The following is a 56,727-nucleotide window of genomic DNA, read 5'->3' as shown; positions in this document are numbered from 1 at the left end:
ACATCCGCCGGATGCTCGCCAGCCCGCCCGTCGCCATCCCGCCCGTCGCCATCCCGCCCGCTGCGGCCCAGCGCCTCGGCCAGGGCGTCGAGCCGGTGGCTGGGCACGAAATGGTCGGCGAGCCCGCAGTGGATCACGTCGGCGCCGGTGAGCTGGGTGGTCGTGAGCGCGGCGTGGGTGCCCAGTTCACCCGGCGCCCGGGACAGCAGGTAGGTGCCGCCGACGTCCGGGACGAACCCGATACCGACCTCGGGCATGGCGATGCGGGAACGTTCCGTCACGACGCGCAGCGCGCCATGCGCGGAAATTCCGACCCCGCCGCCCATCACCAGCCCGTCCATGAACGCCACATACGGTTTCGGATACCGGTGGATACGCGCGTTGAGCCGGTATTCCTCGGCCCAGAAGTCCAGCGAACCGGTGCCCCCGGAACGGGCATCATCGTAGATCGCNCGAATGTCGCCTCCGGCGCACAGTCCCCGGTCCCCGGCGCCCTCGATCAACACAGCGCGGATCCGCTCGTCATGCTCCCAGCGGTCGAGCACGTCCGCGATGGTCCGCACCATGCCATGAGTCAGCGCGTTGATGGCGCGCGGCCGGTTCAGCGTTATCCGGCCCAGGCCACCCTGAACCGCGACCAGCACATCGGTCATGGCGCCGCCGCCAGCATCGAACGGGACACGATGACCCGCATGATCTCGTTCGTTCCTTCCAGGATCTGGTGGACCCGCAGATCGCGGACGATCTTCTCCAGGCCGTACTCGCTCAGATAGCCGTAGCCGCCGTGCAGTTGCAGGGCCTGGTTCGCGACCTCGAATCCGGTGTCGGTCGCGAAGCGTTTCGCCATCGCGCACAGCGGGGTGGCGTCACGCTCACCGGCGTCCAGCGCGGCCGCGGCGCGCCACAGCAGGGTGCGCGCGGCCTCCAAGCCGGTGCGCATGTCCGCCAGCCGGAAGCGCAACGCCTGGGCGTCGGCGAGCTTCGCGCCGAACGCCTCCCGCTCCAGCAGGTGCCGCACCGCCTTGCCCAACGCGGCCTGCGCCCCGCCGAGCGAACACGCCGAGATGTTCAGCCGCCCCCCGTCCAGCGCGGACATCGCGACGGCGAACCCGCCGCCCTCGGGACCGAGCCGGTCGCCGGCCGGGACCCGCGCGCCGTCGAGGATGACCTGGNGGGTCGGCTGGGCATTCCAGCCCATCTTCGTCTCGTTGGGGCCGAAGGACATTCCTGGGTTCGCCCGGTCGACGACGAACGCCGATATCCCTTTCGGACCGGGACCGCCCGTGCGGGCGAGCACCACGTAGATGTCGGCAGCTCCGGCGCCGGAGATGAACTGCTTGACCCCGTCGAGGATGTAGGAGTCGCCCTCGCGCCGGGCCCGCGTCGACAGGGCGGCGGCGTCGGAGCCCGCTCCCGGTTCGGTCAGGCAGTAGCTGGCCAGGTGCTCCATGGAACACAGTGCCGGGACGAAACGGGCTCGCTGCCCCGCGTCGCCGTACCGGTCGATCATCGCGGTGACCATGTTGTGGATGGAGAGATAGGCGGCGATCGACGGGCACCCCGTCGCCAGCGCCTCGAAGATCACCGCGGAGTCGAGCCGACCGAGTCCGCTGCCGCCCACGTCCTCGGCGACACAGATCCCGCCCATGCCAAGCTGCGCGGCCTTGCGGAGCACGTCGACGGGAAAGTGCTTGGTCTGGTCCCAGCGCAGCGCGTTCNGTTCGAGATGTTCGGCGGCGAACGCGGCCGCGGTGTCGCGCAGCGCGTGCTGTTCGGCGGTGAGAATCATCGGGTGAGCCGTCAGTTCATCGTCGGGATGACGAAGCTGGCGCCCTCTTTGGTCCCACCGGGCCAGCGCGAGGTGACGGTCTTGGTTCGCGTGTAGAAACGAATCGAATCGGGACCGTGCTGGTTGAGATCCCCGAAACCGGACCGCTTCCAGCCGCCAAAGGTGTGATAGGCGATCGGGACCGGGATCGGCANGTTCACCCCGACCATCCCGGTGTTGACGCGGCTGGTGAAATCGCGGGCGGTGTCACCGTCCCGGGTGAAGATGGCGACCCCGTTGCCGTACTCGTGTTCGCTCGGCAGCCGCAACGCCTCGGCGTAGTCCCGGGCACGGACCACCGTGAGCACCGGGCCGAAGATCTCCTCCCGATAGATCCGCATGTCCGGGGTGACATGGTCGAACAGCGTGNCGCCGAGGAAGAAGCCGCCCTCATGGCCGGCAACGACGTGTTCGCGACCGTCGACGACCAGGTCCGCGCCCTCCTCGACGCCGCTGCGGACATAGTCGCGCACCCGCTGGACGGCGGCCGCGGTGATCAGGGGGCCGAAGTCGACTCCTGCGTCGTCCGAGGCGCCGACCTTCAGGGCGCGCACCCGCGCGGCGAGCCGTTCGACGAGCGCGTCCGCCGTGGCCGCCCCGACCGGGACCGCCACCGAGATGGCCATGCACCGCTCCCCCGCAGACCCGTAACCGGCTCCGACGAGGGCGTCGACGACCTGGTCGAGGTCGGCGTCCGGCATCACGATCATGTGGTTCTTCGCGCCACCGAAGCACTGCGCGCGCTTGCCGTGCGCCGCCGCCGTGGCGTAGATGTACTCGGCGATCGCCGACGAACCGACGAACCCGATCGCCTGGATCCGCGGGTCGGTCAGCAGCGCGTCCACGGCCACCTTGTCGCCGTTCACCACGTTGAGCACCCCCGGGGGCAGGCCGGCGTCGACAAAGAGCTCCGCCAGCCGCAGCGGCACCGACGGGTCACGCTCGGACGGCTTGAGCACGAACGCATTGCCGCAGGCGATGGCCGGGGCGGCCTTCCACAACGGGATCATCGCCGGGAAGTTGAACGGGGTGATCCCGGCGACCACGCCGAGCGGTTGGCGCATCGAGTAGACGTCGATCCCGGTGCCCGCGCTCGCGGAGAAATCGCCCTTCAGCAGGTGCGGAATGCCGATCGCGAACTCGACCACCTCCAGCCCCCGCTCGATGTCGCCGACCGCGTCGGCGATCGTCTTACCGTGTTCGGACGACAGCAGCCGGGCCAGGCTCTCGCGCTCGGCGCGGACCAGTTCCACAAAACGCATCAGCACCCGCGCCCGGCGCTGCGGATTCCACCGCGCCCACTCGAGCTGTGCCGCGGCTGCATCGGTGATGACGGCGTCGACCTCGGCCTGCGACGCCAGTGGGACGCGGGCCTGGACCCGGCCGGTGTTCGGATCGAACACGTCGCCGAACCGGCCGGATGTTCCGGGCAGCAGCTTGCCGGCCACAAAATGATGCAACTCGTTCACGATGTCAGCCACCTGATTCCCTACGGGAGGACCGCTTGACGAACAGAGCCCCGTCACGTGCGCGAGACGGGACATGGATGGGATCCACGAGCTCGACGGGTACCTCGACATGGCGCGAACGCACGTACTNGGCAAGCCCCTTCGCCTGCGGGTCGGGACGGGTCGCCGAGGCGACCCCCTCGCCGAGCAGGCCGACGACGACGAAGTTCACCGCCCGCAGGTTCGCGAGCTCGTAGCGGCGGACGTCCAGCCCCCGGGCTTCCGGCACCAGCTCGGCGAAGCGCCGCACGGTCAGCTCGGCGGCGAGCCAGGCGTAGGTCGCGGCGTCGCGGGCCCAGACGCCGACGTTGGCGTTGCCGCCCTTGTCCCCGGAGCGGGCGCCCACCAGCAGACCCAGCGGGATCCGTACCGTGCCACCCGGAGCACTCAGGACCGGCGGAGCGTTCGGGACCGGCGGAGCGTTCGGGGACGGCGGAGCACTCGGGGACGGCGGAGCACTCGGGGACGGCGTCGCCGGCGATGTCCGCGCAGAAGGCGCCGCGGTGGCCGGGGCCAGCGGGCTGTGCGGGATGGCGATCCCGCGGCCATCGTCGAGGACGACGCGATGCTCCACCGCGTCCCGCCCGACGAGCGTCGGCCAGTACACGCCGTACGCGCTCTCGGCGGTCGGTGGGGTCGTCGTGTGGAAGCCGGCGTACCCGCCCAGGGCCAGTGCCATCGTCGCGTCCGAAAACGCTCGGCCCACCCGCTTCGGATCACGATCCTTCACCGTGATCCGCAGGTGCGCCGTCGCCAGGGCGTTGTCGTCGGCGTCGGGATGGTCGAACCGCAGCAGGCGCACGTCGACGGCGTCGAACGCGTTCTCGCCGCCGAGCAGGTCGAACAGCTCCCGGCGGGCCCAGGCGGCCTTCGCCTCGATGTCGAGACCGGTCAGGACCAGCGTCATCGTGTTGCGGTAGCCGCCCAGGTAGTTCATCGCGACCTTCAACGTGCCCGGCGGCGGGCTTCCCCGGGTGCCGGAGATCCGCACCCGGTGCGGCCCCTCCTGGGTCAGGCCCACCGTGTCGAAGTGCGCGACCACGTCAGGGTTCGGGTAGGCAGGCTCGGCGATCTCGTAGAGCAGTTGCGCGGTGACCGTTCCGACGGACACCAGTCCGCCGGTGTCGGCGTGCTTGGTGATGACGCTCGAGCCGTCGGCGGCGACCTCGGCGATCGGGAACCCCGGATACCGCCGATCGGTGACCTCCGAGCCGAACGCGTAGTTCCCGCCGCAGGCCTGCGGCCCGCACTCGATGACGTGGCCGGCCGCCACCGCGCCGGCGAGCCGGTCCCAGTCGGTGCGCGCCCAGCCGTGCCACCAGGCCGCCGGGCCGACGACGAGGGACGCGTCGGTCACCCGCGGAGTGACGACGACGTCCGCTCCCGCCGCCAGCGCGGCGGCGATGCCCCAGCCGCCGAGGTAGGCGTTCGCGGTCACCGGTTCGACCCCGCTCGCGGCCAGCTCGGCGAACGGGCGCCCGGTGTCCAGGTGCGTGAAGGACTCGCCGGCCGCCCGTAACGGCCCGATCCGGTCCGTCAGGTCGTCTCCGGTGACATGGGCGACCCGAGGCGACAGGCCGAGCCCGGCGGCGACCTTGGTGACCTGTTCGGCCAGGCCCGCGGGGTTGAGGCCGCCCGCGTTGACGACGATGCGGATCCCCCGGTCCAGGCACGTGCCGAGCACCTGTTCGAGCTGGACGAGGAACGTCCGCGCGTAGCCCGCACCGGGATCCCGTCGGCGGGCCTTCCACAGGATCAGCATCGTCAGCTCGGCGAGATAGTCGCCGGTGAGCACGTCGATCGGGCCGCCGTCGACCATGAGCCGCGCGGCGTCGATCCGGTCGCCGTAGAAACCCGAGCAGTTCGCGATGCGGACCGGACGCCGGACCGGACGGGCGTCCGGTCCGTCCACGCCAGGGTGCTGGTCGGCGCCAGGGTGCTGGTCGGCGCCAGGGTGCTGGTCGGCGGCCATCAGCGCCCGCTCCAGACCGGTCGGCGCTTCTCGCTGAACGCCCGCGGCCCCTCCTGGGCGTCGGCGCTGAGGTACACCGGCTCCCAGATCCGCTCCGCCTCGCGGTACGCCTCGGACAGGGGAAGCTGGGCGAGCAGACCGACGGTGCGCTTCGCGGCCCGCACCGACAGCGGCGCGTTGGCCGCGATCGTCGCGGCGAGTTCCCGCGCCCGACCGGCGAGGTCGGTTCCCGGGACGACCTCGTTGACGAGGCCGAGCTCGTAGGCGCGCCGGGCGGCCATCGGCTCGCCGGTGAGCAGCATCTGCATCGCGATCCGGGGCGGCAGCAGGTAGGGCAGCGGCGCGGCCCAGGGCGCCCCGCGGCCGACCTTGACCTCGGTGATCGCGAATCTGGCGTGCTCGGCGGCGACGACCAGGTCGCAGCACTGCGTCAGGAGGAATCCGCCGGCATAGGCGACGCCGTTGACGGCGGCGACGACGGGCTTGTCGACCTCGATGTTCCGGCCGGGTTGGGGCACGTAGTCCAGTGGCGGCACCCCAAGCGCCTGGGTCGCCATCTCCTTCAGATCGCCCCCGGCGCAGAAGGCCCGATCGCCCACGGCGGTGAGCACGAGAACGGACGCGTCCCCGTCCGCGTTGAACCTGGCGAAACCGTCCCACAGGCCCCGGCGGACCTCGGCGGACAGCGTGTTGCGGGCCTCCGGCCGGTCGATGGTCAGCCACGCGACCCGGTCGTCCCGCCGGTAGGTGACCGCGGGCGAGGTCATCGCGCCGGCCCCGGTGTGATGACGGCGAGGACGTGCCCGCCGTCGACGGTCTGGCCGGGACGCACGTCCAGCTCGTGCAGGACGCCGTCGTGCGGCGCGGTCACCGCGTGTTCCATCTTCATCGCCTCCAGAACGAGCACGACCTCTCCGGCGGTCACGGCCGCACCCCGCTCGACGGCGACCCGGACCACCGTTCCCGGCATCGGAGCGGTCAGCGATCCCGCCGCGGCGCTCGCGCCCGGCTCGACGAACCGGGGCGTCTCCCGGGCCACCGTCGACCCGCCGCGACCGTCCAGGTAGACCTCCGGCCCGACGCGGTGGACCCGGACCGTCGAACGAACGTCGTCCACGGTCAGATCGGCCTGTTCGCCGTCGAGGCGGTGCACCACCACGTCCCGGTCCCGGCCGTCGACGGTGACGTCGACGCGGTCCGCGCGCCAGCGGTACGTCACCTCCACCTCGCGCCCGGAGGCACCGAGCCCGGACGATCCCGGGCCGGACAGCGCGAAGACGGCACGCTGCGGGGAGGTCGGGACGTTGCGCCAGCCGGGCGGCGCGGTCGGGAGGATCCCGGTCGCCCGGCGCTCGGCCGCGGCGGTGAGCGCGGCCGCCACCAGGTGCGTCGCGAGGACGTCGGCGGACGTCGCGGGCGAGCCCATCGCGACCGCGTCGTGCCGGTCGAGATAACCGGTGTCGATGTCGCCGGAGCGGAACTCCTCGTCGCGCAGAACGGCGACCAGCAGCTCCCGGTTGGTGGTCACCCCGTGCACGCGGGTGCCGGCCAGCGCGCGGGCGAGTCGACGGATCGCCTCGTCACGCGTCGCGCCGTGCGCGATGACCTTGGCGAGCATCGGGTCGTAGTGGACGCCGACGACCGACCCGTCCGCGACTCCGCTGTCGACGCGAACGCCGTCGAACGTGGGCACGTCGAAACGGTGGATCGTCCCGGTCGCGGGGAGGAACCCGGCGGGCACGTCCTCGGCGTACAGGCGGGCCTCGACGGCATGGCCGGTGATGCGGGCGTGGCGCAGCTCGGCCGGCAGCGGCGCGCCCTGCGCCACCAGCAGCTGCGCCCGGACGAGGTCGAGCCCGGTCACCTGCTCGGTCACCGGGTGCTCGACCTGCAGCCGGGTGTTCACCTCGAGGAAGAAGAACCGGCCGGTGCGGTCGAGCACGAACTCGACGGTCCCGGCGCCGACGTAGCCGATCGCCGCGGCGGCCGCGACGGCGGCGGAGCCGAGGCGTTCCCGCAGGTGCTCGTCGACCGCGACGGACGGCGCCTCCTCGATGATCTTCTGGTAGCGCCGCTGGATCGAGCACTCCCGTTCGAACAGGTGCACGACGTCGCCGTGAGTGTCGGCGAAGACCTGCACCTCGACGTGGCGGGGACGCCAGACGTAGTGCTCCAGGAACACCGTGCCGTCGCCGAACGCCGAGGCCGCCTCGCGCCGTGCACCCGCCACGGCGTCCGCGAGCGCCCCGAGGTCGTGCACGATGCGCATCCCGCGCCCACCCCCGCCGTAGACGGCCTTGACCAGCACGGGGAAGTCCAGCTCAGCCGCGGCCTTCAGCAGCCGGTCTGGCTCGGCGAGNAGCTCGTCGTCGACGATCAGACCGGGTAGGACCGGCACGCCGGCCGCGCCCATCAGTTCCTTCGCCCGGGTCTTCGACCCCATGGCCTCGATGGCCTCCNGGGGCGGTCCGACGAACACGATCCCCGCCTGGGCGCACGCCCGCGCGAAGTCGGCGTTCTCGGACAGGAAGCCGTAGCCGGGATGGACGGCGTCGGCCCCCACCCGCAGCGCGGCGTCGATCACCAGATCGGCACGCAGATACGTCTCGGCCGGCGTCGCCCCGGGCAGCCGGACGGCCTCGTCGGCCGCGGCGACGAACGGGGCGCCCGCGTCGGGGTCGGAGAAGACCGCGACCGTGGCGATGTCCATCTCGTGCGCGGTCCGGATGATCCGGACCGCGATCTCGCCCCGGTTCGCGACCAGCAGTTTTGTGATCACTCGCCCCCCTGGGGTCGCTCGGCTCTGGGCTGTCACCGGGCTCTGGGCTGTCACCGGGCGCACGGGGCTCACATCCGGAAGACGCCGTAGCCACGGCGTCCCTCGATCGGGCCCGAGTGCGCGGCGGACAGGGCGATGCCGAGCACGGTGCGGGTGTCGCGCGGGTCGAGGACGCCGTCGTCGTAGAGCTTTCCGCTCAGGAAGAAGGCATGCGACTCCTCGCCGATCTGGCGTTCGATCTCCCCGCGGCGCTGGTCGTCGGCCGCGGTGTCGAACGGTCGGCCGGCGGCCTCGGCGGCGGCCCGGCCCACGATCGACAGCACCCCGGCGAGCTGGGCGGCGCCCATGACGGCGAGCTTGGCGCCCACCCAGGCGAACATCAGCCGTGGGTCGTAGGCGCGCCCCGACATGCCGTAGTTGCCCGCGCCGAACGACGCCGCCATGTTGACGGTCAGGTGCGGCACGGCGCTGTTCGTCACCGCGTTGATCATCTTGGCGCCGTCCTTGATGATGCCGCCCTGCTCGTAGGCCGCACCCACCATGAAGCCCGTGGTGTTCTGCAGGAAGATCAGCGGCGTGTCCACCTGGTTGGCGAGCTGGATGAACTCGGCGCCCTTCTTCGCCTCCGCGCTGAACAGCACGCCGTTGGCGTTGGCGAGGACCCCGACCGGAAAGCCGTGGATCGATGCCCAGCCGGTGACCAGGCTGGTGCCGTAGTCGGGCTTGTACTCACCGAACCGCGAGCCGTCGACGACCCGGGCGAGCACCTCGCGCGGGTCGAACGGCACCCGGATGTCCGCCGGCGCGATCCCCAGCAGCTCGTCGGCGTCGTACACGGGCGGGTCGGCGGGCAGGCTCGGCCCGGGTCCGCGCTTACGCCAGTTGATCTCGNACAGGATCCGCCGGCCGATTCGGATCGCGTCGGGCTCGTCGACCGCGAAGTAGTCCGCGACTCCGGAGACCCGCGCGTNCATCGCCGCGCCGCCGAGATCCTCGTCGTCGGACTCCTCGCCGGTCGCCATCTTGACCAGCGGTGGCCCGCCGAGGAACACCTTNGCCTGCCGGTCCACCAGCACCGCGTGGTCGCACATGCCCGGCACGTACGCCCCGCCCGCGGTGGAGTTGCCGAAGACCAGGGCGATGGTGGGGATGCCGTCGGCCGACAGGGCGGACAGGTCGTGGAAGATCTTCCCGGCCTGGACGAACAGGTCGGACTGGTTGGGCAGGTCGGCACCGCCGGACTCGACGAGGTTCACGACCGGCAGCCGGTTGCGCCTGGCGATGTCGAGGGCACGCAGCGTCTTGCGCAGCGAGTACGGGTTCATCGTGCCGCCGCGGACCGTCGGGTCGTGCCCGATGACGACGACCTCGACCCCGGACACCACCCCGATGCCGGTGACGACGCTCGCGCCGACAGCGAACTCCGTTCCCCAGGCCGCGAGCGGGGACAGTTCGAGGAACGCCGAGTCCCGGTCGAGCAGCAGCTCGACGCGTTCGCGCACCAGCAACCGGCCGCGTCGGCGGTGACGGTCGCGGTAGTGCTCGCCGCCGCCGGCCCGCGCGATCTCGAGCTGCTCTTCGAGCTGCGCGAGGTTCGCGAGCTGGGCGGCACGGTTCGTGCAATACAACTCGGAGGCGGTGTCCAGGCGGGACCGCAGGACGGTGCCCTCGGCCGCCCGCGCCCGCGCCGCCGGCCCGCCCGGCGCGGGCGCCCATCTCGTGGCGGAATACGTCATCGCTGTCTCCTCAGTGGGGCCGGAACTCCTCGTTGGGGCCGGAGCTCCTCGTTGGGGCCGGAACTCCTCGTTGGGGCCGGAACTCCTCGTTGGGGCCGGAGCTCCTCAATAGGACCGGGGAAGGCCGAGGGTGTGCTGCGCGACGTAGTTGAGGATCATCTCCCGGTTGACCGGGGCGATCCGCAGCGTGCGCACCATCCCCCACAGCGGCACCAGGCCGTACTCGACGGCCATCCCGTTGCCGCCGTGGGTCTGGATCGCCTGGTCCACCGCCGCGAGGGCGGCCTCCGCGGCGGCGTACTTCGCCATGTTCGACGGCTCCCCGGCGGGCAGTCCGTGGTCATGCGACCACGCGGCCTTCTGCGTCATCAGCGCGGCGAGCGACGTCTCGATCCTCGCCTTCGCCAGCGGGTGGGAGACGCCCTGATGGGCGCCGATCGGGACGTCCCACACCTGCCGGTGACGCGCGTAGTCGGCGGCCTTTCCCAGCGCGTACCGGGCGATGCCGACGCAGATCGCGGCGCCGGTGATCCGTTCGGGGTTCAGGCCGTGGAACACCTGCCGGAAGCCGTCGCCCTCGACGCCGATCAGCGCGTCCGCCGGCACCCGGACGTCGTCGAAGAACAGCGTGAACTGCTGTTCGGGCATCTGTGCGGCGACCGGCAGCGGGTGGGCGACCAGGCCCGGCGTGTCGGTCGGCACGACGAACAGCGACAGCCGCGCCCGCCCGGTGGCCTCGTCCACGCCGGTCCGGGCGACGACGAGGACGGCCGCGGCCTCGTCGAAGCCGGAGATGTAGTACTTCTGCCCGGTCAGCACCCAGTCGTCGCCGTCGCGGACCGCCTTCGTCGCCAGCCGGTGGGTGTTCGACCCGGCGCCCGGCTCGGTGATCGCGAACACCACCTTGTGGCTGCCGTCGGNGAGGCCGGGCAGCCACCGCAGCTTCTGCTCCGCGCTGCCGAAACGGGAGATGACCTCGCCGGAGATCGCGGCGGAGACCACCAGGAGCAGCAGCGGGCAGCCCGCCGCGGCGGTCTCCTCGCAGACCGCCGCGAGCTCCACGATGCCGCCGCCACCGCCGCCGTAGGCCTCGGGGAGGTTCACCCCGAGGAAACCGGCCTGCGCGAGCGCCGCCCACACCTCGCTGGTCGGCCTGCGCGCGTGCGACCGCTCGGTGTAGTAGGCACCGCCGAACGGCTTCGCGATCGCGGCGACCGTCTCCCGCAGAGCCGCGAGCTCCGCGTCCTCACCGAAGTCCACAACGCTCACCGAAGTCCACAACGCCTCCCAGCGATTGATCGTCTGTCGAACCGGATCCGGGCCGCGCCGCTACGCATACAGCGAGCCGGTGACCGCCCGGCTCACCAGCGAGCCGGGCGGAGCGAAGCGGGCGCCGTAGCGGTCGGCCAGCTCGCGGGCCCGGGCCACGAAGCCCGCCGGGCCCCTGCCGTGCTCGTCGGCGTACTGGTTGATGTACTGGAACACCCCGCCCGTCCAGGGTGGGAAGCCGATGCCGAGCAACGAGCCCACGTTCGCGTCGGGCACCGACCCGACGACGCCCTCGTCCATCGCGTGAACGGCCTCGATCGACTCGGCGAACAGCAGCCGGTCGGCAAGGTCGGCGGGGTCGGCGGGGTCGGCGGGGTCGGCGGGCGAGCTGCCGCGGCCCGGCGTGCCGAACGCCGCCCGCAGGCCCGGCCACAGGCCGCCGCGCCGGCCGGTGTCGTCGTACTCGTAGAAGCCGGCGCCGCCGGACCGCCCCGGCCGGCCGAACTCGTCGATCATCCGGTCGACGACCGCGTCCGCGGGATGGCCCCGCCAGACATCACCGACGGCCTCCGCCGCCGCCTGCGCCTCCTGCCGGATCTTTCGCGGCAGGGTCAGCGTCAGCTCGTCGAGAAGCGCGAGCGGTCCGGCCGGGTAGCCGGCCCGCAACGCCGCCGCCTCGACAGCGGCCGGGTCGATGCCGTCCCCGACCGCCGCGATCGCCTCGTTGAGGAAGGCGATGATGACGCGGCTCGTGAAGAACCCGCGGCCGTCGTTCACGACGATCGGCGTCTTGCCGAGCTGCCGGACGACGTCGAACGCCTTCGCGAGCGTGGCGTCCGACGTGCTCCGGCCCCGGATGATCTCGACGAGTGGCATCCGGTCGACCGGAGAGAAGAAGTGGAGGCCGAGGAAGTCCTCGGACCGCCGGACCCCCTCGGCCAGCANGGCGATGGGCAGCGTCGAGGTGTTCGAACCGAGCACCGCGGCCGGGTCGACGATCTCCTCGATCTCCCCGAAGACCTTGTGCTTCAGCTCGACGCTTTCGAAGACGGCCTCGACGACGACGTCCACCCCGGCGAAGTCGGCGGGGTCGGCGGTCGGGTGGATCCGGTCGAGCAACGCCGCCGACGCCCCCGGCGAGGTGCGGCCCCGGGCCAGCGCCTTCGCCTCCAGCCGCTCGGCGTGGGCCTTGCCCCGCCGCGCCGCGGCGAGGCTGATGTCCTTGAGCACCACCTCGATGCCGGCCTGCGCGGCCACGTAGGCGATGCCCGCGCCCATCATCCCGGCCCCGAGAACACCGAGCCTGGTGGCCTGGAACCGGTCGAACCCGGGCGGGCGGCTGCCGCCGGCCCGGACGTGTCGCAGGTCGAGGAACGACCGGATCTGGTTGCGCACGACCGGAACGGTCGTCGGATCGACGACGCCGGCGGTGCTGACGTGCTCCATCGTTGATCCGTCCCTGTCTGTCGAGGGTCAGCAGGTCTGCCGAGGGTCAGCAGGTCTACCGAGGGTCAGCAGGTCTGCCGAGGGCCAGCAGGTCTGCCGAGGGTCAGCGGGTCGGCGGCGTTCCCAGCACCAGGGCGAAGGCCGCCCGGTCCGCCAGCCCGCCGGAGCGGGCGAGCGAGATGAACTTCTGCTCGGTGTAGGCGTCGAGCGCGTCGGGGCCGCCCTCGCGTCCCAGTCCGCTCTGCTTGAATCCGCCGAACGGGTAGGCCGGGTGGATGACGTGCCAGTCGTTGACGTACACCATGCCGGCGTCGAGCCGGCGGGCCANGGCCAGAGCGCGTTGCTCATCCCGGCCCCACACGCCGGCCGAAAGTCCGTAGTCGGTGTCGTTGGCGATGGCGACCGCCTCGTCGACGGAGTCGTACGTCAGCACGGTGAGAACCGGGCCGAAGACCTCTTCGCGGGCGANCCGGGCATCGTTCGTGACATCGGTGACGACGGTGGGTTCGACCCAGTTCCCCGTCTCGAACCCCGGCCCCTGTGGGGCGCCACCGCCCAGGGCGATGGTGGCGCCGTCGGCGCGGGCCGACTCCAGGTAGCCCAGGATCCGGTCCCGCTGTCCGGCGCTGATCACCGGGCCGACGTCGGTCGCCGGATCCAGCGGATCACCGAGCTTGAGGGTCTTCGCCCGCTCCACCAGCCGGGAGACGACCTCGTCCTTCAGCACGCCCGGAACGAGCAGCCTGGTGCCCGCCTCGCAGGCCTGCCCGTTGTTGGCCAGGGCCGCGAACAGCGCCCCGTCGACGGCCAGCGGCAGGTCCGCGTCCTCGAGGATGATGTTCGGCCCCTTGCCACCCAGCTCCAGCGTCACCCGCTTCACCGTGTCGGCGGACGCGCCCAGGATCGCCTTGCCGACCTCGGTCGAGCCGGTGAAGGCCACCTTGCGGACGTCGGGATGGCCGCTGAGGTGGGCGCCGACCGGATCGCCGTCACCCGTGACGACGTTGAGCACCCCCGGAGGCAGACCGGCCGCCTCGAACTCCCTGGCGAGTTCGAGGGCCAGCAGCGGCGCGTGCTCGTCGGGCTTGAGCACGACGGTGTTCCCGGCGGCGAGCGCCGGGGCGACCTTCCAGATGATCACGAGAAGGGGGATGTTCCAGGGCACGATCGCGGCCACCACGCCCAGCGGCTCCCGGCGCAGTACTCCCGCGGCCGGAATCGGACCGATCTCGGGTCCGNCCTTCTCGAACTCGTAGGACTTCGCGAGATCGGCGAGGTAATGGAGCTGACCGATCGACAGGCCGAGATGCAGGGCACCGGTGACGCGGATCGTCGCGCCGTTCTCCCGGCTCTGCAGGGCCGCAAGCTCGGGCAGGCGCTGCTCGAGACGACCGGCGACCGCGTGCAGCAACGCCGAGCGCTCCTGCGGCGCGGTGTGCCGCCACACGCCCGCCTCGTGCGCGGCCCTGGCCGCGTCGACCGCACGGTCGACGTGCTCGGCCCCGCCCTTCGCGACGGTCGCCACGAGTTCGTCCGTCGCGGGGCTTCTGATCTCGTACCGCTCGGTGGAATCGAGCCATTCCCCGCCGATGAATAACGGGTAATGCGGTGCGGACACGTTCTCCTCCTTCTCGAAAGGCGGTGGGATGTCAGTCCTGATGCCGGAGGTGGCGGTACTCGCTGCGGTAGTACAGCAGCGGAGCGCCGCCCTCGCCGGCTCGCAGGGATTCCACGTGGCAGGTAACGATGTGATGGTCGCCGCCGTCGTAGACCTCGGCGATGCGCACGCCGATGTGCGCGGCGGCGCGCTCCAGCGCGGGTGCGCCGTTCGACAGCGGCGTCCACGCGACGCCGGCGAACTTGTCCGCGCCGCTGCGCGCGAAGCCATTGCTGATCTCGTGCTGGTCGGCGCTGAGGATGTTGACGCACAACCGCCCGCAGCCCGCCAGCACCGGCCAGGACGTGGACGTCCGAGCGGGACAGAACAGGATCATCGGCGGATCGAGGGACAGGGCGGTGAACGACTGGCAGGTCAGGCCCACCGGTCGGTCCCCGGCCAGCGCCGTCACGATGACGACACCGGTGGCGAAATGCGACAGGACCTCGCGGAAGGTGGCCGCGTCGACGAGCGTCGCCGGCGGCTCGGGCCGCGGCCCCGGTCCGGCCCGGTCGGTCCGGTCGGCCCGGTCGGCCCGGTCGGCGGCGCGCTGCGCAGTCATCCGATCTCCCGGCTGCGTCCGGCCCAGTACGGCGCGCGAATCGCCTTCTTGTCGACCTTGCCCGCGGGGTTCACCGGGAGGCTGTCGCAGAACACGATCGACTTCGGCGCCGGCACGCTTCCCAGCTCGCGTTTGACGTACGCGATCAGATCGCCTTCCCGCACCGTCTCGGACGGCTTGGCGACCACGACCGCGAGCACGGCCTCGCCCCATTTCTCATGCGGTACGCCGACCACCGCGGCCTGGGCCACCGCCGGGTGGGTCAACAGCACGTCCTCGACCTGACGTGGGAAGACGTTGAATCCGCCGCTGACCACNATGTCCTTCTTGCGATCGACGATGTAGAGGAAACCGTCGGAGTCCAGGAAACCGATGTCGCCGGTGTGCACCCAGCCGTCCCGTAACGCCTCGGCGTTGCGGGTGGGGTCGACGTAGGTCAGCATCTGCCCGAGCTGCCGCGAGCAGATCTCTCCCGGTTCGCCGACCAGGAGCGGCCGGTCCCTCTCGTCCTGGATGGTGACCTTCACGTACGGGATCGGTCGCCCGGCCGACGCCAGCCGTCGGACACCCTGCTCGGTGTCCACCCGGTGGTCCTCCTTGCGCAGACACGACACGTAGCCCGGCTCGGTCCCGGCGTAGGTCTGGACGAAGATCGGACCAAAGGCGTCGANTGCCTCACGGAGGCGTTCCGGGGCGATCGGGGAGCCCGCATAGACCATCGTGTTCAGCGAGGAGAGGTCGAACGACGTCCGGCCGGGATGGTCGAGCAGGAGGTAGACGATCGTGGGGACCACGGCCGTGGCGGTCACCCGCTCCTTCTCGATCGTCCTGAGGAGAACGTCGACGTCGAGGCCCGGCAGCATCACGTTCACCCCGCCACGCAGGAACGTCGGCATCACGAAGATCTGCGTGAAGTGGGTGAGGGGAGCCCCGTGCGCGAAGATCTCACCCGGCCGGATGTCGGCGATCTCGAGTCCCGCCGTGATGCTGTAGTGCGCCCAGGTGAAGTGGGAATTGACCACCCCTTTCGGCTCGCCCGTGCTCCCGGAGGTGAACAGCACGTACGCGTCGTCGTCCTCGGCCAGGGACACCGACGGCGGCGAATCCGGTTGCGAGTCGAAGAACGTCCGGTAGTCGAGAACGTCCAGGGCGTCGAGGACCGTCGTCGGCCCCGCGGCGGCACTGACAGCGGCGGCACTGACAGCGGCGGCGGCAGCGGCCCCGTGGCCGCCGGCCAGACGGATGACCCGCTTGACGGCGGGCAGACCGTTGAGCAGCTCGGCGACGACCGCGTCGAACTGGGCGTGATAGATGAGGGTGGTGGCGCCGGCCTGCCCCAGGATGGTGCGATGGCCACCGACCGCGGACCGCGTCGGCATCTGCACCAGCACCGCCCCGGCCTTCCAGATGCCGTGCTGGGTCGGTATGAACTCCAGGTTGTTGGGCAGCAGCAGGCCTACCCGGTCGCCCTTCTCCACCCCCAGCGCCCCGAGTCCGTTCGCCACTCGGTTGGCCCAGCTCTGCATCTGCCGGTAGGTGAGCCGACGATCATCGTCGATGATCGCCGTCGAGTCCGCGTAGTACAGACACACCCGATCGAACACCTCTGGCAGGGTGCCCCACATGACTGCTTGACCTCCAGATCGAACTGCCGTCCACCGACCGGTGCTTCACCCCAGAAGCGAGGCGGGGTCGAAGTCGGCGTCCCAGTAGTGCGGGGTGAGCACCGGCAGGCCGAGCTCCTGGAGTACCGGGGTGTCGTTCCAGTTGGTCAGCTCACGGTCGATCCGGCCGTCGGCATCGAACTGGTGCCAGGTCTGGCCGCGGGTGGACAGCGTCCGGCCGCCGGTCGGCACTCCCCGAAAGCCCGCGAGGTGTTCACCGGTCCAACGCCAGAGGATCGTGACGGCGGGCGCCCCGTTGCCCCCGGTGGTCTCGATGGCCTCAAGGACCTCGAAGCGATGGATCCCGACGCCGTTGCCGGCGTCGCCGTTCGCATACGGGGCGAGGCGTTCCCGCAGCTCGGCCTTGTCGGTGGCCGTGTCATAGACGTGGTCGACCGATCGGCGGTCGTCGTACAGCACCTCGTCCGCGTACAGGGCCACGGCGGCATCGGTGTCCGTGGTGAGTACCTGCGCCCAGCGCTGCGCGTGGTCGGTGGCCTTGCTCATCGACGTGTTCCCTTCGCTTCGGGTCTCGGGGGCCTCAGACCGCGGCGGACGCGGGGACCGGGGCGGACGCGGGGACCGGGGCGGACGCGGGGACCGGGGCGGCGACGCCACCGTGGATCGACACCGGCAGGCCCAGCGTGTGCAGCGGTGAGACGGCGTCCCAGTAGGTCGACTCACGCTTGATGCGGCCGTCGGCGTCGTAGATGTGGAAGGTCTGACCGGACGTGCTGAACGTCTTCCCGCCCGTGGGGACGCCGAGGAAGGCGGCCGAGCCCGCGGGCTCCCAGGTCCAGCGGATGATCCCGCTGCNGGCATCACCGATGTACTCGTCGATCCGGAACAGGTTGATCCCGATGCCGTTGTTCAGATCCTTGTTCGCGTACGGCGCGAAGACTCGGTGCAGATCCTCCTTGTCGGTGATCGACTGGTCCAGGATCAGATCCTCGAAGAGGAAGTCGTCGGCGTACAGGGCGCAGACCTTCTCCGCGCTTTCACGAAACGCCTTCAGCCATAACACGGCGAACCGGTAGGACGACATCTGCCACGCTCCTTTGNGCCGATGGGAAAAGACCGCCGATGGCCGGCGGACGGCCGGCGGGGATGGCCCAACGGTAGGGCCGGACGAGACCGGACGCGTCATCCCCCGGGGTTAAACACCTTGCCCCTTCGGGTGAGCCCCGAACGGCCGGGGCGCGCTCCGGCGATCGCCGGAGCGGGACAAGGACCGCGCGGAACTGGGCAAGGGCCCCGCAGAACGGGACAGGGACAGTGTGGGGCCGGCGTCCGGCGGGCCGCCGAACCCCGGCGACGTGTCACCCCATCGAAGGGCAGAAGCTCTCCCGAGGGGAGATTTCAACACGCGCATATCCGGTCTACGTTCGCCAGTACGCGGTGTTCGCCAGTACGCGGTCATCAACAACGAGGAGTGAGCTGCGGCATGGGAAAACACGATGTGGAGATAACGCCNGCCGAACGGGCCGAGGTGCTCGAGGCGGCCCGTGCGCTGGCGAAGGAGTTCGCGGTGGCCGGTCCGTCCGCCGACGCGGAGAACCGCTTTCCCACCGAACTCGTGCCGCTCTACAAGGACAGCGGCCTGCCCGGGATCGCGGTGCCCAAGAAGTACGGCGGCCTCGGCGCCGACATCGCCACCACCGCGCTCGTCTCCAGGGAGCTCGCGAAGGGCGACCCGGCGATCGCGCTGGCGTTCAACATGCACCAGACGATGATCGGTATCTTCCGCGGTCTGCTCGACGAGGCCACCAGGGAGCGCGTCTTCACCGAGGTCGTTCGGGAACGAAAGATCATCTGCGGACCGTTCAGTGAGGACCGGGCCGGTCTGANCGGCCTCGCCGACACGAAGGCGATTCCCGACGGGAACGGCGGCTGGCGGATCCACGGCAAGAAGACATGGGCCACCCTCTGCCTGGGAGCCGACATCGTCGCCTTCAATGCGACGATCACGGACGAGAACGGGCAGCTACCCGAGGACTTCACCGAGCACGCGGCCCGGGAGGCCGTCTTCGTGCTGCCGATGGACAGCCCCGGGATCAGCATCGTCGAGACCTGGGACACCATGGGGATGCGGGCGACCGGCACCCACACGGTCGTCTTCGACGACGTGCCGGCACCCGCCGACTCCTACGGCGGGAACTTCCGCAACGGCCTGTTCGGCGAGTTCGAGTGGGCGTCGATGAGCTTCGCGGCCGTGTACCTGGGCCTGGCGGAGAAGGCCTACACCGAGACGCGGGAGATCCTGAAGAAGAAGAGCCTCGGCGCGACGATGGAGGGCAAGGACGTCGCACTGAAGGGGATCGGCTTCGTCCAGTACGGACTCGGCCGGATGCTGGTGGACGTGGAGACCGCGGCGCGGGCGTTGGAAACCACCGGCCGGATCCTCATCGAGGGCCGCGACGCCGAATGGGATCCGATCGCGCGCACGGGGTTCATCGACGTCACCAAGGTCACCGCGACGGAGACCGCGATCAGGGTGACGGACGCCGCCCTCCGGCTGGTTGGCGGGTCCTCCTTCCGGCGGGGACACGTGCTCGAACGCCTCTACCGTGACGCCCGCGGCGGCCCCTTCCATCCGCTCACCACCGACCAGGCCTACGACCTGCTCGGACGTGCCGAACTGGGGCTGCTCGGCGCACCGTGAGCAACGCCGGGTGCGGCCGGGGCGGCGAGCAGCGCCCGGCCGCCCCGGGACGGCCACGCTGACCGGCGACCTCCAGAGATATCGGCGACCTCAGACACCGTCGCCGTGCACGGCGATTCCCAGCGACCGCGCGATCGCCTGCGACCGGTTCGCCGCACCGAGCTTGCGCAGTATGTGTTTCACATGTGATTTCACGGTGTCCTCGGAGATGACCAGCGTCTCGGCGATGGCACCGTTCGTCGCTCCCGCCACCATCAGCTCGAGGACCTCCGACTCGCGCGCGGTGAGCTCCCCACCAGGATGCCCGGTGGCGAACGGATGGGGCGCAACGGGAGTCCGCGGCATGGCTCCGACGGCCGCGTGCGGCGAGAAGTCGATGCTCGCGTCGCAGAAGTCACTCACCGATTCGACCGCCGACGACAGGATCTCCCGAGCCTGGTCGCGCTGGGTTCGAAGGCGCTCGGCCAGAACGATCCGCTCGTACAGGTGGCTGAAACCCTCCGCGAAGGCCCAGAGGACGTCCCGGTCGAAGTCGTCCACGCGCCGCGAAGCCGGATGGTGGTCCGCGTGGAGGAATCCCACCACCGAGGTGCCGTGCATCAACGGGGCGACGACGTAGGAGTCCGAGCGACCCGAGTCCACGATGATCGACCGGTGTACGACGGCGTTCGCCGTGTCGTAGACGGCGACGGGCCGGCACTCGGTGAGCAGCCTCGTCTCGGGGGTGCGCCCCTCGAGCCGAATCGGCTGGTCGACCCAGCCCGTGAACCACGACTCGAACTCGTCGCCGTTGCTGAAGTACGCCATCCACGGCCGCCAGACGCCGTCGTCGACCCGGGACAGCACCGCCCGGCCGAATCCGCAGCGCCGGACCAGTTCCTCGCACGCGTGGTCCAGCAGATCCGTCGAGTGCGGCAGCACCCGCATGCGCGCAAGTCCCTCGGAGCAGGCGGCCAGTCGACGCGTGCGCCGGTCTCGTTCGTGCCGGCCGAGGTCGAAGGCGAGTTCGTGCAGGTCCAGCAGGAGCAGGCAGGTCCGCAGGCCGGTCTCGTCGGCGTGCCCGGCCATCGCGCGCAGCCGGTCGACGCAGAGCTGGGCAAGGTCCGAGACAACCTCGGTCCACGACGCCGAGGAGGTGAGGACGGTGCCGCGCGACGGTTCGATACCGAGAGCGTCACGGACCTCGCCGTGCAGGAAGGCCACCCGATCGCCGAGTTCGCGTTCGCGCCGCCGCCAGCCCCGGTCGCCGGCGGGTATCGGAAACATGCTGTGCCGGCGCTCGCCGGCCGGCACCGTCATAATGCTCGGTCCGCGGTGCGGGCGAGGTACAGATAGCGGGCGATCGCCTCGGCTCGGTTCGAGGCGCGCAGTTTGCGCAGGATGTGCTTCACGTGGGACTTCACCGTCGTCTCGGACACTGTGAGGGCGTTGGCGATCTGGGCGTTGGTCGCGCCCGCGGCCAGGAGGCGGAGCACCTCACGCTCCCGCGGAGTGAGACCGTCGGGGAGCGGGGGTGCCGCGGCGATCATGGCTGACGGCGAGGGCGAGGACCGCCCGGCCACCACCGCGCGGCGCTGCGTGATCGTGCGTGCCAGTTGGACCGGCGCGGTACCGAGCACCTCGCTCGTGGCGCGGACGGCCCTGAGCGCGTCCGCGATCCGATCGTGCTGCAGCCTCGAGCGTTCCAGCAGGACCGTTCGTTCGAGGATGAGTCCGAGACCGTCCGCGAACGTCTGGAGGTGATCCCGGTCGGCGTCGGTCAGGCGGCGACCCGAGGCGTAGGTGTCGGCATGCAGGAAACCGAGGACGCAGCCGCCCGCGACGATCGGCGCGGCGACGTACTCCCGCGTCCCGGAGATCTCGATCAGTGGCCGGAAGACGCGACCGTCCGACTGAGCCTGCCGGATCAACGCGGGCGCCCGCCGGCGGACCAGCTCGGTCTCGGGCATCGACGACGCCAGCGGTATTTCCGCGTCCGTGAGGAAACGGCGCAGGGCCTCGTTGGCGGGGCCGTCGACTTTCGTCTCGACGTGCAGCGCGACCGGCAGCCAGGTCGAACCACGCAGGCTGGAGATCATCGCCCGGTCGAAGCCGCCGGCCGCGCACAGCGCGGCGGGGGCGGCCCGGGTGATCCGCCCGGAGCTCGTCTCCCGGCGCAGCAGAGCGAGCTGGTCACGGATCCGGGTCAGCGCCTGGAACGGCCCTTCCACCGCCCACGCGCACAACTCCGACCGCACCGCGCCGAGCTCGGCGAACAGATCGCCGATCCGGTCGAAGCGGCCCGCGCCGAGGGCGGCACGCAGCTCGGCGTCGGCGGACTCGGCCGCGAGCCGATCGAGCCGGGCCACCAGAGCCGCCGCCGGACCATCGGCGCAGGCGGGCACCGATGCCCCCGCCACCGCGCGCAGCGCCGAGACCAGTTCCCGTTGTCGATCCCGAACCTCCACCTGCATCGACACGATCGAAGAGCCCGGCGCTATCAAGGCTGTGCACCCTCCCGCTCCGAGAGCTGCCGCCCGCGACCACCGCAGGCGCCACGGCGTCCCACCGGGCCGCCGACGCGAAGGCCGACAGAACCGTCGGCGTGTGTCACGGGATTTACTTGTCGGACCATAAGTGACCCAGTTCACTCCGTCAAGACCGGAGCGAACTTCGTCGCCCCGGTCGGGGCGGTCCGGCGTCAGCCGTGCAGGACAGCGGCTGCGACCAGCCGCACCTTGTCCACCAGGCCCGGCTGCCCACGCAGGTGCGGGGTGCGCGCGACGTCGTTGATGACGGTGAGAACCGCGTGGACCCGAAAGAGAACCGTGGTGCGGTCCAGCTCCGGATGTGTCGCCGCCAGCAGGCAGACCCACTCGGCGACGTAGTCGTGCTCGGCCCGCCGGATGCGGTGGCGGTACGGCTGCGGCACGTTCATCACCTCGGCGAGCAGGACGTTCACGAGGTCGGTGTGCGCCATCGCGAAGTCGATGTAGGCAGCCACCACGTTGTCCAGGCCGGCCGCCGGGGTCGTGGCCGCGGACAGGGCCCGGGACAGACCCAGCTGCAACGACTCGGTGGCGCGCGCGACGATCGCGCTCAGCAGGTCGCCCTTGGTGGCGAAGTGCCGGTAGACGCCGGTGCCGGTCATTCCGACCTCCGCGCCGACCTCCTCCATCGTCACCGACTGGTAGCCACGGTCCCCGAACAACCGGGCCGCGACGGCCAGCAGCGCCTCCCGGCGCGCCCGGGGCGGCAGTCCGGTCTCCCCGCGGCCCGCGACCGGCTCCTCGTGAACCCCGCAGCCATCGATCCGCGCCTCGCACACCCGCAGGGCCATGTCGCGCAGCAGCGTGGTCGTCACCTCCGGGGAGGCGGCGACCCGGTGGTAGGAGGCGCTGGTGAGCACGGCGAGCAGGCACCACGACAACAGCTGCGCGTCGTCGCGNCTCAGCTCGCCGCGGGCCTCCCGCAGCGCGGCGGTCAGGTTTCCCAGGAACGCGAAGAACCGTTCCAGCATCGGCGTGCGGTACTCGGCGTGCAGATGCCGGGTCTCCCGCGTCCACAGCACCCCGAGCTCGCGCCGGTGCGCGGCGGTCTCGGCCAGGTCCCCGACCACGGCGGCGAAGCCGCCGGGCAGCTGACGATCGATGACGATCGTGGCCCGCTCGAAACTGTCCGACAGCGCGCTGGCCAGGAGCTCCTCCTTGCTGCGGACATGGCGGTAGAGCGCACCGGGAGTGATGCCGACCGCCTTGGCGATGTCCTCGGTGCCGACGTTGTGATAACCGAAGCGATAGAACAGGTCGCTGGCCGCCGCCAGGATCTGCGCTCGACGGTCGCGCGGCCGTGGGGTCCGCGTGATCGGCGCCCGNCCGACCCGCGCGCTCACCAGGTACTTCCGCCGGTCACGGGCCTACCGCCTCCCATCGGGGAACAGTCGGATCTGTTGACCTCGCAAGGTTACCCCTGATTTACTTCGCCCGTTCCCCGGCCCGTCCCGACAGGTCGGGAACCACATCTGCCACGATCAGAAGGAGTCGGCACGTGCTGGTCGACGGCCATATCGGCGGATCCACCGACGGCACCCGCGGCGCGGACATCGCCGATCTCACGGCGCAGGTCGCGCACGCCGATCACATCGGCTACGACGGCGTGTGGAGCACCGAGATCAACCGGGACCCGTTCCTCCCCCTGCTGCTGGCCGCGGACCGTTCACCCCGGCTGCACATCGGGACGGCCATCGCCGTGGCGTTCGCCCGCAACCCGATGACGACCGCCACCGTCGCCAACGACCTGCAGACCTTCAGCGCCGGCCGCTTCGCTCTGGGCCTCGGTTCGCAGATCCGGCCGCACATCGAACGGCGTTTCGACATGCCCTGGTCCGCACCCGCCGAACGGATGCGGGAGTTCGTGCTGGCCCTCCGCGCAATCTGGCGGAGCTGGCACGACGACGAGCCACTCGATTTCCACGGTGAGATCTACCGGAACACCCTGATGACGCCGATGTTCAATCCTGGGCCCAACCCGTTCGGGCCACCGCCAGTGNTGATCGCCGCGGTCGGGCCGAAGATGACGTCGGTCGCGGCCGAGGTCGCCGACGGCATGCTGGTGCACTCCTTCACCAGCGAGCGCTACCTGCGGGAGGTCACGCTCCCCCAGCTCGCCTCCGTGCTCGACGCGAACGGAAAGACCCGCGAACGGTTCACGCTGTCCTACCCCGGCCTGGTGGCAACCGGGACCGATGACGAGGACGTCGAGAAGGCGGTGCGGGCGGTCCGTGAGCGCATCGCCTTCTACGGCGCGACGCCCGCCTACCGCGGCGTCCTCGAACTGCACGGCTGGGGTGATCTGCACACGGAGCTCCACCTGCTGTCCCGGCGCAAGGACTGGGCCGCCATGACCGCGCTCGTCGACGACACCNTGCTCCACACCTTCGCCACGGTGGGTGAACCGGCCTCGGTCGCCCGGGAGATCCGCCGCCGTTTCACCGGGCTGATCGACCGCTTCACCCTGTATCTGCCCTACGACCTGGCCGACGAGGTGCGCTACGACCTCGTGTCCCAGCTGCGAGCGAGCTGACCCGCCAGGTTCGCCCTGCCCGGCCGGGCAGGGCAGGGCAGGGGGCCGGATCGACGCCGATCCGGCCCCCTCGCTCATGTCCCCCGGAACTCAGCCCTGCGACGCACGGTCCTGCGACGCACGGTCCTGCGACGCACGGTCCTGCGACGCACGGCCGTTCGACGCACGGCCTGCGGCCAGGCTCTCCCGCAGGGCGGCGATCGCCTGCGCCGTGTCCGGATGCCCCATCAGCAGCGCCTGACCGCGGGNCTCCGTCTCCAGGGCCGACCACAGTGACGGCGAGTCCGTGCTGGCCTGCAACGCACGCTTGGACAGCTGCACACCCAGCGGGGGGTGGACGGCGATCTGGCCCGCGAGGTCGAGCGCGGTGTCGAGCAGCGAGGCGGTGGGCACGGCCCGGTTGGCCAGGCCGATGCGCACCGCCTCCTCGGCGCCGACCGGTCGCGCCGTGTACATCAGCTCGGCGGCGAGTCCTCGCCCGACGATCCGCGGCAGCAGCCAGGAGGCACCCAGATCGCCGCCCGACATGCCGATCCGGACGAACGCGACCTGGAACAGCGCGTCGACGGCCGCGATGCGGATGTCGGCGACCAGGGCGAGGCTGACGCCGCCGCCGATGGCCGGGCCGCCGACGGCGGCGATCAGCGGCTGGGGCAGCGTGTGCAGGGCGTGCAGCGTCCGGTTGGCCATGTCCTGCAGCGCCAGCCCGCCCGTCGGGCCGAGAGTCGCGAACTCGGCCGCGCCGTCGAGGTCATACCCGGAACAGAAGCCGCGACCGGCTCCGGTGAGGACGACGGCCCGCACCGACGCGTCGGTGGCCAGCTCCTCGGCGACTTCCCGGAGCTCACGAAGCATCGGCCGATTCAACGCGTTGAGCCGTTCGGGGCGTTCCAAGGTCACCAGGGCGACCCCGGTCCGCGGCCGTCGAACGTTAAGCGTCTCCATCTGCGTCGTTCCCATGAGTTCCTTTCGCCGGGACGTCGGGGGGCCCGCTGTGCGGATCAGTCGAGAGATCGTGCGGACTGCGGCGTGGGGCGCCGGGCGTCACCGGAACCGTCGTCGCCGATGTTGGCCACCGGCTCACCGCCGCCCACCGGCTCACCGCCGCCCGCCGACCCGGTGCCGTCCGCCGGTCGCACGCCGTCCGCCGACCCCGCGCCGCCGCGCGCCGGGCCGCCCGGCCCCTGCCTGCGCAGCAGGACACCCAGGAGTGCACGCAGCACACGTCGCTCACGCAGCATGGCCAGCACGATCAGCGCCACGCCGAGCACCAGCAGGACGAGCGGCGCCACGAGGCCGACGAGGATCAGCAGGAGTCCCGCGGACTTCGCCTTGTCGGCGAGATCGGCGATGCTGGCGGGGGNGATGTGGAAGTCGAGGGCGACGACGGGCAGCAGGCTCACGGTCCTGCCGCCGACCGTCACGTTGACGATGACCTGCTGGGAGATGGTCTCGTCGATCGCGACGCCGGTCTGGCGATCCACGTAGGCGACGATGGCGGACCTGCCGGTGTAGGTCAGCGGGATCGGGTCGGGCAGCGCGGCGACCGTCGCCGGGGTCAGGGCCGCACGGACGCCGGCGGGCAGCAGGGGCGCCAGACCGACGACGAGGCTCTTGGGCAGGGCCGGCGGCAGGGAGGCGAGCAGGTCGGGATTGCGGACCGCGCCCGAGGGCGAGATCCGGTAGACGTTGACGGACCGGCCACCGCGGGTGTCATGCCCGGCGTAGGTCATCGGGACGATGGTCCGGGTGGCCGGGTCATAGTAGGTGTACGAGCTGTCACTCTTGGGGTGAAGCGGAAAGGCCGAGGTCAACGCGCCCGTCGCGGGCTCGGTCTTGCTCCCGGCGGGTGGCGTCACACCCTTCAGCGTCGACCTGTCGACGGCGTAGCGGTAGCTGCTGGGTAGATCCTGACCGGGGGCGTGCACGGTGAGCGCGTCGCTGACCACGGCGGTGTCCCCGGCGGTGGACAGCACCTGCACCCGGCGGTCCACCGTGATGGGCAGGTGCGAGCGTAATGCGGAACTCGCCTTTCCGGCCTGTAAGGCCTTGCTGTCGAGCAGGTTCGCGGTGCCCTGGTAATGAACGGTCAGATCGGTGTCGCCAGGCAGTCGGGTGGCGATCGGAACGAGGACGAACCGCAGGATCACCGCCGCTACCACCACCAGGATCCCCACCACCGCCCAGGCAATGGACCAACGTCGAAAGGGCACAGCAGCCTCCTCAGGCCGGCCGGCGTCACAGTCACGCGCCGTGTCCTGCACCGGATCACGGAACGCCGGGACGCCTCGAAGGTCATGGCGGCAGTCGGGTTACGGCTCCGCGGCAGCACGTTCGCCTGGCACCGGGCGTCTCCCGACGCGGGGCGAGATCACCCCACCGCGTCGCCTCCCGAGGATGCCGGGCGGACAGGTTATCGACATCCCCCGAGCGAAGGCTGTCCGACCTTCGTCCGGGGGATGTCGACATGCAAACGGCCGAGGCCGCCCTGCCACTTCTGGTCGGGCACCACCGGAGTTCCTACCGCGTGACGGCGGGTCGGGTCGCCGGCCAGGGGCGGGAGGCACCGGCCCAGCCAAGACAGGTGTCGGATCAGGTGTTTTTACCTGTGACACACCTCTCGGCCAGGTGCGACGATCACTCGCCGACAGGCCACCGCGAATCCCGGCATCGAGATGAAAGTGGAGAAACTGTGCCCACGAACCCCCCAGAGAAGCCCGATGTTCTGTCCGCGGAGTTCGCGCAGGATCCGCACAAGTACTACAAGATCATGCGCGACCACTACCCGGTTTTACATGACGAGGCGAGCGGCTACTACTTCGTCGCCCGCTACAACGACGTAGCCAGGATCTACAAGGACTCGGTCGCGTTCTCCAATGAGAACTACGCGTTCCAGATGGAGCCGGTGATCGGCAAGACCCTGATTCAGATGAGCGGTCGGGAACATGCCGTCAACCGCCACCTGGTCACTCCCGCCCTGCGCGGAAACTATCTGCAGGAACTGCTGCCCCAGGTGGACGAGCTGGCCAGGGAGATGATCGACGAGTTCCGTCACTCCGGCCGGACCGACCTGATCGAGAACTTCACGAAGTGGTTTCCGATCAATGTGATCGTGAAGATGCTCGACCTGCCTCACGAGGACCTTCCCAAGTTCCACGACTGGTACTCGTCGCTGATGGCCTTTCTCGCCAATCTCACCAACGACCCGGAAGTCCACGCGTGGGGCATGCGTACGCAACGGGATTATCCCGCCTACATTCTGCCGATCATCGCCGAGCGGCGAAAGAATCCCGGCACGGATCTGATCTCGCGCCTGACGCAGGCCGAGATCGAGGGCGAGCAGTTCTCCGACGAGCAGATCAAGGCCCTCATCGGCCTGCTGCTCATCGCCGGCGGCGAGACCACCGACAAGGCGATCGCCAGTACCCTCAAGTACCTGATTCAGCACCCTGAGCAGTTGGCGGCCGTTCGGGCCAACCCAGCCCTGGCCACCCAGGCCCTGGTGGAGACGCTCCGCTATCACCCTCCGGTCCAGATCATTCTCCGCACCGCAACCGAGGACATCGACGTCTCCGGCACGGTGATCCCGAAGGGAAGCGTGGTCGCGTGCGTCAACGGCGCCGCCAACCGCGACGAGCGCCGTTTCAACGACCCGGACAAGTTTGACATCTTCCGCGAAGACGTCAACATGAACCAAGCCTTCGTCGGTTCAGCCGACCACATAGCGTTCGCTCTTGGTCGTCACTTCTGTGTCGGCTCGCTGCTCGCGAAACGGGAGGCGGAGACCGCCATCAACCAGCTACTTCAGGCCATGCCGGACATCCGCTTCGCCGACGGCAAGGAGCCCGTCGACGCGGGCATGTTCACCCGAGGGCCCGAGCGCCTCGATGTGGAGTTCACCCCCGTCACGCAGTAGTCGGCGGTGCGCGAACCAGGCCGCCCGCCGACCATCAAGCAGNGGTATCTGTCATGACAGTTGTCCAGGAGCTTCCCGCAGTCCTTTCCGCCACTACCTCGGTTCCGCACTACCGGATGTTCATCGACGGTCGGTGGGTCGACACAGAAGAACACTATGAGATCATCAACCCGGCCACCGAGGAGATCGTCGCGACCGCCGCGAAGGGCGGGATCGAACACGCGGACGCGGCGGTGGCCGCGGCCAAGCGCACCTTTGACGAGGGNGTGTGGCGCGGGGTGTCGCCGGCGCGGAGAGCCGAGATCTTCGATGCGGTCGCCTCCGCCCTGACGGCCCGTGCCGAAGAACTCGCCGTGCTGGGTACCCGCGAGGGCGGATCCCCGTACCTGCTGTCCATGGGCTTCAACGCGGGTCAGCCGATCTCCAACCTGGGCTATTTCGCCAGGCTGCTGCGTGGATACGAGTTCGAAACCCCGGGACCACTCGTCGGCCCGATTCTCATGGGTGGACTGATCCGCCGTGAACCTCTTGGCGTCTGCGTCGCGATCGTGCCCTGGAACTTTCCCCTCTCGCTGGCCGTCTGGAAGGTCGTACCAGCACTCGCCGCCGGCAACTCGGTGGTCCTGAAGACCGACGAGAAGACGCCGATCGGAGCCCTGGAGTTTGCGCGCGAACTGCGGGCAGCCGGTCTTCCCGACGGGGTCTTCAACGTCGTCACCGGGAACGGCGAGGAAGTCGGCGCGCATCTGGCGAAACACCCGGACGTCCGGAAGATCGCGTTCACCGGCTCCACCGAGGTCGGCAAGCTCGTCTCCCAGGCCGCGAGCACCAGCAACCTGAAGCGGGTCACCCTCGAACTCGGCGGCAAGGGCCCGAACATCGTGCTGGAAGACGCCGATATGCGACTGGCGGTCGACGGCTCGATCTGGGCGTTCCTCATGCATGCCGGCCAGGCGTGCGAGGCAGGAACCCGCCTGCTGCTGCCTGCCGCGGTTCACGACCAGTTCGTGGACCGGNTGATCGATCGCCTCAGGACCATCAGGATAGGCGATCCGCTGGACCCCGCCACCAACATCGGGCCTCTGATCAGCGCTCGGCAGCGCGACCGGGTGCTGGGTTACATNGAGTCCGCGAAGCAGGAGGGCGCGACCATCGCCCATGGCGGAGGAGTGCCGGCTGGCTTCGACCGGGGCTACTGGGTGGAACCGACAGTCCTGACAGGTGTCACCAACGAGATGAAGGTCGCGCGCGAAGAGATCTTCGGGCCGGTGCTGTGCGTCCTGAAGTACGACAGTGTGGACGAAGCGATCTCCCTGGCGAACGACACCGAGTACGGCCTGTCCGCCGGCGTCTGGAGTGCCGACCCGAACAAGGCGCTGGAGGTCGCGCGCCGGCTGGAGGCCGGCTCGGTGTGGATCAACGACTGGCACATGGTCCACGAGGAGTACCCGTTCGGCGGCTACAAGCAGAGCGGTCTCGGGCGGGAGCTCGGCGCTCACGCCCTCGATGAGTACACCGAGGTGAAGTCCGTCCAGATCAGCCTCGAGCCCAACATTTCCAACCATGCCTTCGGACTCGTGCTTTCGACACCGGCGCCCAGCTGGGAGGACTGATGCCGCGAGCAGCCGAGACCACATTCAGCGAATCGAGGGAGAGCAGATGAAGACGATAGCCGCGGTTCTCTACGAGGCCGGAAAGCCCTTCGAGATCGAAGAGCTTGAGGTCGTCAAGCCCGACGCGAACGAGGTTCTGGTACGATACGACTACTCGGGCCTGTGCCACTCCGACCTGCACATGGTGAAGGGCCACCTACCGTTCAGGCCGCCGATGGTCTTTGGGCACGAGGCGGCCGGCGAGATCCTCGAGGTCGGGTCGAAAGTCTCCCGATTAGCGCCGGGGGACCATTTCGTGGCCTCGTTCTTCCCCGTCTGTGGTCGTTGCCGCTGGTGCGTTACCGGCAACTCCCGGCTGTGCGACATGGGTGCGAACGGGCTCGACGGTTTTCTGCCCGGGGGCCGGTTCCCGTTCCAGGGAAAGAACGGTGACTACGGTTCGATGATGACCCTGGGCACGTTCAGCCAGTACGCCACCGTGCACGAGAACTCCGTCGTCAGGATCGACGACGATCTGCCGTTGGACAAGGCTGCCCTGGTCGGCTGTGGCGTCCCGACGGGATGGGGGTCCGCCGTGAACTCCGCCGGCGTTCGCCCCGGGGACACCGTCGTCATCTACGGCATCGGCGGCATCGGCGTGAATGCGGTCCAGGGCGCTGCCTACGCCGGAGCTCAGCACCTGATCGCCGTCGACCCGGAACCAGCCAAACTGGAGGCCGCGAAGAAGTTCGGTGCCACCCACACCGCCGGTTCCGCAGCGGAAGCCCAGGACCTGGTCATCGAGCTCACCAGAGGGGTCGGGGCCGACAGCACCATCATCACGGTTGATGAGCTGACGGCCCAGGTGGTCTCCGACGCGGCCGCGGCCACGTCCAAGGGCGGCACGATCGTGGTGACGTCGATGGGTCAGTACGAGACCGACACGATCAGCCTGTCNGGAGTGCAGCTGGCCCTGTGGGGCAAGCGGATCCAGGGCTCCCTGTACGGCGGCTGCAATCCGATGTACGACATTCCCAAGATCCTGTCCCTGTACCGCACCGGTCATGTGAAGCTGGACGAACTGATCACCAACGTGTACACCCTCGACCAGGTGAACCAGGGCTATGACGATCTCATGGCACACAAGAACATCCGTGGTGTGATCGCTCACGAGCACTGAGAACCAGGAGGTAGCGACGCCCGCGTCGACGCCCGGACGGCCCAGCACCCGGGCCGTCCGGGAAGGGCGCGACCTCGGCGCGACGAGGGATGAGTGAGAAAGCAAGCCGAGCGCGGTGGACCGAGNGGCCGCGTCGTCGACCAGTTATCGGGTTCTTTGGAGGTCGAACTGGCGACGGGTCATCCACGCCGCCACCTGTGCGCGTGAACGGAAGTTCAGCTTCGCCAGGATCCGGTTGACATGGCCCTCGACCGTGCGCCGGGAGATGGTAAGGGATTCCGCGATATCGCTGTTGCGTAGCCCCGCGGCGATCAGCCGGCTGATCTGGAGTTCCCGGGCGGTGAGAACCTCCTCCCGGTCCGCCGTCGGCGCGGGCCGCGTGGGCTCGGGCTCCGTGGGCTCGGGCTCACCGGAGGGTTCCTCCAGCGCGAAGTGGAGCGCGGCGGGGAGTTCCAGGTGGTGCCCGGCAGCGTACTCGGCGTCGAAGATCTCGTCGCCGAGCTCGAGTCGGGCCCGTGCCTCGCAGACGTCGCGTTTCTCCACCAGCGCCGAAGCGCCGAACAACGGGGTCATCCCGCCCATCGAGCCGTGCAGCATGCGTCCGATGCCGAGTAATCGAGCGGCCCGAGCGGACCAACCGGTATCGACGGCGTTCCAGGCCAGGATCTCCACGCACATGGTGACGCCGAGCCAGTCGCCGAGCGATCGCTTCAGGTCGATCGAGTCCCGTAACAGACTCGTGGAACTCGCCAGGTCGCCGCGGAGATGCTCGGTCAGGCCACGTGCCCACAGCACCCATGAGGTGGCCCACCGCTCGGCGTGCAGCGCCCCCTGAGCCAGCGCCAGATCACAGGCCTGCAGTGCCTTGTCAACCTCGCCGGTGAGGCAGTGCACGAACGCAAGCTGCGCTCCGCACAGGATACTGAGCGCGCTGGGCTGCCCCGACCTCTCGTGACCCTTCCTGGCGGCTTCGAGCAGATCGAGCGCGTGCGCGAAGTCGCCGTCGATCTGCTCGACGGTTCCGCGAAACTGGATGGCGCAGATGCTGGCGGTCTCATCTTCGATCTCGTCGGCAACCGATCGACACTCGTCGAGGTTCTCCCTGGCCGCAGCGTTGTTGCCCCGCAGCATCTCAAACCACCCCAGCACCCACAGCGCCTTCGCCCGGTCAGCGGACGGATCGGGATTCTCCACGAGGGCTCGACGCAGCCAGTGACACCCGTCCTGTAAATGCCCACAGGCATTCCAGTAGAACCACAGGGCCGCGGTCATCCGCAGACCGAGGAGCCGTTCGGCGGGATGAGTGAACGAGTACTCGAGGGCCGCGCGGATGTTGCCCAGCGAGCCTTCCAGCCTCTGCACCGTCTCCAACTGACGGTCCCAGAGAGAGCTCCGCTCGCTTTGTTCCNCGAGTTGAAGGTAGTAGTCGCGATGCCGGCGACGCCACACCTCCACCGATCCGCACAGCTCCAGGCCGAACATGCGGATGCTCTCCAACAGCCGGTACCGTCGCCCGCCGGCCCGGCCCTCGGTCCGGGTCACCACCGACTTCTCGACCAGGTCGCCCAGCAAGCTGACCACGTCGCTGGCGGTGATGCCGTCGCCCGCACAGACCTGCTCAACGGCCTGAAGATCGAAGGAGCCCGAGAAGACCGCGAGTCGTTCCCACAACGCGCGCTCGTCCGGCGAGGAGAGCTCGTAGCTCCAGTGGATCGCGGCCCACAGCGTCTGGTGCCGCGCCGGGCCGGCTCGGTTTCCGACCTTCAGCACGTCGAACAGTGCCATCTTCTGCGAAAGGATCTGATCGACCGAGAAGGACCTGATACGGACGGCAGCCAGTTCGATGGCCAACGGCATTCCATCCAGATGGCGACAGAGCCGGCCTATCGAGTGGAGTTCGTCGGCGCCGGGAGTGAAGTCGGACATGGCCGATCTTGCTCTGGCCAGGAAGAGGTCGACCGCGTCGCCCTCCGGAAGCGTCTCGGCCGAATCCCGCGGCAGCTTGAGCGGTGGCACGTTCCAGGTGAGTTCGCCAAGGATGCCCAGTGGTTCGCGACTGGTCGCCAGGACGCCCACATGCGGCGCACGACGCATGATGAGGCGGACCAGCCGCCCGCAGGCGGGCNCCAGATGCTCGCAGTTGTCCAGCAGGAGGAGCAGCCGATGGGTACTGAGATACCCGCAGAGCGCATCGAGCGGCGAGATACCCGATTCGATGCGTAGTCGCATCGTCTCCGCAATGGCCAGTGCGATGTGATCCGGATTGGTCACCTCGGCCAACTCGACGAAGGCGACTCCCCCGCTGAACTCGCCGGCGAGCCGACGAGCGGCCTCGGTTCCCAGCCGGGTCTTGCCGACTCCCCCTGGGCCCGTCAGAGNGACCAGGCGCGACGTCCGTATGGCGTCCTTGACGTGCATGACTTCGCGGCGGCGGCCGACGAAGTTCGTCAGGTCCGGAGGCAGGGTGTTGAGCTTCATCTCAGGAGATGGTTCGCGTGAGGTTCGCGCAAGAGGGCTCTCCCCGAGTGCGATCAGCTGTGCACGGAACGTACGCGACGTGAACCGGCCCGGGCCGGGTCGTGCTCGGCGAACCCATGGTCGCGGCCCCGATGGCAGACCCGGCCACCGAGATCCGCCGGACACGCCGCAGACTCAGGGATCCATGGTCGACAGTCACCTCATCGATAATCAATCGTACGCTCGATTTGTAGCGTACGTCACGTCAACCACGCCGTCAAGGCATGGTGCCCGCGACATTCGGAGCCTGTCCAGCCCCGACAGCCCGCTCGGCCCCGCGGGCCGAGCAGCCCGCGACGGCGGCGCCCGCCCCACGACAGGCGCCGGTCAGGCGGGTCGCACCACAACCCAAAGAATCAAGCGGTCGAACGATTGACAAGAACCGGTCGCTTGCTCGAATCTTGACCCAGGCCACCCGGGACCGGGGAGCCCGCGATCGCGGCGGCGGTAGCGGTGGCGGTGGCAGTGGCGGTGGAAGCACAGCCTCACCCGGGGCCGATACTCCCCCACCGACGAGGCCGGCCACACGCACCAGCCGGCTTATGCGTCATGTCCACGAACAGCACGACCCTCGCAACGACGAAGAACGCGCCGTGGGGCCGTGACGTGCGAACAAGGAGTCAGCGGGATGAATGTACGCAAGCATCAGGGGACACGGCTGGCGTCCTGGATCCGCGCGTTCGATCCGGCCGACGTGGAGCGATTCCGCGACAGCGGACAGTGGCGTGACCGCACGTTCCTGGACGACTTCCTGGACAACGTCCGGCGGTTATCGCAGAAGGCGGCCATCGTCTCGTACCGCAGCGGGGTCCCCTTACCCGAGACGGTGACCTATGGTCAGCTCGGCGCTCTTGTCGATCGGCTCGCCGGTGGACTGCTCGCCATCGGCGTCAAGCCCGCAGACGTGGTCTCGATCCAGGCTGCCAATGGTTGGGAAGGTCCGGCCATCGCCCTGGCGACCATGCGCATAGGTGCCGTACCGAACCCGATTCCGATTATCTACCGCGAGCGTGAACTGCGGTTCATGCTGGAAGATTCCGGGAGCAAAGTGTATCTCGCGCCGCAGCGGTTCCGCGGCTATGACTTCGCGGCGGCGGCGCAGCGGCTCCAGTCCGAGATCGACACCCTCCAGCAGCTCTACTTCTTCGACGCGGACGACACGATCGATCCCGAGACGAACTTCATGCGCTCGTTGGTCGACGTCAGGCGAGAGCTCGCCCCCGGCCTCGCGGAGACGCTCGAACCGCTGCGTCCCGGTGCCGATGACATCGCGATGCTGGTGTACACCTCCGGCACCACGGGTACGCCGAAGGGCGCACTGCACACCTACAACACCGCGTGGTCGGGATACCGGAACGTCATCGCCGACGCGCTGTCCCTCACCGCGGACGACGTGGCGTTCATGGCGTCGACGCTGGGCCACCTGACCGGGTTCATTCATGGCATGCTGGTTCCGCTGTCCATGGGCCAGAAGGTGGTCTACCAGGATCGGTGGGACGTCGACGGACTGCTCGACATGATGGGGACCGAGGGCATCACCTGGACGCTGTCCGCCACGGCCTTCGCGCTCGACATGATCGAGGCCCGGAAGAACCGCGCGCAGGCCCCGAGCGACACGATGCGCGCCTTCGCCTGCGGCGGCGCCTCGATTCCTCCCGGCGTGGCCGTCGCCATGCATGAGGAGTTCTCGACCAGCCTCGTTCCGCTGTGGGGTTGTTCGGAGACGGGGATCGCCAGCATCCACCAGCTCGGCGCCAGCGTCGAAACCCTCAACTCCAGCGACGGGTTCCCGGTTCCGTGGCAGACGATCCGCGTGGTCGACGCTGGCCAGAAGCCCGTTCCACCGGGCGTGATCGGGAACTTACAGGTCCGTGGCCCGGGCCTCTTCGCGGGATACTTCGGCCGCAACGACCTGACCGCCGATGCCTTCACCGCGGACGGCTGGTACGACACGGGAGATCTTGGTCGGGTGACCGACGACGGCGCCATCCGTATCGAGGGGCGTAGCAAGGACATCATTATTCGCGGCGGTCAGAACATCTCCGCCGTCGAGATCGAGAACGCCCTTTACACGCATCCGAACATCCAGGACGTCGCGGTGGTCTCCTATCCCGACGAGCGGCTTGGTGAACGGGTCTGTGCGGTCATCGTGGCCGACGGCAGGGAGCCCACGCTGGCGGAAGTGGTGACCTACCTCGACAAGGGCGGCATGGCGAAGCCGTTCTGGCCGCAGAAGGTGGCCGTTGTGAAGTCCCTGCCGCGTACCCCCTCCGGAAAGGTGCAGAAGTTCGTGCTGCGCGAGTCTCTTGCCAAGTCCGGCACCGTCGGATCCGAGTAGTCAGGGTGAGGACACGCAGCCGCGGTCACGGCTTCGACGCCGGTCCCGTCGGGATCTGGACCGCCACGCTGGATCCGCTGCCCATACCCCGGGCCGTCGAGCTGGCCCGCGAGGTGGAGGGCCTGGGGTTCGGTACCTTGTGGACGCCGGGTGACGCGGGACGCGAGGCCCTGACCACAGCCGCCCAGTATCTCGCCGCCACCACCCGACTCCGTATCGGCACGGGCGTCGCGAGCATGTATGCCCGCGACGCCCAGGCACTGGTGAGCGGGCGGCGAGTGCTCTGGGAGGTCCACGGTGACCGCTACGCATTGGGCCTGGGCGTCAGCCATGCGTCCTTCGCCGACAGGCGGGGGCACGAGTTCCGCGCCCCGCTCGCGGCGATGACCGAGTACCTGCAGCAGATGCGCGACGCATCCGTTCGTCAGCGGACGCCAGATTCCGCGCTCACCCTCATCGGTGCGCTCGGTCCGAAGATGCTCCAGCTGGCCGGCCGCTGCACCGGCGGTGCACTCACCTACAACGCGACGCTCGCGCACACCGAGGCGGCCCGCCGCGACGTGGGCCCGGACGCCTTCCTGGGGGTGACGCAGGTGGTGATCTGGGCCGACAACGACGCCGAGGCGCGCGAGATCGGCCGCCGCTACCTTGATTTCTACCTGAGACTGNCCAACTACGTGCGGCACTTCGAGCGGCTGGGGTTCACCGCCGACGACTTCTCGGGTCGCGGCGGTGACCGGCTGATCGACGAGCTGTTCGTGTGGCGTGCGGACGCGATCTACGAGCGTGTCCGGGCGCATCTGGCCCGCGGCGCCGACCATGTGGCGCTCAATGTGCTCGCCGCGGACCGCGATCACCCGCCGCTCGAGGGATGGCGATCTTTGACCACTGTCCTGAGCGACTGGTTGCACATAGACGAAAGGCCAGGTCGTGTCGGCTGAGCCAACGATGAACCCCGTCTACATCTCCGGCGTCTCCCAGCGGATCGTGGGCCGCGGAAAGCCTGCTCCGCCCTACCTGAAGCTCCTGGCGGACGCCGCCGCGGACGCCGTGACCGACGCGGGACTGGATCCGCACGCCATCGACGGGCTGGTCCTGTCCTCGTCCATCCCGCAGCCGTTCGCGTGCANCCCCGCCGAGCTTGCCGAGTACCTCGGCATCGGACCGGCCTACGTCGCGATGGCGCCCTACGGCGGTCGTCCCGCGACAGACGTGATCGGCATGGCTCGATCGGCCGTGAACGCCGGCCTGGCCAGCAACGTGCTGGTGCTGTCAGCCGACAACTTCGCGACGACCCTCGGGCTCGAGGGAGCGATCGAGCTCTACATGAAAAGTTTCGATCAGACCTATGAGCGGCCGTTCGGTCCCCTCATCCCTACCGCGTTCGCCCTGATGGCCGCACGGCACCTCCACGACTACGGCACCACCATGGAACAACTGGCCTCGCTCGCGGTCACCATCCGCCGGCATGGCCTGCTGAATCCNGATACGGAGGTCGCCGGCGAGCTGACCATCCAGGCGGTTCTGGACGATGTCGTCATCAGCAGCCCGCTGACCCGGTCGATGGTCGCCCTGATCTCGACCGGCGGGGCACAGGGCTTCGTCGTCACCAACAGGCCCACGGGCAACCGCGCCGTCGCCGTCAGGGGCTACGGCGAGTCCTGCGGTTTCATGAGCCTGACGCAGGCGCCGAGCCTGGCGCGGTTCGCCCACATCCGCGTCGCCGCGGACCTGGCCGTCGCCCAGGCCGGTATCACGCTCGACGACCTCGACTTCGTCGAGCTCTACGATCCGGCCACCATCGTCCCCCTGATCCTCCTCGAGGAGATCGGTTTCTGCGAGAAGGGTGAGGGCGGGGCGTTCGTCGAGAGCGGTGCCGTCGACCTTGGCGGGCGACTGCCCGTGAACACGCACGGCGGCACGCTGGCATTTCGCCATCCCGGCATGGGCGCGGCCCTGGACTCCGTCGTCGAGGCGGTCGTCCAGCTACGCGGAGAGGCGGGCGCCAGGCAGGTCGAGGGCGCCGAGCTCGGCCTCGTGCACGGTCAAGGCAGCTGGTTGGCCAACAACGGTTTCCTGGTCCTGGGAAGTGCCCGATGACAACGACCCCCGCGGAAGTGGACGTCGATCCGCTGGAGGACCCGGCCGCGTTCTTCTGGCGCGAGTGCGGTCACGGCGTCTTCTGGTTACAGCACTGCGACGGGTGCGCGAAGTGGCAGTACTACCCGCGTCATCTCTGTTCACATTGCTGGTCCCGAAAGCTCACGTGGAGGCGACCGTCCGGTCTGGCCGTCGTCGAGACCTTCAGCGTCGTCCACCGTGGCAGCGGCGCCTTCGCCGATCTGACGCCGTACACGGTTGCTCTCGTCAGGCTCGCCGAGGGGCCGACGATGATGACGAACATCGTCGACGTCGATCCTGACAAGGTCGAGATCGGCCTTGAGGTCCAGCTCGACTTCGCCCGCCGTGGTGATCGCGTACTGCCCGTGTTCCGAAAGGTATGACGGGGCCGGTGATGAACGAGACAGTAATGATCACCGGCGCGAGTGCGGGCATAGGCGAGGGTATGGCGNGGGTCTTCGCCTCACGCGGCGCGGATCTGGTGGTCACCGCCCGCCGCCTGGAGCGGCTCGAGGCGCTTCAGGCCGAGATCGAGGTCCGCCATCCCGGTCGCCGGGTGGTCCCGCTGCGGATGGACGTCACGGACCACGACCGCGTCTTCGAGGCGTTCGAGCAGGCGGTCGCGGCGACCGGACGCCTGGACCGGGTTGTCGTGAACGCCGGGCTGGGCAAGGGAGCACGGATCGGGGCGGGCCGTTTCGACGGAAACCGGGACACCGCCCTGACGAACTTCGTCGGTGGAATCGCGCAGTGCGAAGCGGCCATGCGCGTGTTCTACGCGCAGGGACACGGCCACCTCGTGGTCGTCTCCTCGGTCGTCGCGGCCCGCGGTATGCCCGGNCCGATGAACGTGTACGCCGCGTCCAAAGTCGCCCTGGCGCATCTGGCCGAGGGCATCCGTAGCGATGTCGAGGCGAAGGGGATGCCCATCTCCGTGACCACCATCCGGCCGGGCTACATCGACTCGGACATGCACGCCCACACCGGCCGTCGCCATCCGCTCATGGTCGACGCCGAGGTGGGCCACCGTGCGTTGGTCGATGCCATCGAGCGCGGAGGCAGCAACGTGTATGTGCCGCGGTGGCCGTGGACCGCGTTCGCCTGGGGCCTGCNCCACGCGCCCCTGGCCGTCACCCGCCGGATCGTCTGACCGCCATGCCGTCTGATCGCCATGCCGTCTGATCGCCATGCCGCGTGCGGCGGCGCCACAGCGAGAACCGACGCCACAGCGAGAACAAGGACCGGTCGAGAACAAGGAAGGGGATCTGCCGCGGTATGTCCTACGACTTCGTGACTGTCAGACACATCGGTGCGACGGGTGTCGTGTCCATCGACAACCCGCCGGTGAACGCCCTGCATCCTGATGTGGCGGTTGAGATCGAACACGCGGCTCGGGCGATCGAGAAGGACCTCGACCTGCGAAGCATGATCCTGATCGGCACCGGCCGATGCTTCGTCGCCGGTGGTGACATCCGGTACTTCACCGAGATCGACCGCGAGGGCGCCGCCGCCATGGCGCTGCGGGTCCAGAGGATGCAGCAGGCGCTGTTCGACCTTCGGGTTCCGGTCATCGCGGCCATCAACGGACATGCGCTCGGCGGTGGTCTTGAGCTGCTGCTCTCCTGCGACATCGCGATCGCCGAGGAACAGGCGAGGATCGGCGTCACCGAGGTGCAGCTCGGTCTGATTCCGGGGGCCGGTGGGACGCAGATGCTGTTCTCCGCGCTTCCGGTCGGCACCGCCAAACGGCTGCTGTTCACCGGCGACCGGCTGCCGGCCGGGGAGGCGCACGCGATCGGTCTCGTCGATCAGGTCTGCCCCCCGGGGGGCTCGTTGGAGGCCGCCCTGGCCATCGCCGAGCGGATCAACCGGGCTGGACNGCTCGCCGTGGAGGCCGCGAAGCGCTCGGCCAACTACCGACTGCGGCACTCGCTCGACGAAGGGCATCGGCGCGAGGTGGAGATCTTCGCCGCCCTGTTCGACACCGAGGACCACCGTGAGGGCATCACGGCCTTCCTGGAGGGTCGCGCGCCGCACTACCGGCGACGGTGAGTGACGTTGCGGACCGGCGATGGTGCGGACCGGCGATGGTGACCGGCGACGGCGAGAGGACAGCCGTGGAGGAGCAACGCGAGGTAGCGGTCGTCATCGGGGGCGGGGGCGGCCTGGGCGCCGCCACGTCGCACCGGCTCGCGCAGGCAGGCACGCACGTGTGCGTCGTGGACATCGCCGCGGATCCCGCGCAGCGGGTGGCGGCCGGACTGGTGGCGGACGGGTTCAGCGCATCGAGCCATGTCTGCGACGTGACCTCCTCCGCCGCCGTCGACCTGCTGGCCGCCGGCGTGGCCGAGCGGTTCGGGGCACCGCGTGTCCTGGTCAACCTCGCGGGCGCGGTCCGCAACGCGGTGCTGGNGAAGATCACCGATGCGGACTTCGAGCTGGTTCTCGGCACGCATCTGGTGGCGACGCTGCACACGGTGCGCGCCTTCGCGCCCGCGATGAAGGAGCGCGGCTACGGACGGATCGTCAACACCAGCTCCGTCGCCGCCAGGGGCGTGGTCGCCGGGATCAGCTACGGCGCTGCCAAGGGAGGTATCGAGGCACTGACCCGGTCGGCCGCGATCGAGCTCGCGAAGCACGGAGTCACGGTCAACTGCGTCGAGCCGGGCGTGGTCGCCACCGGCATGTTCCTGAGCACGCCGGGCGAGTTCCAACGCAGCCAGATAGCTCAGATCCCGGCCGGGCGGCCGGGCAGACCGGAGGAGATCGCCGCCTGCATCGCGTTCCTGGCCTCACGTGACGCCAGTTATGTGACTGGCCAGACGCTGACCGTGTGCNGCGGGCTGTCCGTCGGCGCACTCAGGTAAGCCGACAGATTCGTTGACGGTGGATCTACGGTGTCCTAATATCAATCGTACGCTCGATTCAATAGGAGACGCAGTGGAACTGNCTGTCGTGCNCATCAACGCCCAGCGTGGATCCGAGCCCTACACGGAGATGGTCACGGCGGTGTTCGACAAGGTGAAGCGGGNCGACACGGAGATCAGGCACCGCTGGGCGAAGTTGAAGCGCGCGTCGGACACGGTGTTCGGATACCCGTACCTGCTGAACTCGGTGGACGTGATCCACAACATCCTGGACGCGAGTCGGCAAGGGGCGCACGGCGCGATGGTCGCGTGCAGCGGTGATCCCGGTATCACCGAGGCCCGGACCCTGGTCGACATCCCGGTCGTCGGACCCTGGGAGGCCACGCTGCATCTCGCCAGCTCCTATGCCTACCGCTTCGGTGTCGTGACGGTCGAGGACCTCGCCTGGGCCGAGACGTGCCACAGTCTGATCGCCAAGAACGGGCTTCTCGATCGCTGCGTAGGAGTCGAGCGCATCGAGACCCCGTCTGCGCGGGCCTTCACCGAGGGCTTCGCGAATCCCGACTTCGTCGTCGCCGACGTCGAGCGCCAGGCGCGCAGGCTTGTCGACCGCGGCGCCGGCGCGATCGTGATCGGCAGCGCCGGGCTCAGCACCATGACCGCCGCCGCGGGACTGACCAGGCTCAAGGGTGACATCCCGGTGTTCGAGACCTTGAGCGTGGGGCTCAAGACCCTCGAGATGCGCGTCGACCTCACCGTCAAGGGCGGCCTGCCGCCCACCAGTCGTACCGGCTACACCCAGCGTCTTGCCGACGCGGACACCGACCGGGTTCGAGGACTGTTCGGGCTCTGAGCCCGTCAGGGTTCCGGGTGCAGCCGATTTCTGAGCCCGTCCGGTCGTCAACCCGCGGTCACCATCGTCGAAGGGATCCCCGATGTCCACCAGCTCCGTGGCGCTGTCCATCCTCACCGAGGAGGAGCGCGAGTTCCAACAGGTCGTGCAGCAGTTCATGAACAGCCACGTGCGTCCCATCGTCGCGGAGATGGAGCGTGCCGGTCAGCCACCGCAGGAGCTGCTCAGGCTCATGGGTGAGCAGGGAATCCTCGGCTGCTTCGCCCCGGAGGAGTACGGCGGCGGCGGGGGCAGCCTCATGACTCGCGCGATCGTGGCCGAGGAGACCGCTCGCGTCGACGCCGGCCTCGACGCGACTCTGTTCGTGAATCTCAGTCTGGTCGCCCGTCACCTCATCAAGCGTGGCACGGAGGAGCAGAAGAAGAAGTACCTTGCCCCGCTGATCGCCGGCGAGGCGTCCATGTCGATCTGCCTGACCGAGTCCCATGGCGGCTCCAACGCCCTGAGCCCTCGGACGACCGCACGCAGGGTGGGCGACGAGTGGGTCATCGACGGCTCGAAGACCTTCATCACGAACGCACCCATCGCGACGATGTTCATGGTCTTCGCCAGGACCAGCGGCGAGGATCGGCGCGCCCGCGGCGGTACCTGCTTTCTCGTCGATCGGGATACGCCGGGCCTCACCGTCGGCAAGCCTTTCGACAAGCTGTCCCTGCGGAGCTCACCGACCGCGGAGGTGTTCTTCGACTCCGTCAGGGTCTCGGCGGACCAGGTCCTCGGGGAGGTCGACAACGGTTTCTACTACATGCTCGAGGGGCTGGACCTGGAAAGGGTCTTCGAGGGGGCGTCCAACACGGGTATCACCCAGGCCTGTCTTGACCTCGCTGTCGAGTACTCCAGCGAGCGAGAGGTCTTCGGTCAGCCGCTGTCGACCTTCCAGCTGACGCAGGACAAGATCGCTCGGATGGCGACCGGTGTGGAGATGTCGCGGGTGATGTTCTATCACCTCATCCGTGCCATCGAACGCGGCGAGGAAGTGACGCGGGCAGCGGCGGTCCTCAAGCTCTACAGCTCGGAGGTGGCGGTCGAGGCCTCGCGCGAGGTCGTCCAGATCCTGGGGGGCTATGGCCTGATGGAGGAATACCCCGCGGCACGGCTCTACCGCGACGCGAAGCACCACGAGATCGGTGCCGGAACCAGCGAGATCCAAAAGCTGATCATCGCGCGGGAGACCTACAAGGCCGCGGGCAGGGGCAGGGGATGACGTTGTCGGGAACCATGTCGCTGGAAACCACCAACCGGTACCTGTCCGACGAGGCGCTCGAGCTCCGTGCGGTTCTGCGCCGTTTCATCGACGAGCAGATGCCGCGCAGCGCCGCCGCCGAGTGGGACAAGGCGAACGAGTTCCCTCGCGACGTCTTCGACCAGCTCGTGGGGATCGGAGTGGCCGGGCTGGCCATCCCCGAGGAGTACGGCGGCCTGGGTCGCGACATACACGCCACACTCATGGTGATCGAAGAGCTCTCCCGACGCAGCTCGGCGGTCGCGATCCCGTACATCATGGCGAGCTGTTACGCGGGAATGACCGTGGTGGAGTGCGCCAGCGAGGAGCAGAAGAAGCGCTGGCTTCCCGAGATCGCCCAGGGTCGCCTGCTGTTCGCCTACGGCTGGACCGAACCGGACGTGGGCGCGGACCTGGCGGATGTGCGGACCACCGTACGTCGGGACGGGAACGAGCTGATCNTCAACGGGTCCAAACGGTTCTGCACCGGGGCTGAGATCAGTGACTACATCTACACGCTGGCCACCTCCGATCCCGACGCTCCGCGCTACCACAACCTCAGCACGGTCCTCGTGCCCAGCCGGGCCGAGGGCGTGACGATCACGACGATCGACGCGATGGGGCTCAAGGGCAGCGGGACGACCGACGTCGTCTTCGACGACGTCCGGGTGCCCCTCGCCAACCTGATGGGGGGTGAGGAAGCCTGGNACCGTGGCTGGTCGCTCATCACCGGCGCCGGCCTCGACATCGAGAAACTCGAGGTGGCCGCCATGGCCCTGGGCCTCGGCGCGGCCGCCTGCGCGGATGCGCATGCCTATGCTCAGGAACGCCGGCAGTTCGGCGTCCCGATCGTCAGGCACCAGTCCATAGCGCACTCACTCGCGGACATGCGAGTCAAGCTGTATGCATCCCGCCTCGTGCTCGACGATGCCGCGGAGCTGGCGAACCGCGGCGTCCGCTGCGGCGTCGAGACCTCGATGGCCAAGCTGTTCGTGACGGAGACGTGCAAGCAGATCGTGCTCGACGCGCAGACGGTCCTGGGTGCCTATGGCTACGTCAAGGACTTCGACATGGAGAGATATGTGCGCGACGTATTGTTGATGCCAATCATCGGCGGATCCTCCGCAATTCAGCGGAACAACATTCACAAATGGTCACGGCCACGCTAGCGCGAGTCAGGCGGAATCATGAAACCGATGATCGCCAGTATTGTCCGGCCGCGGCTCGATCCACAGTCCTTCGGCCTCCGTGACGACCTCCCCGGCGTAGGAGAGCACGCCCCGGACGGTCCGCTTCCGACCGTCGACCGCCGCGATCCAGGCTCGACAGGAAAGCTCGGTCGCCACCGGGACCAGCCGGCGGTAGTCGATGTGAAGATAGGCCGTGCGGGCGACTCTCCCGACCAGTCCCGAGTTGGCGAGCCTACCCAGGAGGTCGTCGAAGAGCAGTCCAAGGGAGCCCCCATGTACGGCGGCTGTCCCCGCGAAATGAGGGCTGAAGCGCACGCGACCGACGAGCTGCTTGCCATCCTCCAGATCGATGGAAACCGGCGGCACCAGGCCCCGCTCGGCCGGCTGGAATCGCGGGTTCTCGGGCGAGTGCGCGGGAACCCGGGGATCCTCGGGGATGATGGGCAGAGCCTCGACCCGGGTGGCCAGATCGCGCACGACCCGGCGGCCGTCGTCGAGAACGACCGGATCCGGCTGCGCCATCGAGAGAGCGTCGAGCAGACGGATGATCTCCGCGGCGAGGCCCGTATAGCTTTGCCGGCCGAATTCGCTCGGGGCGTCAGGGATCACGTCGAAGTCCTTCCTTCGCGAGAGAAGAGAATCGTATCAAACGTACGCCCGACAGTTGTCATCGCTCGCGAGAAGAGCCGCATCCACACGCATGACCCACGTTGATTGACAAACGCCCGGCCCATATCACGGCCGATATCACGGCGAGCACACCGGCAAGGACGGTATCGTGGTGAACACCCAGCAGCAATCTCGTGGGCTCTTCGAGGAACTGACGGTGGGGGAAGTAACTTTCCGTAATCGCATCGCGGTATCCCCCATGTGTCAGTACTCGGCCGTCGACGGCCTCGCGAGCGACTATCACCTGGTGCATCTCGGACGATTCGCGATGGGTGGTTTCGGGCTGGTCATGACGGAGGCGACGTCGATCTCTCCCGAGGGTCGGCTCACCTACGGCGACGTCGGCCTGTGGCGAGATGACCAGGGCGACGCGCTACGGCGCATCGCCGACTTCGCGCATGGTCAGGGGGCACGATTCGGCATTCAACTCGGCCACGCCGGCTCCAAGGCCGCCACGTTGCCGCCGTGGGTGACCGAGGCCGATCGGCCCGCGGACGGACGGTGGGAGATCTTTTCGGTCACCGATCAGCCCTACGCGCCGGGCTGGCAACGCCCCAGGGCTCTGACCACCACGGAGCTGGCGGAGCAGCTGCGGGACTGGCGCACGGCGGCGTGCCGGGCGGCCGAGGCGGGGGCGGACGTCCTGGAGCTGCACATGGCGCACGGATACCTGTTGCACAGCTTCCTGTCCCCGATCAGCAACACGCGCGACGACGAGTTCGGCGGCGACCGCGACGCCCGCATGCGATTCCCGCTGCTGGTCGCCGAGGCGGTCCGGAGGCAGTGGCCAGAGGACCGGCCACTGTTCGTCCGACTGTCCGTCGTCGACAACGGTCACGACGGCATCGACCTAGAGCAGACCATCGAGTTCGCGGGTCGGCTGAAGGCCGTCGGCGTCGACGTGATCGACTGTTCGTCCGGCGGCATCGGCGGCGTCTATGTCCACAGCATTGGTCCGGGCTACCAGGTCGACTGGGCGNCCGAGGTCCGTCGCCGCGCCGAGATCCGCACGATGGCCGTGGGCCACATCGTCGACGCCGGGCAGGCCGACAAGGTCATTCGGGCCGGCGCGGCCGACCTCGTCGCGATCGGCCGCGAGGCGCTGGTGGATCCCGCGTGGCCGATCCGCGCGCGGGAGGACCTGGGCCAGTACAGCGACCGGGACCGTTTCGCCCTCCTGCCCGTGCAGAGCCGGTCGTGGATCGCGAAACGAAGGCGGCAACTGGACAGGATGGCCACCCAGCGGGAACGGCGAGCATGAGCGCGGACCGGGACGTGACCGTCGGTGTCGAGGAGCTGCTGAGCAGGGCTCAGATCATCGAGCTCGGCGCGAAGTACTGCGTCGGCATCGACCGGGGGGACCAGACGACGTTCCTGTCCATCTGGCATCCCGACGGCGAGTACATCATCGGAACCAGGACAGGCCGGTTCCGCGGTCTCGCGGAGCTGCCCCAGGCGATCACGTTCGTCCAGCAGAGCTACCAGAGTACCCACCACTGGGCGACAAACCACATCGTCCGACTACTGGACGGGGAGCGCGCCGAGGGCTCCAGTGATTCCTTCGCCATCTGCGTGGGGCACGACGGCCTTCCGAGCCTGGTCGCGGCCTCGTACGACGATCTGTACCTGCGTCTCGACGGCGAGTGGCGGATCCGCACGCGCATCGTCAGGCGTTGGTTCGTCTCCGAGCCGATGAATCTCGCCCTGCTCAGGCCCGCCCGGATTCNGGCGGAATAGGTCAATCTCCCCCACAGCCACGTGCCGGGAAGTAAGGAGCAGTCCTGCATGAGCACATTCGAGTTTCTCCGTCTCGAGTCCGAAGGCCCGCTCAGCACCGTGTGGCTGGCCCGCCCGCCAGTCAATTCCGTCTCCCAGGCGATGTACCGCGAACTCGAGGACCTCTTCTCACGACCGGACCGGCATCTTCCGGGGGTGAAGGCCATTGTGCTGGCCGGCGAAGGTAGGCACTTCTGCGCGGGCAACGATCTGCACGAGTTCGGCACTCTCACGCCGGATAACTCGGACGAACGGATGGCAGAGGTGCGCGCGGCGTTCTTCGCGATCCAGGAGTGCCCCGTTCCGGTGATCGGCGCGGTCCACGGCGTAGCGCTGGGGACCGGGCTGGCGATAGCCGCGTCCTGTGACTTCGTCATCNCCGCGGAGAACGCCAGATTCGGGACGCCGGAAGTAGGCGTTGGAATCATGGGAGGAGCACGCCATCTCGCCCGCCTGGTGCCTGAGCCGATCGTCCGCTGGATGTACCTCACCGGCGACCCGATCGAGGCCGGTCGCCTGGCGGAACTCGGTGGCATCGTCGCCGTGGTCCCACCGACAGAACTAATCAAAAGGGCCCATGAGCAGGCACGTCGCATCGTACGCCACAGCAGCGCCTCGATCCGCATGGCGAAGCGCTCNTTGACCGGCATCGAGACCATGGACCTGCAGGAGGGATACATTTTCGAGCAAGGTCTGACACGAGAGCTGTCCAGGCACCCCGACTCACTCGAAGCCCGTCGTGCCACGCTCGAACAGCGCGCGGCTCGTTACACCGAGTGAATCGAGCGGGTCACCTGCTCGGCAGCCNGACCATGTTACGCGTCAGTCTCACAAACTCATCGGAAATGGAGGAAAGCCCAAGCGGGCCGGCCGGATCGTACCACCCGCAGATCCCAGTGATCATCGACAGGATGGCGTTCCTCAGGACCGGCTCGTTGGGCACGGCGAAGCGTTCCTCGTCGATTCCCTGCTGCAGGATCTCGGCGAGAAGGGCGTCGAAACGACGCCTGAGCAGCATGTATCTCTCGTGGCGCTGCCCAGAAAGCGAGCGAATCTCAATCGAGGCGATGAACGTCTCCTCACGGCGATCGACGTGCCACCTGACGAGGATGCGTACGTACGTCTCCAGACGCTGTTCGACGTCGCCCACGTCTTCCAGCCCGCCCTCCAGGTCGGCGACCACCTCCTGGAGCAGATCGATCAACAGCCGATGGAGAAACTCTTCCTTGCTCTTGAAGTAGTAGTAGATCGAGCCGGGCTTCAGGCCGGCCGCCTCCGCGAGCTGGCGGGTGTTCATGGCCTCGTACCCATGCTTGAACAGAAGATCGATCCCCGCCGCCTTGAGGCGGCTCCAGGTATCGGCCTTGTTGGAACCTGCGACTCTCACGCTTCTCCTCACTACCGTGCCACAGCCCGATAATGCTGCATTCCGAGATCTTGCCCGGGGCACCCGGGACCGCGATGTGAACGTGCACTGTCACCCGTTTCACGGACATGACTTCAGTGGACTATATCAGCCCCGCGCCACCCCTGAACATTGATGCCTCGCCCGCCCGATAGAGGCTCTCGATGTGTTCCGGGGTGTGGTAGTCGAGGGTGGAGTGGAGTCGCCGCCAGCGGAAGACGGCTACGATGTACTCGACGGTCACGCTACGGGCGGCGCGGCGGATAGGGTAAGTTTCCCGGTGGGCGAATTACTTTTTGAATGTGCCGGAAAAGGACTCGGCGGCGACATTATCCCAGCACACTCCGGTGGCGCCGACGAAGGGTCGTACGCTGCGCTTTTTGGGGTTCGATGGTAAGTGCCGGATGCGTGTTGGGCGCGTTCAACTGGTCGTCGCAACACCTCGATCTGGAGGTGTGGGAGTGGGGCGACGGCCGGGTTGGACGGCGGCGGCGACAGGTCCGGCGGGGTATGCGGGCGCCGGGACGGCCGCCGGTGGCGGGACGAAAGCATCGCCACCGATTCCGGGACGCGATCGCTCGTGGGCTGGCCAGCGAGGACACCGGCGTCGATGCCGGTGTGTCGCCGACGGTCGGGACCCGGTGATTCCGGCATGGTGGCGGAATGCCTCCTCCGGGCTTCTCCGCGTACTCGCCTCGGTATCTGTCGTTCGCCGAGCGGGATGAGGTCGCCCTCGGCCACGCCGGCGGGGACAGCGTCAGGGAGATCGCGCGGCGTCTGGAGGGGTCGCCGTCGACGGTCTCCCGGGAGCTGCGACGTAACGCTGGCGCTCGTGGCGGGACCGGGAAGGAGATCTGATCATCGGGTGGACCAGGCCCCCGCGATCGGCACCCTGGTTTGGCGCTCCACCCGGATCACGATCTTGCCGCATCTGCCGTGCCTGGGCGGCTACGGCCGTGGGTCCCGGGTGCCCAACGGCCCGCCGCCGGCCGGCCGCGGTGCCGAAACCGTCCGGGACGCGATCACGCTGTCGCCGGCCACGCTGCCCGGCCGCCTACGCCGGGCCCTCACCTGGGAGCGCGGCAAGGAAATGGCCCGGCACGCCCGGCTGACCGCCGACACGGGCATCGAGGTCTTCTTCGTCGGGCGCGAGGGTGGCGCGGGACTGCCGGACCGCCTTGGTATCGGCGTTCCCGCCAGGATTCTTCGTCTGCTACGCGCCTACCATGGATCTGCTCTTCGGTGCCGGCCATGAAGAAGTCATGCGGAAGCTTGTGGGTGACCTGCGTTTCTTCGTGGATGGCGCGGCGACCGGCAGGCTTCTACCAAAGGGGCCATCTCGCAGGAGTTCCCGGCCGGGGTCCGCCGCGTGAGGCAGGAACCTGGCCGGCGAACCAGTCCACTCGGGCGACTCGACCAACCGGGGGGGCGCAGTCACACCAGTAGTGCGTCGTCGCTCGACGGGACGGGCAGGCCAGCGGGCTCGACGACCGTGCGGGGCCGAGGAAGGAACTTCGATGCGCCGTGGATGGCCAGGACACAGAGGGCCATCGTGAGAAAGGTCGCTGCCCACACGAGCCCGCGGGAGAAGTCCGCACCGTCCAGGTGCAACGCGATGATGATGGGGCTGCCGATGCCGAAATTCGCTCCGAACATCGTCATTGGGAAGNCAGCGAACAGCGAGGTCAGGCCCCAAGGACGGGAGACGCGCTGCCAGATCTGCACGGCCAGAACCGTGAACAGGACTGTCTGGGTGCCNTCGAGCACGCCGATCACGGCTGGGTAGTGCCAGATCCGCAACTCGTAGGGGCCGTAATAGGTGTAGACGTCGACGCCGGTACCGATCGCCTCGAAGGCGCACGAGGTGAGAATCTCCAGACCCCAGATTGCGAACAGTCCCTTGCGGGTCAGACGGCCTTCGTACATCTTCCGCCCCGCATATAGTGCGACGGCGGCGTACAGGATGATGTAGCCACTGTGCGTCCAGTTGGGCTGCACAACACCGAAGGCACTGAAGTGCGACCACATCGCACCAGGGGTACCGGAACTGTCCGCGTTGAAGAACCACAGGTCGAAGGCAACATCGTACAGTGGCTCGGCGAACGCCGCGACGCCCGCCGCGAGCACCGCGCAGAGATAGAACGGCGTCCNCTCCTTGCGCCATAAGTAGATCGCGATCAGGATCATCGCGAGCGCGATGGCCCAGCTNACCCAGGTGAAGATCGACTGCCAGAGCAGATTGAGCTCGTGCGACATCACGTCCTGCGGCATGCGTCCCAACGAGAGCCTCCTTGGCCGGAGTCATCGCACCTATGACGACCGTCACTCCGGAGGTTAGGTGGCGTCACAGGAGCGAAACCTCCCCCGCAGGGGGAATATCCCTCCTCCGGGCGAGGGAGGAAGGGGCGGGAGCACCACCGACGGACATCCAAGGCCCCTCCGCGAGGAAACGACCTGCCGCTCACCGCGATCCTCTCCGCGTCGGCATCAGGGCGGTTAACCAGGCCGGCTCTGTTGCATCCGGTCGGGGCCGGACTTTCGTGCCGACGGTGGGACCTGATCAGGTGATGGGTCGAGGTGCGGTCACGCCGCCGGTGCTGGTATCGGAGTTCGCCGAGTCCCGGCTCCCGGCTCCCGGCAGAGGTGATCATTCTGGCGGTTCGCTGATGCCTCCGGTACCCATTGTCGTACCGGGACATCGAAGGTCTGCTCGCCGAGCGTGGCCCCGAGGGCGATCAGGTGACCAGGTACCGGCGGGTGCAGCGCTGCACCCCCCTGCTGGCCGAGGCGGCCCGGGCCGTGCAGGCATCATCCCGGGGACAGGACGACGAGGCGTTCGCCGTCGCGGCGGCCCAGCCTTCGCACCGTCCTCCCGCCAACCTCGGCAGCGTGGTCACATCATCACTCGACCCAGGACGGCCGAAACACTCCCAACCTTCTCCTTGCTTCATAGTTAAGCCTTACCTAAGCTCAACCGGATTCGGCTGGTTTGACGGGGAGGCAACGTGAGCGAGACACGGACGCTGGTACTGGGGTTCATCGCGGGGGTCACGATCCTGATCGGGCTTCCCGTGGGGCGGCTACGTCGCCCGATGCCAGGAGTGCGGCAGTTCCTGAACGCGACCGCCATCGGCATCCTGATCTTCCTCGTGTGGGATGTGCTCGCNCATGCCTGGGAACCTCTCGACGCCGCGTTGAGCAAGGTCCACGACCACAGCGGCGGCCTCGGCCCCGTCTTCGGCTACGGCGCGCTGTTCCTCGGCGGCCTGTCCGTCGGGCTGCTCAGCCTCCTCGGCTACGAACGCGTCCTCATGCGCCGGCCCACCCCGCCACAGCCGGAGCCGGGCGCCGGGGCGCGCTTCGGGCCCGGGGCAATGGCCGCCGACGAACTCGCCGCACTTCAGCCACCCACTACCACGGGCCTGTCAGCCGCCCGGCGGCTCGCGCTGACCATCGCGGTCGGGATCGGCCTGCACAACTTCGGCGAAGGACTGGCCATCGGAGGCAGTGCCGGCCGCGGCGAGATCACGTTGGCGACCCTCCTCGTGATCGGCTTCGCGTTGCACAACGCCACCGAAGGATTCGGGATCGTCGCCCCGCTCGCCGCCGACGCCGACCGGCCAAGTTGGGGATTCCTCCTGCTTACCGGGCTCATCGGCGGCGGACCCACTCTCATCGGCACCGCGATCGGCCGCCAGTTCACCAGCGACCCGCTCAGCGTGATCTTCCTGTCCCTCGCCGCCGGTTCCATCCTCTACGTCGTCATCCAGCTCATCGGCATCGCGTCCCGCGCTGGCCGCCGTGAGCTGCTCTATCTCGGAGTCCTGGCCGGCCTCGCCGCCGGATTCATCACCGACGCCGTCGTCACCGCCGGCGGCGCCTAGAGCACTACAGCCCCAGCGATCGCCGCGTGGTCTCTCGTCGCGGATGCGGCGTGGCGTGTGGCCGCTCAGGTCACGCGGTGTGAACCGAGGGCGGATGTCTGTACCACCAACGCCGACGGCCGCGCGTTCCGACGACCGGCGGCGTGATCAGTCGCGCGGGTCGATCACTGTGATTCCGGCATCCTTGGCCGCGACCGCGCGCCGGTCATCACAGATGTCCAGGCCGCTGCGCTCCAGCCCTCGTCGGAGAGCTGGCTGGCGGCCTCGCCGAGCACGGTGAAGTTCCACAGGAGTGCGTCGCGGCGCTGGCGGTCCGCCTCCAGATCGCCGATGGTGATCCCCTCGGTGAGTCTCTGCGCCTGATCGGCTGCCTCGATCATCTCGCCGAGCAGGAGGACGTCACGCCGCATCCACGGGCCGTGCTTCAGCCAGGACCGACGAGCGTAGCAACGGGTGGAGCCCGCGGACGGAGACCAGATCGACGGGCCGGCCAAACAGATCGGCGAGGTCATCGGCGAGCTGCTCGATGTCCCAGCCCAGACGCCGACCCGGCGCAAGGGTGTAAAAGCGAGCCGAGGCGGACCCAGCCATTCCACGCCCCGCCGGCACTTCCCGGACCGTCAGGCCCTGCTGGACGCCCTCGCCGAGGCCGGGTTCGCCCGGCTGGACGACGAACTATGCGCAGCATCCGCCGCCGCGGGGCAGGAGTTCCGGCCGCGCCTGCACGCCATAGCTGCGGCCGACCGCGGTTCGCCACCGAGGACGCCGCGCTGCTGGAACTGATGTTCACACCGGCAAGCACCGCGAGGGCGCCGACCGGCTCACCGCGGCCGCCGCCGCGCCCTTCGGGCTGATGCACGACCTGATCGCGCAGGGGCAGGCGCAGGGTGTACGCGAGCTCGGCGACCCGCAGCGCGGAGTGGGGATTGCCTGACAGAGTGGAGTGATGGACATAGGGGAGCCGGTCGCCTGGGCGCCGGGGATGTCGCTGCTGTCCGACGTCAGTCCGGCGGCGTGGGCAGCGGCTGCTCTGACCGCCACCACGTCAGCCGCGACGGTAGCGGCGATGGTGCCGCCCGTCTTCTCGGCCTATGCCAGGGTGCTGCCGCCGACGTACGACCGTGAGGATGAGGGACGGCGACACCGATGGTCCGAGATCGCCGCATGCCGAGGCGTGGCGCTGACCGCCGAGACCCGGTTCGACGACCTCGTCGCCGGTTCCGACCGCTGGGGGCGGNCCTCCGATGGAGGCCTGGACGCGCGGGAGACGGAGACTCTCGCGAGGGTCCTGTCCAGCTTCACCCATACGCCGGACCAGGCGTACTTCTGCCTCTGGGAGGGTTTCGGCCTCCCTGAGACGCGAGCCTGGGAGGACCGGCCGGTGCGCGTGCGGACCACGCACCGGGCGTACCACCTGCTCACCGGGCCGGTGAGCGCCGCCCCGGTGCTGCCGGCTACCGGTGGAGTGGAGGTGCGCGAGTCTGTGGTGGCCCTACGATCGGACCTGGCTCGTCGCCACCGAGATCGACGGCTACGCCACCTACCTCGGTGCCAGCCACGCCGCGATCGACGCGGTCCTCGCCGATCCCACGCTCGACGCCGTGGCCGCGCACCCCACCACCCCGCTCGATCCCAGCTATGGCTGACGTTCACCCACCCCCGCAGCTTGTCGTGTGACCTCCGAGCGTCACGCGGCGCGCAGTGTCGCCACGATCCAGGCCATGGCCTTGGCTACGGCTGCTCAACGAGGTCGTGCAGATACTCGGCGGTGGCAGCAAAATCGTCGCGACCGTGCTGACGCCGTCCTCGGCGCCGTGGCTCTACACGATCGACCCGGCGCTGCGTCAGGCGAAGACGGTGTTCACGTCGACGACGGCGAACACCGAGGAACTCCTGAACACACATCCCGACGTGCTGTTCAACAACACGGGCACCCAGACTCAGGCGAAGACGACGAGTGTGGGTGTTCCCACGCTCCAACTGGCCTTCCAGACGTTCGACGGGCTGAAGAAGGTCGTCAGCACGACCGCCGACGTGCTGGGGCCCGCGGCCAGGACTCAGGCGCAGCGCTACAACGCCTATCTCGACGCGAAGCTCGCCCAGATCCGCGCGACGAGCTCGACGATCCCGACCGAGCAGCGGCCCAAGGTGCTGCACATCTACTCGTTGAACCCGCTGGTCGTCGACGGCACCGACAGCATCATCGACGAGTGGAGCACCGCCGCCGACGGCCGCACCGCCGCCGAGGTGAAGGGCACCGTCCGGCCGACGACCACCGAGGCCGTCGCCAGCTGGAATCCAGATGTGATCATCCTCGCCAGCAGTGCGTTCACCGGCAACGACACCGGCCAGCAGACGCTGGCGAAACTGACCACGGATCCGTTCTGGAAGAACCAGCCGGCGGTCCGCAACAACCGCGCCTACATCAATCCGACCGGCGGCTGGCACTGGGACCGGTACGGCATCGAGGAGGCCCTCCAGATCCGGTGGGCGGCGAAGACGCTGCATTCCGCGGAGTTCTCCGGGCTGAACATCCTTCAGGAGACCAGGACCTTCCTCCGCGACTTCCTGCACTACAACCTGACCGACGCACAGGCGACCAGGATCGTCGACGCCGAGAATCCCGCATAGGTGACGGGGCCGGGAGTCCACGCCGACCGGCCCCGCTTCCACGACCCCGGCCCGCCCCCCGCCACACCGTGTCCACCCGCGACACCGCCACCCGCGACCTCACGACACGGAACGCTCTCGGGCCTACGCAGGGAGTCAATGGCAGACGTGCTATTCGCAGTAGACGGCGGCGGTGAATATCATGGCAACTATCTGCCAGGTCGGATTTTCAGATAGGCCGATGCCCTTACCTTCGAGCCATAGATCCAGGCCGTCGGTCCAAGCTGATGNCGCCTCGATGTACATGTGAGTCCTGGGATTCTCCGTCACGATCTTCCCTGTCTCAATTTCGGCGACGAGGTGTTCCAGGTAGCTGACAAGACCCGCCCGCCCGTGTACGTCTTCCGGCCGAACTATCGCTCGGTCCTCCATACACCGCCTCCCTCTCGAACCTTGGTCGAGGTCCCGACCTCTCCCGGGTCGAACTTCCCCCTTCGTTGGGGCTCTTCAGGTCTCGATCCGGCCCGGGGTGCCGCTGCGGTCACTGAGACTGTAATACCAGCCGCTTCGCTCAGTGGTTCCCCAGATCTCGTCGCATGGAGCCTCCGCTTACCCAGGTTTGTGTCTGGATCGAGTCCTTGCGAGCTCGAGGTCGGAGGTACGGGCGCTGAGGCGCAACTGTCCACCTGAGGTATACCCACCCGAGACCAAAGTCAGTTGATCGCCCAGAACAGGCCACTCGGAGAGACCGATGGGTAGATCGCTGATCAGTACCCGGTCGACGACTCCGATCTCTCCGGAGGGTACTCGGGCCCTAAGTCCGTATGGCATGTGGCCGATCACGACCGCGGTGACGATCTGCCACTTCGCCAGGCGTGGAAATGCGTGGCTCATCCGCCGCTCCAAGGAGATTCTGGGAAGGAGTTGAACTCGTCGAAGAGCTCGCAACCTCGACTCCGGCCACTATTTCGCCTTCCTTGTGAATGATCGGTAGACCGGCAAGCCGAAGTTCTCCGCGGATACGCTCGGCGAAGTCCTCGAGCGCCCGAAAATCCTCGTCCGTCAAGTGACCCTGGTTTTGCACTTTTCCCCAGTCCGTTCTTGATCTTTCAGGGCGGTCGTTCGCGCTTCACATCATCCGGCAAGATCCCGACAGCCCACGTGAGACACGCCCTTACAGTCGCAGGCCCCCGTCAGGAGACGGCCAGTACTCGCTTAACCTGGTCGACCTCGGCCTGCGGGTAAGGGTAGGCCGGCCAAAGCTCTTGAAAATGTTTGACCCCTGCCTTCTCCATCAGGTCGACAGTGGACATCAAGACGTCGGCCGCAAACGCTCTNGCGTCGATATTCCTGGCTGACCACTGAACTTTGCCTGCGCCTTTACCCCATTCATCGTGCCTCTCTATTCGTATGTTCAGAAGAGGTTGGCTCGATTCGAGAACCAGCCGGATCTCGCCAGGCTCGTTGTCAAAGGAACACTCCTGGCGCTCCTCGCCGTTCAGGACTCCCAGTATGGAGACGAGAAGTACCCTGAACACGTCCGTCGAGTCACCGACTGTCGTGCGATATGCAGCGACACCCTCGCTCGCCAGCTCAAAAGATGCCCAGCCATGTATTACCTTGGTCCAGGTGAAGATGCGCTGCGTCACAAAAGGAACCCTTTCTGGACGCTTGATCGCTATTTCGGATAAGCGGTCCATATTCTTCCGTCACGCACAACGATTTCTGCAACGTTGGTCTCGTTTCCAGCACCGTTGATACCAATCGTGCGTCCAAAGTTATACTGGTGTAGGTGGCCAGGACCGTTGGGATTAGGTAGCTCGGGCGAGTTGTCGACGCCTCGCCGGAGATTTTCGCCGAGAACCTGCTGATCCTCGCTGTTCCAGATGAAATCCTCGTTGAACTCTCCAGGCAGGTTGGGGCTGCCGTCTCGTATGGCTAGATCGCGAGCTCCCGGACCGTGCCGGTACTCGACGTNGGCCAGTCGGTTGTCATCGATTGAGGCGTTTCCGCCGCTGTTGTGGACGAGGACTGGTGTGGTGCCGGCGAGGACGTAGTAGGTGTGGAGGGTGTCGACGGTGAGGTTGTAGACGGTCTGGGTCTGGTCGCGGTCGTGGGTGGCGGTGACAGGGACGTCGGCGCCGGTGGGAGTGCGCAGCCGGTCGGCGGAGGTGAGCTGGTCGGCGTCGACCCAGCCGTGGTGGGCATCATCCCAGAACGGATGATGATCGGTCGCAGTGAGGGTTCGTGGACCATCCGCCGTGGCCACGGTGACATCGACAAGATGCTTCAGGCCATGGCCGACGATGACCGCGGTGACGGTGTGAACCTCGGTACGCCCGGTCGTCGGGTCGGTGGCCAGGACCCGGTCACCGACCTTCAC

Annotated in this window: 40 protein-coding genes and 51 pseudogenes (1 of these 91 only partly in view); 43 read left to right on the top strand and 48 right to left on the bottom strand. The window is 68.6% G+C overall.

All coding sequences use genetic code 11. The annotated features are described in order from the left end of the window. The 32 genes and pseudogenes from FF86_RS23560 to FF86_RS56035 form a co-directional block, all read right to left on the bottom strand. Positions 1-452, bottom strand: a pseudogene (locus FF86_RS23560) (3-hydroxyisobutyryl-CoA hydrolase) (its annotated part extends 419 nt beyond the left edge of the window); the annotation flags it as partial. 1 nt (position 453) lies between these two features. Continuing rightward, a partial coding sequence (locus FF86_RS56145) for an enoyl-CoA hydratase/isomerase family protein (protein WP_242419370.1) occupies positions 454-653 on the bottom strand: 200 nt, incomplete at its 3' end. Then, a pseudogene (locus tag FF86_RS56140) lies at positions 650-1,172 on the bottom strand (acyl-CoA dehydrogenase family protein); the annotation flags it as partial. The gene FF86_RS56145 and the pseudogene FF86_RS56140, both read right to left, overlap by 4 nt. 1 nt (position 1,173) lies before the next feature. Beyond that, positions 1,174-1,718: pseudogene (locus tag FF86_RS56135) on the bottom strand (acyl-CoA dehydrogenase family protein); the annotation flags it as partial. A gap of 1 nt (position 1,719) precedes the next feature. Then, positions 1,720-1,789: hypothetical protein (locus FF86_RS63005; protein WP_255355897.1), on the bottom strand; the 70-nt coding region annotated here is incomplete at its 3' end. A gap of 11 nt (positions 1,790-1,800) precedes the next feature. After that, positions 1,801-1,982 (bottom strand): annotated as a pseudogene (locus FF86_RS56130) (methylmalonate-semialdehyde dehydrogenase (CoA acylating)); the annotation flags it as partial. Between the two features lies 1 nt (position 1,983). Beyond that, positions 1,984-2,197, bottom strand: a pseudogene (locus tag FF86_RS56125) (aldehyde dehydrogenase family protein); the annotation flags it as partial. A 1-nt stretch (position 2,198) separates the two neighbouring features. Next, positions 2,199-3,300, bottom strand: a 1,102-nt coding sequence (gene mmsA / locus FF86_RS23550) for a CoA-acylating methylmalonate-semialdehyde dehydrogenase (protein WP_396230040.1), incomplete at its 3' end; no start/stop codon positions are given. Between the two features lie 127 nt (positions 3,301-3,427). After that, the coding region (locus tag FF86_RS23545) for an acyclic terpene utilization AtuA family protein (RefSeq protein ID WP_242419368.1) at positions 3,428-5,308 on the bottom strand (1,881 nt) is incomplete at its 3' end. Further along, positions 5,308-6,075 carry an enoyl-CoA hydratase/isomerase family protein gene (locus FF86_RS23540; protein WP_044886525.1) on the bottom strand — a complete coding sequence of 256 codons (768 nt, stop codon included), beginning with the start codon at positions 6,073-6,075 and terminating at the stop codon, positions 5,308-5,310. The genes FF86_RS23540 and FF86_RS23545, both read right to left, overlap by 1 nt. Continuing rightward, a pseudogene (locus FF86_RS23535) lies at positions 6,072-7,667 on the bottom strand (biotin/lipoyl-containing protein); the annotation flags it as partial. The gene FF86_RS23540 and the pseudogene FF86_RS23535, both read right to left, overlap by 4 nt. A gap of 1 nt (position 7,668) precedes the next feature. Further along, positions 7,669-7,767, bottom strand: a pseudogene (locus FF86_RS56120) (hypothetical protein); the annotation flags it as partial. 1 nt (position 7,768) lies between these two features. Then, a partial coding sequence (locus tag FF86_RS56115; protein WP_304438180.1) for a biotin carboxylase N-terminal domain-containing protein occupies positions 7,769-8,087 on the bottom strand: 319 nt, incomplete at its 3' end. Positions 8,088-8,155: 68 nt separating this feature from the next. Further along, a pseudogene (locus FF86_RS56110) lies at positions 8,156-8,978 on the bottom strand (carboxyl transferase domain-containing protein); the annotation flags it as partial. A gap of 1 nt (position 8,979) precedes the next feature. Beyond that, positions 8,980-9,057, bottom strand: a pseudogene (locus FF86_RS56105) (hypothetical protein); the annotation flags it as partial. Between the two features lies 1 nt (position 9,058). Beyond that, a pseudogene (locus tag FF86_RS56100) lies at positions 9,059-9,142 on the bottom strand (hypothetical protein); the annotation flags it as partial. A gap of 1 nt (position 9,143) precedes the next feature. Continuing rightward, on the bottom strand, positions 9,144-9,823 hold a 680-nt coding region (locus FF86_RS56095; protein WP_304438179.1), incomplete at its 3' end, for a carboxyl transferase domain-containing protein. 105 nt (positions 9,824-9,928) lie between these two features. Beyond that, positions 9,929-10,743, bottom strand: a pseudogene (locus FF86_RS23525) (acyl-CoA dehydrogenase family protein); the annotation flags it as partial. Between the two features lies 1 nt (position 10,744). Next, positions 10,745-11,083, bottom strand: a 339-nt coding sequence (locus FF86_RS56090) for an acyl-CoA dehydrogenase family protein (RefSeq protein WP_396230039.1), incomplete at its 3' end; no start/stop codon positions are given. A gap of 69 nt (positions 11,084-11,152) precedes the next feature. Next, positions 11,153-12,036: pseudogene (locus tag FF86_RS56085) on the bottom strand (3-hydroxyacyl-CoA dehydrogenase family protein); the annotation flags it as partial. A 1-nt stretch (position 12,037) separates the two neighbouring features. Then, positions 12,038-12,550: pseudogene (locus FF86_RS56080) on the bottom strand (3-hydroxyacyl-CoA dehydrogenase family protein); the annotation flags it as partial. 91 nt (positions 12,551-12,641) lie between these two features. Next, positions 12,642-12,865, bottom strand: a pseudogene (locus tag FF86_RS56075) (aldehyde dehydrogenase family protein); the annotation flags it as partial. Position 12,866: 1 nt separating this feature from the next. Beyond that, positions 12,867-13,006 (bottom strand): annotated as a pseudogene (locus tag FF86_RS56070) (aldehyde dehydrogenase family protein); the annotation flags it as partial. 1 nt (position 13,007) lies between these two features. Continuing rightward, positions 13,008-13,776 (bottom strand): annotated as a pseudogene (locus FF86_RS56065) (aldehyde dehydrogenase family protein); the annotation flags it as partial. A gap of 1 nt (position 13,777) precedes the next feature. Continuing rightward, on the bottom strand, positions 13,778-14,156 hold a 379-nt coding region (locus FF86_RS56060), incomplete at its 3' end, for an aldehyde dehydrogenase family protein (protein WP_255355888.1). Positions 14,157-14,187: 31 nt separating this feature from the next. Continuing rightward, positions 14,188-14,757 (bottom strand): flavin reductase family protein, encoded by a 570-nt coding sequence (locus tag FF86_RS23510; RefSeq protein ID WP_082122049.1) that lies wholly within the window; start codon positions 14,755-14,757, stop codon positions 14,188-14,190. After that, positions 14,754-15,074 (bottom strand): annotated as a pseudogene (locus FF86_RS56055) (long-chain fatty acid--CoA ligase); the annotation flags it as partial. The pseudogene FF86_RS56055 and the gene FF86_RS23510, both read right to left, overlap by 4 nt. Before the next feature lies 1 nt (position 15,075). After that, positions 15,076-15,427: pseudogene (locus tag FF86_RS56050) on the bottom strand (AMP-binding protein); the annotation flags it as partial. Position 15,428: 1 nt separating this feature from the next. Then, positions 15,429-16,382 (bottom strand): AMP-binding protein (locus tag FF86_RS56045; protein ID WP_242419366.1); only part of this gene is annotated, 954 nt, incomplete at its 3' end. Positions 16,383-16,427: 45 nt separating this feature from the next. Beyond that, entirely contained in the window at positions 16,428-16,928 is a 501-nt protein-coding gene (locus FF86_RS23500; protein WP_044886520.1) for a ketosteroid isomerase-related protein, read from the bottom strand. Positions 16,929-16,962: 34 nt separating this feature from the next. After that, positions 16,963-17,237 (bottom strand): annotated as a pseudogene (locus tag FF86_RS56040) (hypothetical protein); the annotation flags it as partial. A 1-nt stretch (position 17,238) separates the two neighbouring features. Beyond that, positions 17,239-17,466, bottom strand: a pseudogene (locus FF86_RS56035) (hypothetical protein); the annotation flags it as partial. 444 nt (positions 17,467-17,910) lie between these two features. On the opposite strand from FF86_RS56035, the pseudogene FF86_RS56030 reads away from it, so the two are divergent. Further along, positions 17,911-18,268: pseudogene (locus tag FF86_RS56030) on the top strand (acyl-CoA dehydrogenase family protein); the annotation flags it as partial. A 23-nt stretch (positions 18,269-18,291) separates the two neighbouring features. Continuing rightward, positions 18,292-19,083: an acyl-CoA dehydrogenase family protein gene (locus FF86_RS56025; protein WP_255355895.1), complete on the top strand. Its 792-nt coding sequence runs from the start codon at positions 18,292-18,294 to the stop codon at positions 19,081-19,083. Positions 19,084-19,173: 90 nt separating this feature from the next. Here the strand turns inward: FF86_RS56025 and FF86_RS23485 are convergent, their stop codons facing one another. The 4 genes from FF86_RS23485 to FF86_RS56010 all read right to left on the bottom strand — a co-directional run. Further along, positions 19,174-20,382, bottom strand: coding sequence for a LuxR C-terminal-related transcriptional regulator (locus FF86_RS23485; protein ID WP_044886517.1), 1,209 nt, complete (start codon positions 20,380-20,382; stop codon positions 19,174-19,176). After that, a complete protein-coding gene (locus tag FF86_RS56020; protein ID WP_236706187.1) occupies positions 20,379-21,536 on the bottom strand; it encodes a LuxR C-terminal-related transcriptional regulator in 1,158 nt (385 codons plus the stop codon). The genes FF86_RS23485 and FF86_RS56020 overlap by 4 nt, the downstream gene beginning before the upstream one ends. A 227-nt stretch (positions 21,537-21,763) precedes the next feature. Next, positions 21,764-22,402 (bottom strand): TetR/AcrR family transcriptional regulator, encoded by a 639-nt coding sequence (locus FF86_RS56015; RefSeq protein WP_255355894.1) that lies wholly within the window; start codon positions 22,400-22,402, stop codon positions 21,764-21,766. A gap of 109 nt (positions 22,403-22,511) precedes the next feature. Then, a partial coding sequence (locus FF86_RS56010; RefSeq protein ID WP_255355893.1) for a TetR/AcrR family transcriptional regulator occupies positions 22,512-22,885 on the bottom strand: 374 nt, incomplete at its 3' end. 224 nt (positions 22,886-23,109) lie between these two features. Here FF86_RS56010 and FF86_RS56005 point away from each other — a divergent pair. The 3 pseudogenes from FF86_RS56005 to FF86_RS55995 form a co-directional block, all read left to right on the top strand. Beyond that, a pseudogene (locus FF86_RS56005) lies at positions 23,110-23,610 on the top strand (LLM class flavin-dependent oxidoreductase); the annotation flags it as partial. A gap of 1 nt (position 23,611) precedes the next feature. Continuing rightward, positions 23,612-23,985, top strand: a pseudogene (locus FF86_RS56000) (LLM class flavin-dependent oxidoreductase); the annotation flags it as partial. A 1-nt stretch (position 23,986) separates the two neighbouring features. Next, positions 23,987-24,144 (top strand): annotated as a pseudogene (locus tag FF86_RS55995) (LLM class F420-dependent oxidoreductase); the annotation flags it as partial. Between the two features lie 249 nt (positions 24,145-24,393). Here the strand turns inward: FF86_RS55995 and FF86_RS23465 are convergent. From FF86_RS23465 to FF86_RS23460, 3 genes and pseudogenes are all read right to left on the bottom strand, one after another. Beyond that, on the bottom strand, positions 24,394-25,089 hold a 696-nt coding region (locus tag FF86_RS23465; protein WP_255355892.1), incomplete at its 3' end, for an enoyl-CoA hydratase/isomerase family protein. 56 nt (positions 25,090-25,145) lie between these two features. Next, positions 25,146-25,507: pseudogene (locus FF86_RS67905) on the bottom strand (hypothetical protein); the annotation flags it as partial. Between the two features lies 1 nt (position 25,508). After that, positions 25,509-26,357: porin PorA family protein (locus tag FF86_RS23460; protein ID WP_242419364.1), on the bottom strand; the 849-nt coding region annotated here is incomplete at its 3' end. 557 nt (positions 26,358-26,914) lie between these two features. Here FF86_RS23460 and FF86_RS23455 point away from each other — a divergent pair. From FF86_RS23455 to FF86_RS55970, 7 genes and pseudogenes are all read left to right on the top strand, one after another. Then, entirely contained in the window at positions 26,915-28,060 is a 1,146-nt protein-coding gene (locus tag FF86_RS23455; RefSeq protein ID WP_082122053.1) for a cytochrome P450, read from the top strand. A gap of 116 nt (positions 28,061-28,176) precedes the next feature. Next, a pseudogene (locus tag FF86_RS55990) lies at positions 28,177-28,325 on the top strand (aldehyde dehydrogenase family protein); the annotation flags it as partial. A gap of 1 nt (position 28,326) precedes the next feature. After that, positions 28,327-29,076: pseudogene (locus FF86_RS55985) on the top strand (aldehyde dehydrogenase family protein); the annotation flags it as partial. 1 nt (position 29,077) lies between these two features. Then, positions 29,078-29,183, top strand: a pseudogene (locus FF86_RS55980) (aldehyde dehydrogenase family protein); the annotation flags it as partial. Position 29,184: 1 nt separating this feature from the next. Next, a partial coding sequence (locus FF86_RS55975; RefSeq protein ID WP_242419362.1) for an aldehyde dehydrogenase occupies positions 29,185-29,673 on the top strand: 489 nt, incomplete at its 5' end. Between the two features lie 46 nt (positions 29,674-29,719). Beyond that, positions 29,720-30,609: pseudogene (locus FF86_RS23445) on the top strand (Zn-dependent alcohol dehydrogenase); the annotation flags it as partial. 1 nt (position 30,610) lies between these two features. Then, positions 30,611-30,832, top strand: a pseudogene (locus tag FF86_RS55970) (alcohol dehydrogenase); the annotation flags it as partial. 144 nt (positions 30,833-30,976) lie between these two features. On the opposite strand, the gene FF86_RS67900 reads toward FF86_RS55970, so the two are convergent. The 3 genes and pseudogenes from FF86_RS67900 to FF86_RS67890 form a co-directional block, all read right to left on the bottom strand. Next, on the bottom strand, positions 30,977-31,405 hold the full coding sequence (locus FF86_RS67900) for a response regulator transcription factor (protein WP_396230038.1): 429 nt from the start codon (positions 31,403-31,405) through the stop codon (positions 30,977-30,979). A gap of 836 nt (positions 31,406-32,241) precedes the next feature. After that, a pseudogene (locus FF86_RS67895) lies at positions 32,242-32,957 on the bottom strand (ATP-binding protein); the annotation flags it as partial. A 1-nt stretch (position 32,958) separates the two neighbouring features. After that, positions 32,959-33,210, bottom strand: a pseudogene (locus FF86_RS67890) (NB-ARC domain-containing protein); the annotation flags it as partial. 767 nt (positions 33,211-33,977) lie between these two features. Here FF86_RS67890 and FF86_RS23435 point away from each other — a divergent pair. The 17 genes and pseudogenes from FF86_RS23435 to FF86_RS55920 form a co-directional block, all read left to right on the top strand. Continuing rightward, positions 33,978-35,687 (top strand): AMP-binding protein, encoded by a 1,710-nt coding sequence (locus tag FF86_RS23435; protein ID WP_044886510.1) that lies wholly within the window; start codon positions 33,978-33,980, stop codon positions 35,685-35,687. A 5-nt stretch (positions 35,688-35,692) separates the two neighbouring features. Further along, positions 35,693-36,355, top strand: a pseudogene (locus FF86_RS67885) (LLM class flavin-dependent oxidoreductase); the annotation flags it as partial. Position 36,356: 1 nt separating this feature from the next. Next, positions 36,357-36,628 (top strand): annotated as a pseudogene (locus tag FF86_RS67880) (hypothetical protein); the annotation flags it as partial. Between the two features lie 544 nt (positions 36,629-37,172). Next, a partial coding sequence (locus FF86_RS55965; protein WP_242419361.1) for a thiolase family protein occupies positions 37,173-37,787 on the top strand: 615 nt, incomplete at its 5' end. A 17-nt stretch (positions 37,788-37,804) separates the two neighbouring features. Further along, positions 37,805-38,191: a Zn-ribbon domain-containing OB-fold protein gene (locus FF86_RS23420; protein WP_236706182.1), complete on the top strand. Its 387-nt coding sequence runs from the start codon at positions 37,805-37,807 to the stop codon at positions 38,189-38,191. An 11-nt stretch (positions 38,192-38,202) separates the two neighbouring features. Next, a pseudogene (locus tag FF86_RS63000) lies at positions 38,203-38,259 on the top strand (hypothetical protein); the annotation flags it as partial. A gap of 1 nt (position 38,260) precedes the next feature. After that, positions 38,261-38,648: pseudogene (locus tag FF86_RS55960) on the top strand (SDR family NAD(P)-dependent oxidoreductase); the annotation flags it as partial. A 1-nt stretch (position 38,649) separates the two neighbouring features. Next, positions 38,650-38,920, top strand: a pseudogene (locus tag FF86_RS55955) (SDR family NAD(P)-dependent oxidoreductase); the annotation flags it as partial. 163 nt (positions 38,921-39,083) lie between these two features. After that, positions 39,084-39,687, top strand: a pseudogene (locus FF86_RS23410) (enoyl-CoA hydratase/isomerase family protein); the annotation flags it as partial. 1 nt (position 39,688) lies between these two features. Further along, positions 39,689-39,860 (top strand): enoyl-CoA hydratase/isomerase family protein (locus FF86_RS55950; protein ID WP_396230037.1); only part of this gene is annotated, 172 nt, incomplete at its 5' end. A 35-nt stretch (positions 39,861-39,895) separates the two neighbouring features. Continuing rightward, positions 39,896-40,220, top strand: a pseudogene (locus FF86_RS55945) (SDR family NAD(P)-dependent oxidoreductase); the annotation flags it as partial. Between the two features lies 1 nt (position 40,221). After that, positions 40,222-40,645, top strand: a pseudogene (locus FF86_RS55940) (SDR family NAD(P)-dependent oxidoreductase); the annotation flags it as partial. Between the two features lie 247 nt (positions 40,646-40,892). Further along, positions 40,893-41,528: an aspartate/glutamate racemase family protein gene (locus FF86_RS55935; RefSeq protein WP_313954372.1), complete on the top strand. Its 636-nt coding sequence runs from the start codon at positions 40,893-40,895 to the stop codon at positions 41,526-41,528. A gap of 82 nt (positions 41,529-41,610) precedes the next feature. Beyond that, entirely contained in the window at positions 41,611-42,792 is a 1,182-nt protein-coding gene (locus tag FF86_RS23395; protein WP_044886503.1) for an acyl-CoA dehydrogenase family protein, read from the top strand. Then, positions 42,789-43,271, top strand: a pseudogene (locus tag FF86_RS55930) (acyl-CoA dehydrogenase family protein); the annotation flags it as partial. The gene FF86_RS23395 and the pseudogene FF86_RS55930, both read left to right, overlap by 4 nt. A 1-nt stretch (position 43,272) precedes the next feature. After that, a pseudogene (locus tag FF86_RS55925) lies at positions 43,273-43,517 on the top strand (acyl-CoA dehydrogenase family protein); the annotation flags it as partial. A 1-nt stretch (position 43,518) separates the two neighbouring features. Further along, positions 43,519-43,979 (top strand): acyl-CoA dehydrogenase family protein (locus tag FF86_RS55920; RefSeq protein WP_255355887.1); only part of this gene is annotated, 461 nt, incomplete at its 5' end. A 6-nt stretch (positions 43,980-43,985) separates the two neighbouring features. Here FF86_RS55920 and FF86_RS67875 read toward each other — a convergent pair. Beyond that, complete coding sequence (locus FF86_RS67875) at positions 43,986-44,522, bottom strand: hotdog domain-containing protein (protein WP_044886539.1); 537 nt, start codon at positions 44,520-44,522, stop codon at positions 43,986-43,988. Between the two features lie 256 nt (positions 44,523-44,778). On the opposite strand from FF86_RS67875, the pseudogene FF86_RS23380 reads away from it, so the two are divergent. From FF86_RS23380 to FF86_RS55900, 6 genes and pseudogenes are all read left to right on the top strand, one after another. Further along, positions 44,779-45,648 (top strand): annotated as a pseudogene (locus FF86_RS23380) (NADH:flavin oxidoreductase/NADH oxidase); the annotation flags it as partial. A gap of 1 nt (position 45,649) precedes the next feature. Next, positions 45,650-45,930: pseudogene (locus tag FF86_RS55915) on the top strand (NADH:flavin oxidoreductase/NADH oxidase); the annotation flags it as partial. Beyond that, positions 45,927-46,395 (top strand): annotated as a pseudogene (locus FF86_RS67870) (nuclear transport factor 2 family protein); the annotation flags it as partial. The pseudogenes FF86_RS55915 and FF86_RS67870, both read left to right, overlap by 4 nt. Positions 46,396-46,454: 59 nt before the next feature. Next, a pseudogene (locus tag FF86_RS55910) lies at positions 46,455-46,823 on the top strand (enoyl-CoA hydratase/isomerase family protein); the annotation flags it as partial. A 1-nt stretch (position 46,824) separates the two neighbouring features. Further along, positions 46,825-47,083 (top strand): annotated as a pseudogene (locus FF86_RS55905) (enoyl-CoA hydratase-related protein); the annotation flags it as partial. Position 47,084: 1 nt separating this feature from the next. Next, positions 47,085-47,225 (top strand): hypothetical protein, encoded by a 141-nt coding sequence (locus FF86_RS55900; protein WP_242419373.1) that lies wholly within the window; start codon positions 47,085-47,087, stop codon positions 47,223-47,225. A gap of 28 nt (positions 47,226-47,253) precedes the next feature. Here the strand turns inward: FF86_RS55900 and FF86_RS23365 are convergent. Beyond that, on the bottom strand, positions 47,254-47,832 hold a 579-nt coding region (locus tag FF86_RS23365; protein WP_242419360.1), incomplete at its 3' end, for a TetR/AcrR family transcriptional regulator. A 681-nt stretch (positions 47,833-48,513) separates the two neighbouring features. On the opposite strand from FF86_RS23365, the gene FF86_RS23355 reads away from it, so the two are divergent. Both FF86_RS23355 and FF86_RS23350 read left to right on the top strand, forming a co-directional pair. Further along, on the top strand, positions 48,514-48,708 hold the full coding sequence (locus tag FF86_RS23355; protein ID WP_044886498.1) for a helix-turn-helix domain-containing protein: 195 nt from the start codon (positions 48,514-48,516) through the stop codon (positions 48,706-48,708). A gap of 7 nt (positions 48,709-48,715) precedes the next feature. Next, positions 48,716-49,105, top strand: a complete 390-nt coding sequence (locus tag FF86_RS23350; RefSeq protein WP_044886497.1) for a hypothetical protein — start codon at positions 48,716-48,718, stop codon at positions 49,103-49,105. Between the two features lie 179 nt (positions 49,106-49,284). On the opposite strand, the pseudogene FF86_RS67865 reads toward FF86_RS23350, so the two are convergent. Then, positions 49,285-49,519: pseudogene (locus FF86_RS67865) on the bottom strand (hypothetical protein); the annotation flags it as partial. 90 nt (positions 49,520-49,609) lie between these two features. Further along, a pseudogene (locus tag FF86_RS67860) lies at positions 49,610-50,000 on the bottom strand (hypothetical protein); the annotation flags it as partial. A gap of 417 nt (positions 50,001-50,417) precedes the next feature. Here FF86_RS67860 and FF86_RS55890 point away from each other — a divergent pair. The 3 genes and pseudogenes from FF86_RS55890 to FF86_RS23340 form a co-directional block, all read left to right on the top strand. Continuing rightward, positions 50,418-50,674 (top strand): annotated as a pseudogene (locus FF86_RS55890) (IS6 family transposase); the annotation flags it as partial. A 181-nt stretch (positions 50,675-50,855) separates the two neighbouring features. Beyond that, a pseudogene (locus FF86_RS67855) lies at positions 50,856-51,016 on the top strand (zinc permease); the annotation flags it as partial. A 1-nt stretch (position 51,017) separates the two neighbouring features. Beyond that, positions 51,018-51,734: ZIP family metal transporter (locus tag FF86_RS23340; protein WP_242419359.1), on the top strand; the 717-nt coding region annotated here is incomplete at its 5' end. A 164-nt stretch (positions 51,735-51,898) separates the two neighbouring features. Here FF86_RS23340 and FF86_RS23335 read toward each other — a convergent pair. Continuing rightward, complete coding sequence (locus tag FF86_RS23335; protein ID WP_044886494.1) at positions 51,899-52,144, bottom strand: DUF86 domain-containing protein; 246 nt, start codon at positions 52,142-52,144, stop codon at positions 51,899-51,901. 43 nt (positions 52,145-52,187) lie between these two features. Here FF86_RS23335 and FF86_RS34955 point away from each other — a divergent pair, with 43 nt between their 5' ends. The 3 genes from FF86_RS34955 to FF86_RS23320 all read left to right on the top strand — a co-directional run bounded on the left by FF86_RS34955 (position 52,188) and on the right by FF86_RS23320 (position 54,365). Then, on the top strand, positions 52,188-52,517 hold the full coding sequence (locus tag FF86_RS34955) for a TetR/AcrR family transcriptional regulator (protein WP_052681223.1): 330 nt from the start codon (positions 52,188-52,190) through the stop codon (positions 52,515-52,517). 677 nt (positions 52,518-53,194) lie between these two features. Continuing rightward, positions 53,195-53,380, top strand: coding sequence for a hypothetical protein (locus FF86_RS55885; protein WP_236706178.1), 186 nt, complete (start codon positions 53,195-53,197; stop codon positions 53,378-53,380). A 106-nt stretch (positions 53,381-53,486) separates the two neighbouring features. Continuing rightward, positions 53,487-54,365: an ABC transporter substrate-binding protein gene (locus FF86_RS23320; RefSeq protein ID WP_052681222.1), complete on the top strand. Its 879-nt coding sequence runs from the start codon at positions 53,487-53,489 to the stop codon at positions 54,363-54,365. Positions 54,366-56,322: 1,957 nt separating this feature from the next. On the opposite strand, the gene FF86_RS36325 is transcribed toward FF86_RS23320, so the two are convergent. Further along, on the bottom strand, positions 56,323-56,727 hold a 405-nt coding region (locus FF86_RS36325), incomplete at both ends, for a polymorphic toxin-type HINT domain-containing protein (RefSeq protein WP_242419358.1).

Source organism: Frankia sp. CpI1-P (genome assembly GCF_001421075.1).
GTDB classification, from domain to species: Bacteria; Actinomycetota; Actinomycetes; order Frankiales; family Frankiaceae; genus Frankia; species Frankia torreyi.
Note: the sequence above shows the minus strand (reverse complement) of the source record. Positions and strands in the feature narration are given on the sequence as shown.

Excerpts from the sequence above, each read along its gene's own strand:
- FF86_RS23355 (WP_044886498.1), top strand. The coding sequence starts at position 48,514 with ATGCCTCCTCCGGGCTTCTCCGCGTACTCGCCTCGGTATCTGTCGTTC.
- FF86_RS67900 (WP_396230038.1), bottom strand. The coding sequence starts at position 31,405 with ATGACCCCGTTGTTCGGCGCTTCGGCGCTGGTGGAGAAACGCGACGTC.
- FF86_RS23540 (WP_044886525.1), bottom strand. The coding sequence starts at position 6,075 with ATGACCTCGCCCGCGGTCACCTACCGGCGGGACGACCGGGTCGCGTGG.
- FF86_RS56020 (WP_236706187.1), bottom strand. The coding sequence starts at position 21,536 with ATGCAGGTGGAGGTTCGGGATCGACAACGGGAACTGGTCTCGGCGCTG.
- FF86_RS23510 (WP_082122049.1), bottom strand. The coding sequence starts at position 14,757 with ATGACTGCGCAGCGCGCCGCCGACCGGGCCGACCGGGCCGACCGGACC.
- FF86_RS23395 (WP_044886503.1), top strand. The coding sequence starts at position 41,611 with ATGTCCACCAGCTCCGTGGCGCTGTCCATCCTCACCGAGGAGGAGCGC.
- FF86_RS23435 (WP_044886510.1), top strand. The coding sequence starts at position 33,978 with ATGAATGTACGCAAGCATCAGGGGACACGGCTGGCGTCCTGGATCCGC.
- FF86_RS67875 (WP_044886539.1), bottom strand. The coding sequence starts at position 44,522 with ATGGCGCAGCCGGATCCGGTCGTTCTCGACGACGGCCGCCGGGTCGTG.
- FF86_RS23500 (WP_044886520.1), bottom strand. The coding sequence starts at position 16,928 with ATGAGCAAGGCCACCGACCACGCGCAGCGCTGGGCGCAGGTACTCACC.
- FF86_RS23485 (WP_044886517.1), bottom strand. The coding sequence starts at position 20,382 with ATGACGGTGCCGGCCGGCGAGCGCCGGCACAGCATGTTTCCGATACCC.
- FF86_RS23455 (WP_082122053.1), top strand. The coding sequence starts at position 26,915 with ATGCGCGACCACTACCCGGTTTTACATGACGAGGCGAGCGGCTACTAC.
- FF86_RS23335 (WP_044886494.1), bottom strand. The coding sequence starts at position 52,144 with ATGCGGCGTGACGTCCTCCTGCTCGGCGAGATGATCGAGGCAGCCGAT.
- FF86_RS56015 (WP_255355894.1), bottom strand. The coding sequence starts at position 22,402 with ATGGCCCTGCGGGTGTGCGAGGCGCGGATCGATGGCTGCGGGGTTCAC.